At 48.4% G+C, this 57535-nt stretch carries 56 protein-coding genes (2 of these 56 only partly in view); 41 read left to right on the forward strand and 15 right to left on the reverse strand.

The annotated features are described in order from the left end of the window. The 4 genes from FAY32_RS00505 to FAY32_RS00520 all read right to left on the reverse strand — a co-directional run. On the reverse strand, positions 1-77 hold the 5' portion of the coding sequence (locus FAY32_RS00505; protein ID WP_143461891.1) for a sugar O-acetyltransferase. 541 nt of this gene lie to the left of the window's left edge; only the first 77 of its 618 coding nucleotides appear in the window; the start codon lies at positions 75-77; the stop codon falls past the left edge of the window. A 5-nt stretch (positions 78-82) separates the two neighbouring features. Further along, positions 83-700, reverse strand: coding sequence for a sugar O-acetyltransferase (locus FAY32_RS00510; protein WP_143461377.1), 618 nt, complete (start codon positions 698-700; stop codon positions 83-85). A gap of 25 nt (positions 701-725) precedes the next feature. After that, positions 726-1136, reverse strand: a complete 411-nt coding sequence (locus tag FAY32_RS00515; protein ID WP_143461378.1) for a peptide deformylase — start codon at positions 1134-1136, stop codon at positions 726-728. Positions 1137-1506: 370 nt separating this feature from the next. Continuing rightward, on the reverse strand, positions 1507-2397 hold the full coding sequence (locus tag FAY32_RS00520) for a LysR family transcriptional regulator (protein WP_143461379.1): 891 nt from the start codon (positions 2395-2397) through the stop codon (positions 1507-1509). Between the two features lie 127 nt (positions 2398-2524). Between FAY32_RS00520 and FAY32_RS00525 the strand changes: the two genes are divergently transcribed. Genes FAY32_RS00525 through lpdD form a run of 3 tightly spaced genes read left to right on the forward strand, consistent with a single transcriptional unit; the run spans position 2525 to position 4985 of the window. Beyond that, a complete protein-coding gene (locus tag FAY32_RS00525; protein WP_143461380.1) occupies positions 2525-3991 on the forward strand; it encodes a UbiD family decarboxylase in 1467 nt (488 codons plus the stop codon). A gap of 17 nt (positions 3992-4008) precedes the next feature. After that, entirely contained in the window at positions 4009-4572 is a 564-nt protein-coding gene (locus FAY32_RS00530) for a UbiX family flavin prenyltransferase (RefSeq protein ID WP_143461381.1), read from the forward strand. Between the two features lie 2 nt (positions 4573-4574). After that, complete coding sequence (gene lpdD, locus FAY32_RS00535; protein WP_143461382.1) at positions 4575-4985, forward strand: prenylated flavin chaperone LpdD; 411 nt, start codon at positions 4575-4577, stop codon at positions 4983-4985. A 218-nt stretch (positions 4986-5203) separates the two neighbouring features. On the opposite strand, the gene FAY32_RS00540 is transcribed toward lpdD, so the two are convergent. After that, positions 5204-6001: a helix-turn-helix transcriptional regulator gene (locus FAY32_RS00540; protein WP_143461383.1), complete on the reverse strand. Its 798-nt coding sequence runs from the start codon at positions 5999-6001 to the stop codon at positions 5204-5206. Positions 6002-6157: 156 nt separating this feature from the next. Between FAY32_RS00540 and FAY32_RS00545 the strand changes: the two genes are divergently transcribed. From FAY32_RS00545 to FAY32_RS00600, 13 genes are all read left to right on the forward strand, one after another. Next, the gene (locus tag FAY32_RS00545) at positions 6158-8101 is read left to right on the forward strand and encodes a hypothetical protein (protein WP_225428253.1); all 1944 of its coding nucleotides are present in this window, start codon (positions 6158-6160) and stop codon (positions 8099-8101) included. Between the two features lie 61 nt (positions 8102-8162). Further along, the gene (locus FAY32_RS00550; protein ID WP_143461385.1) at positions 8163-9437 is read left to right on the forward strand and encodes an MFS transporter; all 1275 of its coding nucleotides are present in this window, start codon (positions 8163-8165) and stop codon (positions 9435-9437) included. A 31-nt stretch (positions 9438-9468) separates the two neighbouring features. Beyond that, positions 9469-10800, forward strand: coding sequence for a glycoside hydrolase family 30 protein (locus tag FAY32_RS00555; RefSeq protein ID WP_143461386.1), 1332 nt, complete (start codon positions 9469-9471; stop codon positions 10798-10800). Between the two features lie 64 nt (positions 10801-10864). Beyond that, positions 10865-11011 carry a hypothetical protein gene (locus FAY32_RS14580; RefSeq protein WP_158727522.1) on the forward strand — a complete coding sequence of 49 codons (147 nt, stop codon included), beginning with the start codon at positions 10865-10867 and terminating at the stop codon, positions 11009-11011. Between the two features lie 53 nt (positions 11012-11064). Then, positions 11065-11733 carry a type 1 glutamine amidotransferase gene (locus tag FAY32_RS00560; RefSeq protein WP_143461387.1) on the forward strand — a complete coding sequence of 223 codons (669 nt, stop codon included), beginning with the start codon at positions 11065-11067 and terminating at the stop codon, positions 11731-11733. Between the two features lie 347 nt (positions 11734-12080). After that, the gene (locus tag FAY32_RS00565) at positions 12081-13055 is read left to right on the forward strand and encodes an ADP-ribosyltransferase (RefSeq protein ID WP_143461388.1); all 975 of its coding nucleotides are present in this window, start codon (positions 12081-12083) and stop codon (positions 13053-13055) included. 201 nt (positions 13056-13256) lie between these two features. Further along, positions 13257-14000: a lysophospholipid acyltransferase family protein gene (locus tag FAY32_RS00570; RefSeq protein ID WP_143461389.1), complete on the forward strand. Its 744-nt coding sequence runs from the start codon at positions 13257-13259 to the stop codon at positions 13998-14000. 3 nt (positions 14001-14003) lie between these two features. Further along, positions 14004-14825, forward strand: a complete 822-nt coding sequence (locus FAY32_RS00575) for a glycosyltransferase family 8 protein (RefSeq protein WP_143461390.1) — start codon at positions 14004-14006, stop codon at positions 14823-14825. 13 nt (positions 14826-14838) lie between these two features. Further along, a complete protein-coding gene (locus FAY32_RS00580) occupies positions 14839-15777 on the forward strand; it encodes a glycosyltransferase family 8 protein (protein WP_143461391.1) in 939 nt (312 codons plus the stop codon). A 5-nt stretch (positions 15778-15782) separates the two neighbouring features. Further along, a complete protein-coding gene (locus FAY32_RS00585; RefSeq protein WP_143461892.1) occupies positions 15783-16664 on the forward strand; it encodes a lysophospholipid acyltransferase family protein in 882 nt (293 codons plus the stop codon). A 197-nt stretch (positions 16665-16861) separates the two neighbouring features. Beyond that, positions 16862-17464: a TetR/AcrR family transcriptional regulator gene (locus FAY32_RS00590; RefSeq protein WP_143461392.1), complete on the forward strand. Its 603-nt coding sequence runs from the start codon at positions 16862-16864 to the stop codon at positions 17462-17464. Positions 17465-17821: 357 nt separating this feature from the next. Next, positions 17822-18142 (forward strand): arsenic metallochaperone ArsD family protein, encoded by a 321-nt coding sequence (locus FAY32_RS00595; RefSeq protein WP_143461393.1) that lies wholly within the window; start codon positions 17822-17824, stop codon positions 18140-18142. Positions 18143-18321: 179 nt separating this feature from the next. Beyond that, entirely contained in the window at positions 18322-19197 is an 876-nt protein-coding gene (locus FAY32_RS00600) for a CAP domain-containing protein (RefSeq protein ID WP_143461394.1), read from the forward strand. Positions 19198-19893: 696 nt separating this feature from the next. On the opposite strand, the gene FAY32_RS00605 is transcribed toward FAY32_RS00600, so the two are convergent. Continuing rightward, a complete protein-coding gene (locus FAY32_RS00605) occupies positions 19894-20739 on the reverse strand; it encodes an alpha/beta fold hydrolase (RefSeq protein ID WP_143461395.1) in 846 nt (281 codons plus the stop codon). Then, positions 20736-21113 (reverse strand): MarR family winged helix-turn-helix transcriptional regulator, encoded by a 378-nt coding sequence (locus FAY32_RS00610; RefSeq protein WP_225428254.1) that lies wholly within the window; start codon positions 21111-21113, stop codon positions 20736-20738. The genes FAY32_RS00605 and FAY32_RS00610 overlap by 4 nt, the downstream gene beginning before the upstream one ends. Positions 21114-21317: 204 nt before the next feature. Here FAY32_RS00610 and FAY32_RS00615 point away from each other — a divergent pair, with 204 nt between their 5' ends. The 7 genes from FAY32_RS00615 to FAY32_RS00645 all read left to right on the forward strand — a co-directional run bounded on the left by FAY32_RS00615 (position 21318) and on the right by FAY32_RS00645 (position 28941). Continuing rightward, a complete protein-coding gene (locus tag FAY32_RS00615; protein WP_143461397.1) occupies positions 21318-22043 on the forward strand; it encodes an ABC transporter ATP-binding protein in 726 nt (241 codons plus the stop codon). Further along, positions 22040-23260 (forward strand): ABC transporter permease, encoded by a 1221-nt coding sequence (locus FAY32_RS00620; protein WP_143461398.1) that lies wholly within the window; start codon positions 22040-22042, stop codon positions 23258-23260. Before FAY32_RS00615 ends, FAY32_RS00620 begins: the two co-directional genes overlap by 4 nt. A gap of 84 nt (positions 23261-23344) precedes the next feature. Beyond that, positions 23345-23983 carry a TetR/AcrR family transcriptional regulator gene (locus FAY32_RS00625; protein ID WP_225428255.1) on the forward strand — a complete coding sequence of 213 codons (639 nt, stop codon included), beginning with the start codon at positions 23345-23347 and terminating at the stop codon, positions 23981-23983. Between the two features lie 375 nt (positions 23984-24358). Then, positions 24359-25549, forward strand: a complete 1191-nt coding sequence (locus FAY32_RS00630) for an MFS transporter (RefSeq protein ID WP_143461399.1) — start codon at positions 24359-24361, stop codon at positions 25547-25549. 16 nt (positions 25550-25565) lie between these two features. After that, positions 25566-26753: an MFS transporter gene (locus tag FAY32_RS00635; protein WP_143461400.1), complete on the forward strand. Its 1188-nt coding sequence runs from the start codon at positions 25566-25568 to the stop codon at positions 26751-26753. A 105-nt stretch (positions 26754-26858) separates the two neighbouring features. Continuing rightward, a complete protein-coding gene (locus FAY32_RS00640; RefSeq protein ID WP_143461401.1) occupies positions 26859-28046 on the forward strand; it encodes an MFS transporter in 1188 nt (395 codons plus the stop codon). A 58-nt stretch (positions 28047-28104) separates the two neighbouring features. Next, positions 28105-28941, forward strand: a complete 837-nt coding sequence (locus FAY32_RS00645; protein ID WP_143461402.1) for an aldo/keto reductase — start codon at positions 28105-28107, stop codon at positions 28939-28941. Positions 28942-29048: 107 nt separating this feature from the next. Here the strand turns inward: FAY32_RS00645 and FAY32_RS00650 are convergent, their stop codons facing one another. Both FAY32_RS00650 and FAY32_RS00655 read right to left on the reverse strand, forming a co-directional pair. Next, a complete protein-coding gene (locus FAY32_RS00650) occupies positions 29049-29798 on the reverse strand; it encodes a DUF4811 domain-containing protein (protein WP_143461403.1) in 750 nt (249 codons plus the stop codon). Further along, positions 29795-31237 carry an MDR family MFS transporter gene (locus tag FAY32_RS00655; protein WP_143461404.1) on the reverse strand — a complete coding sequence of 481 codons (1443 nt, stop codon included), beginning with the start codon at positions 31235-31237 and terminating at the stop codon, positions 29795-29797. Before FAY32_RS00655 ends, FAY32_RS00650 begins: the two co-directional genes overlap by 4 nt. 156 nt (positions 31238-31393) lie before the next feature. Between FAY32_RS00655 and FAY32_RS00660 the strand changes: the two genes are divergently transcribed. The 5 genes from FAY32_RS00660 to FAY32_RS00680 all read left to right on the forward strand — a co-directional run bounded on the left by FAY32_RS00660 (position 31394) and on the right by FAY32_RS00680 (position 34704). Beyond that, entirely contained in the window at positions 31394-31963 is a 570-nt protein-coding gene (locus FAY32_RS00660; protein ID WP_143461405.1) for a TetR/AcrR family transcriptional regulator, read from the forward strand. Between the two features lie 218 nt (positions 31964-32181). Further along, positions 32182-32619: a MerR family transcriptional regulator gene (locus FAY32_RS00665; RefSeq protein ID WP_404820111.1), complete on the forward strand. Its 438-nt coding sequence runs from the start codon at positions 32182-32184 to the stop codon at positions 32617-32619. Next, positions 32612-33019 (forward strand): cupin domain-containing protein, encoded by a 408-nt coding sequence (locus FAY32_RS00670; RefSeq protein WP_143461407.1) that lies wholly within the window; start codon positions 32612-32614, stop codon positions 33017-33019. The genes FAY32_RS00665 and FAY32_RS00670 overlap by 8 nt, the downstream gene beginning before the upstream one ends. Positions 33020-33031: 12 nt before the next feature. Then, a complete protein-coding gene (locus FAY32_RS00675) occupies positions 33032-33352 on the forward strand; it encodes a carboxymuconolactone decarboxylase family protein (protein WP_125685294.1) in 321 nt (106 codons plus the stop codon). 218 nt (positions 33353-33570) lie between these two features. Further along, the gene (locus tag FAY32_RS00680) at positions 33571-34704 is read left to right on the forward strand and encodes a glycosyl hydrolase family 8 (protein WP_143461408.1); all 1134 of its coding nucleotides are present in this window, start codon (positions 33571-33573) and stop codon (positions 34702-34704) included. Between the two features lie 247 nt (positions 34705-34951). Here FAY32_RS00680 and FAY32_RS00685 read toward each other — a convergent pair whose 3' ends face one another. Then, a complete protein-coding gene (locus tag FAY32_RS00685) occupies positions 34952-35905 on the reverse strand; it encodes a GH25 family lysozyme (protein WP_143461409.1) in 954 nt (317 codons plus the stop codon). 288 nt (positions 35906-36193) lie between these two features. Further along, complete coding sequence (locus tag FAY32_RS00690; protein ID WP_143461410.1) at positions 36194-37123, reverse strand: matrixin family metalloprotease; 930 nt, start codon at positions 37121-37123, stop codon at positions 36194-36196. A 207-nt stretch (positions 37124-37330) separates the two neighbouring features. On the opposite strand from FAY32_RS00690, the gene FAY32_RS00695 reads away from it, so the two are divergent. From FAY32_RS00695 to FAY32_RS00715, 5 genes are all read left to right on the forward strand, one after another. Then, positions 37331-37915, forward strand: coding sequence for a DNA-3-methyladenine glycosylase I (locus tag FAY32_RS00695; protein WP_191988131.1), 585 nt, complete (start codon positions 37331-37333; stop codon positions 37913-37915). A 3-nt stretch (positions 37916-37918) separates the two neighbouring features. After that, positions 37919-39055, forward strand: coding sequence for an exonuclease SbcCD subunit D (locus FAY32_RS00700; RefSeq protein ID WP_143461412.1), 1137 nt, complete (start codon positions 37919-37921; stop codon positions 39053-39055). Beyond that, positions 39052-42198 carry an AAA family ATPase gene (locus tag FAY32_RS00705; protein WP_143461413.1) on the forward strand — a complete coding sequence of 1049 codons (3147 nt, stop codon included), beginning with the start codon at positions 39052-39054 and terminating at the stop codon, positions 42196-42198. Before FAY32_RS00700 ends, FAY32_RS00705 begins: the two co-directional genes overlap by 4 nt. 606 nt (positions 42199-42804) lie before the next feature. Continuing rightward, positions 42805-43788 (forward strand): choloylglycine hydrolase family protein, encoded by a 984-nt coding sequence (locus tag FAY32_RS00710; protein ID WP_143461414.1) that lies wholly within the window; start codon positions 42805-42807, stop codon positions 43786-43788. A gap of 9 nt (positions 43789-43797) precedes the next feature. Further along, positions 43798-44253 carry a GNAT family N-acetyltransferase gene (locus FAY32_RS00715; RefSeq protein WP_404820112.1) on the forward strand — a complete coding sequence of 152 codons (456 nt, stop codon included), beginning with the start codon at positions 43798-43800 and terminating at the stop codon, positions 44251-44253. Positions 44254-44352: 99 nt separating this feature from the next. Here the strand turns inward: FAY32_RS00715 and FAY32_RS00720 are convergent, their stop codons facing one another. Continuing rightward, positions 44353-46611 (reverse strand): glycoside hydrolase family 3 C-terminal domain-containing protein, encoded by a 2259-nt coding sequence (locus FAY32_RS00720; protein ID WP_143461415.1) that lies wholly within the window; start codon positions 46609-46611, stop codon positions 44353-44355. Between the two features lie 688 nt (positions 46612-47299). Here FAY32_RS00720 and FAY32_RS00725 point away from each other — a divergent pair. The 7 genes from FAY32_RS00725 (at position 47300) to FAY32_RS00755 (ending at position 55025) form a co-directional block, all read left to right on the forward strand. Then, positions 47300-48940, forward strand: a complete 1641-nt coding sequence (locus FAY32_RS00725; protein WP_143461416.1) for a peptide ABC transporter substrate-binding protein — start codon at positions 47300-47302, stop codon at positions 48938-48940. A gap of 197 nt (positions 48941-49137) precedes the next feature. Then, positions 49138-49686, forward strand: coding sequence for a DNA-3-methyladenine glycosylase I (locus tag FAY32_RS00730; protein ID WP_143461417.1), 549 nt, complete (start codon positions 49138-49140; stop codon positions 49684-49686). Between the two features lie 584 nt (positions 49687-50270). Then, on the forward strand, positions 50271-51095 hold the full coding sequence (locus FAY32_RS00735; protein ID WP_143461418.1) for a MetQ/NlpA family ABC transporter substrate-binding protein: 825 nt from the start codon (positions 50271-50273) through the stop codon (positions 51093-51095). Between the two features lie 31 nt (positions 51096-51126). After that, positions 51127-52200 carry a methionine ABC transporter ATP-binding protein gene (locus tag FAY32_RS00740; protein WP_404820113.1) on the forward strand — a complete coding sequence of 358 codons (1074 nt, stop codon included), beginning with the start codon at positions 51127-51129 and terminating at the stop codon, positions 52198-52200. A gap of 40 nt (positions 52201-52240) precedes the next feature. Continuing rightward, entirely contained in the window at positions 52241-52885 is a 645-nt protein-coding gene (locus tag FAY32_RS00745; protein ID WP_191988132.1) for a methionine ABC transporter permease, read from the forward strand. Positions 52886-53481: 596 nt separating this feature from the next. Then, entirely contained in the window at positions 53482-54390 is a 909-nt protein-coding gene (locus FAY32_RS00750; protein ID WP_143461896.1) for a DMT family transporter, read from the forward strand. An 11-nt stretch (positions 54391-54401) separates the two neighbouring features. Then, a complete protein-coding gene (locus tag FAY32_RS00755; protein ID WP_143461420.1) occupies positions 54402-55025 on the forward strand; it encodes a histidine phosphatase family protein in 624 nt (207 codons plus the stop codon). A 59-nt stretch (positions 55026-55084) separates the two neighbouring features. Here FAY32_RS00755 and FAY32_RS00760 read toward each other — a convergent pair whose 3' ends face one another. Then, a complete protein-coding gene (locus FAY32_RS00760; RefSeq protein WP_143461421.1) occupies positions 55085-55300 on the reverse strand; it encodes a P8 family protein in 216 nt (71 codons plus the stop codon). Between the two features lie 207 nt (positions 55301-55507). Between FAY32_RS00760 and FAY32_RS00765 the strand changes: the two genes are divergently transcribed. After that, positions 55508-56491 carry an aldo/keto reductase gene (locus FAY32_RS00765; protein WP_143461422.1) on the forward strand — a complete coding sequence of 328 codons (984 nt, stop codon included), beginning with the start codon at positions 55508-55510 and terminating at the stop codon, positions 56489-56491. A 165-nt stretch (positions 56492-56656) separates the two neighbouring features. Here the strand turns inward: FAY32_RS00765 and FAY32_RS00770 are convergent, their stop codons facing one another. Next, positions 56657-57181: a helix-turn-helix domain-containing protein gene (locus FAY32_RS00770; protein ID WP_143461423.1), complete on the reverse strand. Its 525-nt coding sequence runs from the start codon at positions 57179-57181 to the stop codon at positions 56657-56659. Positions 57182-57438: 257 nt separating this feature from the next. Then, positions 57439-57535, reverse strand: the 3' end of a protein-coding gene (locus FAY32_RS00775; protein ID WP_143461424.1) for a glycine cleavage system protein H. 287 nt of this gene lie beyond the right edge of the window; only the last 97 of its 384 coding nucleotides appear in the window; the start codon falls outside the window, past its right edge; its stop codon occupies positions 57439-57441.

Consider the following 57535-nt stretch of genomic DNA (forward strand, 5'->3'; position numbering starts at 1 on the left):
AGATGTAAGCGAGCATTCAACTTAGGATCACTCGGATCGTACAGCTTACCCGCCAGCATCTTTTCTTCTTCAGTCATTGTCATTAGTAGAGCTCCTTTTTTAATTCGACGGAATCTTCCTCAGTGATGGTCCGAATCACGCGGCAAGGATTACCGACCGCCAGTGAATTGGCCGGAATGTCGCGCGTAACGACACTACCAGCACCGATGACGCTATCATGGCCAATCGTAACGCCACCGGTGACGGTCACATTGCTGGCCAACCAACAGTTAGCTTCAACGGTCAACGGTTTGCCATATTCCTGGTCATACTGAGAGCCGTCCGGTCGCGTCTTCAGGTTGCGTTCCCGTGAAAGCAGCGGGTGCATGGGAGTCACAAAGCTCGCATTAGGGCCGATCATACAATTGTCGCCGATGACAACATCACAAGTGTCCAAGATGGTCAGATTAGCGTTCAGGTAAACATCCTTGCCAAAATGGGTGTGAGTGCCGTAATCGACGAAGGCGGGCCCTTGAACAAAGAGTCCCTGTGGCTTGTCGGGAAACAATTCGGCTTGAATCTCTTGGCGGCGCGGACTCGTTTCGGGTGTTTGCCCCAATTCTTGTGAGAGGGCATGGGCCTTTACTCGGCGTGCGTCCAATTCGGGAATGGTGGCGTCATACAGCTTGCCAGCCAGCATCTTTTTTTCTTCTTCAATCATGTGCTCAAGACACTCCTTATCTAATTTAAATAATAATCCCGTTGCAGTGGTCAATCTCGTGTTGAATGATTTGCGCAACGAAGCCAGTGAAGGTTTGGTGTTGTTGCTGAAAACTCTGGTTTAAAAATGTCACGTCAATGCTTTGGTAGCGGGTCGTGGGCCGCTCACCGGGAAGTGACAGGCAGCCTTCCTGAGTGGCATAAGCACCGGTTTTTTTAGTAATGACAGGATTGATCATGGCGACAGGAATCACGCCCATGTCAACGACGATAATTCGCAGGTTAACGCCGATCATGTTGGCGGCCATACCAACACAGTTCTCACTGTTCGCTTTGAGCGTATCGAGAAGATCCGTGACGGTTGCGGCATCGGCCTTAGTTGCTGGTCGCGATTTTTGTGCTAAACGAGCTTGGTCGTGAACGACGGTTTTAATCATAAGTAGCCTCCAAAAATTGTTTAAATTTCATCGTGATGTTGTAGTTACAGGTGCTAGTAAAAAGGCGTCCCAGCGACGCTTGCGTAAAATGAATGGTTAAAGTTGGTCTTAAAGAATGCCGGGCGAGCGAACGTTAGTGAATTTTCGTCACGGTCAGTAAGTTGCTTGGCGCAACCATGGGGACGCGATGATGGCCACTGTTGTTGCTGCCACGCAGGGGTCAGCGATAGGTCGCAGAAGCCACCGCTAAGTTAGGTTCTAGTATAGCATGTTAAGCGCTCTCATTTTAGACGGAATTTTGCCGAACCAATTAGTCAGGTCAGACTTAACGGCAAAAGTAGTTCGGCAGAATTGAACGAAATCCCAGCAGTTAGTCGGCCGCGTCCGTCAAATACTGTAGAAACTTAGTCGTTGCCTGCGAGCGTGTTCCTCGGGGGTAGACCAGTTGGAGATGGCTGACCATCGGCGTTGCAAACGGCCGTAAGACAACATCGCTGGTCATGAAGGGCGCAGCGGATTTGGCAAACAGAAAGGTGACCTGTGTAGTGTGGGCAATCATCGCGAGTAGCGTTTCGATGTGAGGGGTCGTAAAGCGAATGTTGGGGGTGAAGCCAGCCTGCTGGTAGCGGGTGGCCATTTTTTCGTACACGCCAGACCCGGGATTCAGTGAAACCACGTCAATATTTTGCAAGTCACGCATCTCAATAGCGGGGAGTTGGGCCAGGGGATGGTCGGCTGGCAGTACGACCTGGAGCTCGTCACTAGTTAGCGTCACAGTATCAAATTGAGTCTGATTGAGTTGCTGGCTCTGGACGTCACGGAGAATGCCCAAGTCGAGTTCCTGCTTCTGTAATTTGGCCAGCAGGTTGGCGCCCTCCAGTTCCTCCAGCCGCAGATTGATTTGGGGGAAATCCTGCATGAAATGGCGCATTTTTTCAGCCAGTCCATACTGTGCCATGACCGGCACACTGCCAATGTGGAGCGTCCCCCGTCGCAAGTCCTGATAGTCGAGCAGGTCGTTTTGGAGTAATTGCACCTGTGCTGTAATTGTCTGAGCATAGCGGAAGAAAACCTCACCACTTTCCGTGATGGTCAGTTGGCGCTTGTTGCGGGTTGAAATTAAGGCGACACCAAGTTCGTCTTGCAAGCTACGCAGCCGCTTTGAAAGTGCCGACTGCGAAATATTTAAGGCCACGGCAGCGTCAGAAACGCTGCGCGTCTGATAAAGCGTGATGAAATTGTAGCAGTCATCGATGGTCATGCGGACGTCCTTTCTAGAAATGCTTTTTGTTATTCCTATCAAGCATAACGTTAGTCGAAACTTGAATTGTTTGCAACCGATTTGGCGACTATTCTAATCAATGTAAACCAATTCAGGAGGTCATTGCATGACAGATGAACCATATGACTTACGCAAAGTCTTAACAGAACTGAAGACCCATCCAGGCCAGTATCACGCTACTAACGTTGCGGTCGACCCCAACGCAGAGCTCTCTGGCGTCTATCGTTACATCGGCGCTGGCGGGACCGTTGCGCGGCCAACACAGGAAGGGCCAGCGATGATGTTTACCAACGTTAAAGGGTTCCCCGGTACCAAAGTGTTGACGGGGCTGATGGCCAGTCGCAAACGCGTCGGATTGATGTTTCACCACGATGCGCAAACCCTCGGCCAATTTTTGAACGATTCTGTGGAAAAACCGATTCCTCCAATCATGGTCGAGGATGCTCCTGCTCATGAGGTCGTGCATAAGGCCACTGATCCGGATTTCGATATTCGGCAATTGGTGGCAGCACCGACCAATACCCCGGAGGATGCCGGTCCCTATATCACAGTGGGGGTCGTCTTAGGATCCAACAAGGCCAAGACCATGAGTGACGTCACGATTCACCGAATGGTTTTGGAAGATAAGGACAAGCTGGGTATTTACATCATGCCCGGTGGTCGGCACATTGGCGCGTTTGCCAAGGAATATGAGGCCGTAAACGAACCCATGCCAGTTACGATCAGCATTGGGCTAGACCCGGCAATTACCATTGGCTGTACCTTCGAGCCGCCAACCACGCCACTGGGGTATAACGAACTGGGCGTAGCTGGCGCAATTCGGCAGGAAGCCGTTGGTCTAACGCCGGCACTGACTGTCGATGAAAACGCCATCGCCCGGTCAGAATTTACCTTGGAAGGCTATATTATGCCTAACGAGCGGATTCAAGAGGATATCAATACGCATACGGGCAAAGCGATGCCAGAATTTCCGGGCTACGACGGTGATGCCAATCCGGCACTTCAGGTCATCAAGGTGACGGCCGTGACGCACCGGAAGAATCCGATTATGCAAAGTGTTATTGGGCCTTCCGAGGAACACGTCAGCATGGCGGGCATTCCCACTGAGGCCAGCATTTTAGACCTCACGAACCGGGCCATTCCTGGCAAGGTGTTGAACGTTTATAATCCGCCAGCCGGTGGGGGAAAACTCATGACCATCATGCAGATTCACAAGGAAGACGAGGCTGATGAAGGAATCCAACGACAGGCCGCTTTGCTCGCATTTTCAGCGTTTAAAGAGCTAAAGACCGTGATTTTAGTTGATGAGGATGTTGATATTTTTGATATGAACGATGTCATCTGGACAGTGAATACACGTTTTCAGGCCGATCAGGATCTCATGGTCTTGCCGGGAATGCGCAATCACCCACTCGACCCCTCGGAGCGACCGGAATACGATCCCAAGTCGATTCGGACGCGGGGGATGTCATCAAAGTTGGTGATCGATGGCACCGTACCGTTTGACATGAAGGACCAGTTCGTCCGGGCGAAATTTATGGACGTACCAGATTGGCAAAAGTATTTGGCATAAGCAAGGAGGGGTGACTGATGAAGAAAATCGTGATTGGTGTGACCGGCGCATCGGGAACAATCTATGCGATTGACCTGTTGAAAAAATTGCGGGCCAATCCAGAGGTAGAAACGCACTTGGTGATGAGTGCTTGGGCCAAGAAAAATTTGGCGTTAGAGACGGACTATACGTTGAACCAGATCAAGGACCTGGCCGATGTGGTGTACAGTGATCGCGACCAGGGGGCTGCAATTGCCAGCGGGTCGTTCTTGAATGCCGGCATGGTGATCGTACCGGCCAGTATGAAGACGGTCGCCAGTATTGCTTACGGTTTTGGCGAGAATTTGGTGGCCAGAGCGGCGGATGTGACCATTAAGGAGCAGCGTAAATTGGTCATCGTCCCCCGGGAGACGCCATTGAGTGTGATCCATTTGGAAAACCTAACTAAGCTCGCAAAATTAGGCGCGCAGATTATTCCGCCAATTCCGGCCTTTTACAATCATCCCCAGACCATTCAAGATTTAGTCGACCATCAGAGCATGAAGGTGTTGGATGCCTTTGATATTCCGCTGGTGACGGCGAAACGCTGGGAGGGGGACTAACCGTGCCGATATTTAGCGTGACGCAAGAAGATTATACGATTACCGCGGCCGTCACGGTGATTGGCAAGGACTTACTGATTGTGGTGACCGGCGGCAGTGACCCCCATATTGGCGATGTGACTACCTTGACGCGAGAAACGCCACTGCAGACCATTAAATATCCCAGTCACGACGGTCGATTCCACAAGGACAACTTTGTTGGCGAACGCATTGCCCGAGTCGTCCAACCCGTATTGCCGGGCAGTTGTACAATCACAGCCGGCATCCACATCAATCAGATTACCAAGGCACAAATCGCAGCCTCGGCCCCGATGGGAGAGTCGTTGGGCCGGCAGATTGTAGCTTGGTTGCGGACCCATCCCGTGGTCGCACCGGTGCCAGAGTATTATGGAGATGATGAACAGCCGGAGTAAGTGAGAACTCATCCGTCATATTGTAGTTGCAAGGAATAATTTCCTACACACAATAGTTTAGCGAGCTGACAACAAATCTATTTCTCTAGTTGGTAAAGGGCCACCGTGTTGGCTATGAGATTATTAAGTTTAGACGATTTCAATGCATAACAGAGTGTTTAAAAAAGTTCGGTATTCCACAAATAGACGTGGTGTACCGAACTTTTTTGTAGTAGTGGCTAACCGCTAATGTAATTTTCTTTAAGACTCTTGTCATATTTTACAACGGAGTGCCGAAAGACCTGTGGGGTACAGTCATTGAACTGCTTAAAATTGCGATTAAAACTTTGTACACTAGCGTATCCGCAATTGTAGGCAATTTGGGTAATTGATAGATCCGTATTTTTTAAGAGTTGACGACTATAAGAGATTCGGTAACTATTAAGATACTCAGGAAAGGACAGATGCATAGTTTTTTTGAATGTTTTAGACAGGTAAGAGTAATCAAAGCCGATTTTGTTAGCTAAGTCCTTTAAGGTGCAGGCTTCCTGAAAATTATTTGTCACGTAATCTAAAATTTGATAAACAGTTTCGAATTGCGAGGAACGTTTACGTTCAGTAAACTCGGTTTGTTGAACGATAGTATCACATAAATTGTAAAGCAGGCCTTTGATGCCGTAACTGGTTGACGTCTTTTTAAAATTCAACGGCTGTTTCAGATAGATGACCGGATTGACAGGTACCATTTCTTGGTAATGTTCGCTAAAGGAGCCAATAAACTCGGGTGAAAAAATAACAACAGTAATTTTAGTTGCTGGAGCCATATCAAAACCATGAATTTGGTTAGGGAAGATAATGATAAATTGTTTGGGGTCAACGTGGTAATCAGCATTATCAATTTGGACGTGAAGACGTCCCCGTTGCACGACCAGTAGCTCGTAAGCACGGTGCAAATGGAGTGGAAAGTTGAGGTCCTCTAAGTCAAAATATTTGAAGACAGGGGTGCTCTCCATACCGAAATATTGAAAAAAAGCCATTTTGATCACTTCCTTACAAAACAATTATTGTTCATTGTTAGCCAAAAATCAATATATTATTGTGAGGCCATTTAACTTACACTGATTACAAGATTTAGTTAAGTCGGTTCCACAGGATGAACGGAAATCATCAGTTGAATGTGGCAGGAGGAGTGAATGATGTCAACATATTATGTTTCTAAACAGGGTGACGACCGAAACGTTGGAAATCAAGTTAGTCCGTTTTTAACAATCAACCATGCAGCGCAGATAGCAAAAGCAGGAGATGCAATTATTGTTCATCAAGGCGTTTATCGTGAGCGAGTTGATCCGCGACGGTCCGGCACGGCAACACAGCGAATTATCTACCGAGCGGCTGCCGGTGAACACGTCACCATCAGTGGCGCTGAAGTGGTGACAAACTGGCAGCAGGTAGAACAAGGTGTTTGGCAAACGATCATTGATAATCAGTTATTTGGAAAATTTAATCCGTTTTCCCAGCAACTGCGGGGGGATTGGTTAGAGCAGAGCAATGGTTGCCATGCAGGTGATCTTTACGTTAACGGACGATCGTTTTATGAGGCTAGCACGTTGGATGAGGTATTGGCCGGAGCTAAGCGGAAATTGGTCACGGAGTACATCACTAATGTAACGGTACCTGATCCGCATACTGACCAAACTGGATATTTGTGGTTTGCAGAAGTCGGCAAAAATCAGACGACACTGATTGCTAACTTTCACGAGCTGAACCCGAATCAGGTACTAACAGAGGTTAATGTTCGACAGACCTGCTTTTATCCGTCGCGATTAGGGGTTAACAATATTACAGTTACGGGTTTTGAAATTTGTCAGACTGCAACGCCATGGGCACCACCAACAACTGAGCAGATTGGGATGGTCGGTCCTCACTGGGCTAAAGGGTGGGTGATTGAAAATAATGATCTCCATGATGCTAAGTGTAGTGCTATCAGTCTTGGAACACCGCGGCTCGGTGAAGAAAATTCCTTTTCTAAGCATCATGATAAACCAGGTTATCAATATCAGTTAGAAAAGGTATTTGAAGCACAGCGATTAGGCTGGAGTCGAGAAATGGTGGGATCGCACTTGATCCGTAATAATGAGATTCATCACTGTGGTCAGGGTGGCATTATTGGTAATCTCGGTGGTATCTTCAGTGATATTCGTCATAACCATATTTATGAAATTGGCACGAAGTTTGAATTTGGTGGTTGGGAAATTGCTGCACTGAAATTACATGCCGGTATTGATACGGTTATTGAGGATAATCAAATTGATCACAATACGTTAGGAACGTGGCTAGATTGGCAAGCCCAGGGAACCCAGATTTTACGCAACTTGTATCATCACAATTTACGCGACTTGCTGATTGAGATGTGTCATGGCCCATTCTTAGTTGCAGATAATGTCTTTGCGTCAATTCACGCAATTGATGAGTTTTCTCAAGGCGGTGCGTTTATCAATAATCTGATTGCTGGTGAAATAGCAATTGAAAATGTTTTAAATCGTGCGACACCTTATCATCTTCCTCATAGCACGGCTATTAAGGGATATGCGATGGTCTATGGAAGTGATGACCGGTATATGAACAACATTTTTATTGGATCGACGGATCAGTCATATATAAATGGGACTAAAGCGTACGATGGCAGTTCATTGTCCATGGAGGATTTTGTACAGGCCGTTGAAGTTCGTTTGCCGGGAGACGTTGAGCTGTTTGAAACAGTACGACAACCTGCTTATATCAACAATAATGTCTATTTACAAGGTGCTCAGGGATTTACTAAGGAACATTATGCGTTTAAGGATGCTGATTTCGATACGCATTTTACTGTGATTCAATCAAGGAAGACCGTTAAAGTCAGCTTGAAATTGCCAGCAACTTTCCAGACATTTCGCGGACAGGTTCAGAGTACAGCCACGCTTAGTCCAACTCGGTTATCAGAAATGAGGTTTGAAAATTCTGATGGAAGTACGTTGCGACTAGATCATGACTATTTTGGTTGGCCAAATGATGATGCTGGAGAGAATATCCCAGGACCGTTTAGTCAATTACATTCCGGGGATAATGAAATTGTTGTCTGGGAAAGCCCATTGAGGTAGTAAAAAGTAAAAATGTAAGCGAATTCAGTAGGACTAAATAAATGAAACTAAGGTGACTGAAATGAGTAAAGAAGAACAAAGAGATCCGGCTTGGATTGATTCCATTCCAGATGAGCGCCAACCGAAAGCGCCCATCAAGATTGGGATTGCAACGGGGCTAGGAGCACTCCTCTGGCTAGGACCGTACCTAGGTGTGAATGCTGTCTTACTACCGGCAAAGGTTGAACAGATCACGCCAAGTAATAAAGCTGCGGTTGTTGCCTTAATGGCTTCTGCTGCGATGATTGTTGCGACACTAGCCAATATTATTATTGGTGGCTTATCCGATCTGACTCGTTCTAAATGGGGGCGGCGGACACCATGGATTATTACCGGTTCCATTGGTGGTTGCGTCATGCTAGTTGTTTTCAACATGGTGACATCAGTGACGGGATTGGTCGTCTCGTGGTGTATTTATCAAATCTTTTTAAATGCGATTGTGGCACCGTTACTAGCGATAATTTCTGACCAGGTCGCGCCTAAGCATCGAGGAACGATTTCCTCTATCTATGCTTTTGGATATGTTATTGGTCAGTATGGTGGGCAAATTGTTGGGGCACAGTTTTTGAAGTCGATTGGAACTGGGATTATCGTCATGGGATTCTTGACACTGTTGGCGGGACCAATTGCCGCTTTGATTGTTCGAGAACCCTCTAGTCATGCAATGCCTAAGAAGAGTTTCACCTGGAATATGTTTGTACAAAACTTTATTTTTCCATTACATAATGCCAGAGACTTCTATCTCGCGCTCTTTGGGAAAATGTTTATCAATACGGCAACTTCCGCCATTATGGCTTATCAACTGTATATCTTAAGTGATTATATTCGATTGAATACAAACGGTCAGCAACGGTATGTCTCGCTGATTTCAACGTTGTTAATGATTACGGCAATTGTAATGTCGATTACAGCAGGACCGATTTCCGATAAGATCAAGAGTCGAAAGATTCCGGTGTTTACTGCGGCATTGCTGGTTGCAATCGGGGTCGCTATGCCAGCTACCTCCAGTGCACCATGGACCATGCTAGTGTATGGGGCCGTTGCTGGTCTTGGGATGGGGATTTTCTTCGCGGTTGATCAGGCTTTGAACTTGGAAGTTTTACCCAATCCAGAGAATGCAGCGAAAGACTTAGGCATTTTGAATCTAGCTAACACCGGATCACAAATTTTAGGCCCAATTGTGGCCGCTGGAATTGTTACCGCTGCTGGTGGCAGTTACTATTGGATCTTTCCAATTTGTGCAGCGCTCGCCTTAATTGGTGGTGTTATGGTTCTAATGATTAAAGGTGTTAAATAGGCAGCTTAAAAATTGAAAGGTGTGACGAAAAGTGAAAGCAACGCAGTATGAAACCACGCAACAGGAAAAATTGGTCGCAAAGCAGTTGGCAACAACGACAACCATCAACCACAACCATTTAAGTGTTGGAACGACTAAACAACAAGAAATCTGGGGGTTTGGTCAGACATTTAACGAGTTAGGAGCTGTGGCACTGCAGAATGCATCAGCTAAGACTCGTGAAGAAATTATGGATGACCTCTTTAAACCGGGTGTGGGGATGAACTACAGTATTTGCCGAATCCCAGTTGGAGCTAGTGATTACGCGATTAGTTGGTACAGTTCAGATGAAACACCGGATGATTATGATCTAGTAGATTTCTCTATCGAACGAGATAAGAAATATCTGCTTCCCTACATCAAGGCAGCACTAAAGAGAAATACAGATTTGAAGTTCTCGGCATCGCCATGGAGTCCACCAACCTGGATGAAGACTAAGCCAGTCTATAATTACGGCATCCTGAAGCATGATGCAAAGACACAACAGGCTTACGCAAATTACTTTGCAAAGTTTATCCGGGCCTATGACGCGGAGGGAGTTCACATTAGCGAACTGTATGTGCAAAATGAACCACAGCGGAATCAAAAGTTTCCTTCCTGTTACTGGACGGGAGAGGAGCTCCGTGATTTCATCAAGAACTACTTGGGACCGACCTTTGCAAAGCTGGGCTTGAAGACCGATATTTGGTTGGGAACAATTAATTCGCCATTAGAGGATACAGAAATGACTGAGGACAAGACAACAGACTATCCAGTCATTACGGAAACGGTGCTGAGCGATCCAGAAGCTTACAAGTATATCAAAGGCGTGACGTATCAGTGGGCTGGTAAGTCAGTGCTTCAGCGAACAGTCCAGTCATTCCCAGAGCTTAATTATCTGCAATCAGAAAGTGAATGTGGAAATGGGAAAAATACGTGGACGTATGCAGAATACATTTTCAATCTATACCGGCACTACTTTAACAATGGAGTCAATGGTTACTTGTATTGGAACTCTGTTCTAAATGCTGGTGGTGAGAGTAGTTGGGGTTGGCAACAAAATAGCCTAATTTCAATTGATGCGGAATCTGGCACGGTAACTTATAATCCAGAATATTATGTCATGAAGCATTACGCCCACTTTGTTAAGCCGGGGGCCCATATGTTGAATTACAAGGGTCACCTGTCGGGGGAATCAATTGCCTTTGAAAATCCAAATGGTCAGGTGGTCGTGGTCATGTCAAACAGCATGAATAATGGACGTGATATTTCGCTAGAAGTGAAGGGTGAAATCTTTACGGCAGCGATACAGGCGCATTCTTTCAATACATTTGTAATCGAATAGTGTATTAGCAAAGCGTGTCGGCAGTTGGCGGCACGTTTTTGCACTTTGGATAATAGTTAGCTTTATGGAAGAAGAAAAATTCGGTGGTTTTTTCTTCTTGTCGTTAGTTGAAGGTGACCAGAGTCGATATCTGGTCCAACACTTGCCAGCACAGCTACTATTGTTGATTTCGCCGTATGAACGGTCATTAAACGTTTTCTTCCTGGATTAACTTGCCGATGACGGGCGTATAATGGACCCAACAATGAAGGAGGGTCGATGCTGATGCGCGTCAATGTCTTACAACACACGCCCGACGAAGGTCCCGGCGCGATTCGGGATTGGGTGCATGCCAAGCACCACACTATGTTTGTTTACCATCCTGCTCAGTTTGGAAAGTTACCCACTGCGGCCGAAACGGATCTCTTGGTCATCTTAGGGGGGCCAATCAGTCCTAATGATGACCGCCCATGGATTGTTGCGGAACGCAAGTTGATTCAGCAACTATTGGCCACGCATACCCCAATTTTCGGGGCGTGTTTCGGGGCGCAACAGGTAGCCAAACAGCTGGGCGTTGCGGTGCGCAAGGCACCTGCCAAGGAAGTCGGTTGGGCCCCTGTCAGTCGGCAGAGCGATGTGATTCCGGGGTTACCAGACCAACTGGACGTCTTACACTGGCACGAGGACATGTTTGAGATACCGATCGGTGCGCAATTGCTATTTTCCAACGCACATGTTCGCAATCAGGGTTACTTGTATAACGGCAACGTCTTAGGTCTTCAGTTTCACTTGGAACCGCTGAGCGACAACGTCCGCGAAATGGTCGTGAATGACGGTGATTACATTGCGGGGTCTGTCCTGGGTCAAACTGCAGCGGAGATTCTTGCTAAGCCAGTGGCAACGGCCAATCAGCTGGCACTTTATCAACTATTGAATTTTATAACTGCCGACTGAGCGGGGGACACTAGGCGGTTAGTCAACGAGGATTAACGTAAGAAGAGAGATTGTGCTGGATTTTGGCATAATCTCTTTTTTGTGGTTAAGCACAACCAACGGTGTCCCCGTCTTTAAATTTGAACGGCATAATTAGGGGCGCTAAGACTAGTCAGATGTAGTCACTACAGACAGGCATGCTGGTCATAATCGGGCTTAAGTCTGGCGCTAACTGGACATCACTAAGCAGTTTTTAGGATTAATGGTTCAAGCAGCATACCATTATGGTATAATCATTTGCGAGGTTAAATGGGTGGCCGCTGACGGGGAAATTCAGCGGCCCCGTTACTTCAGAGGAGGAGTTTTTAATGATGAGAAACAGACGCTTTTTGGTGGTGGCAAGCTTGGGACTAGCATTGCTGGGTGGGGTGGCCGCAACGACCACCACGGCGAGTGCTAAGCAACATGAAAAGCCAACTTTTGTGATGATTACCAGTCAGACCAATTCGACCACGTCACGGGGGACCCAACAGTTAGTGACCAACCAGGCGGTTAAGGCCTTCGTGATGACTGACGCGAATACGCAGAGTGCTACAACGGTCATCGTCCCTAAGAACACGGCGCTGACCATCGTCCAGAAGCAGGCGACTGGCGATGTCGTCAAGGTGGCCGGGAGTGATCAACAGTTGTTCGTCAATATCCCAGCACAGGTCACCTACAGCAATCGGGCCATCAAGCTGACTCAGGCTGATTATCAACGGTTAGTGAAACAGTCCAAGGCGTGGGCTGGCAAATTAAGCGCCAAGCAGGTTAAGGTCGTCGGCGATTATACCGGTGACGCGTATGAACAGATGAACGCCGCCCTGCGGAATCCGGCGAAGCAAGCTAGCAAGAAGACACAACGGCGGGTTCAGTCTTTACAGACCAGTTTGAAGACCTTCAAGCTGACGAAGCCGCTGACCGTGTATCGTGGAACCTCGAAGTTGGGCTTGAAACTGTCCGTGGGTAAGCAGGCCGTCAAACCAGGTGTCGTCTATCAGGATGCCGCGTTTTCTTCAACGAGTTTGAACACAACGATTGCCAAGAGATTTGCAAGTAAGGTCATTTTAAAGATCAATTTACCAGTTGGCTATCATGGCGCCTACATTGATCCACTCTCCGTAAACAAAGGAGAGAAGGAATACCTATTGAATCCCGGTGCCAAATTAGTGGTGACCAAAATTCAGACGGTTAAGTCGCATACGACAGAACATCTCTATGTGAAGACCAAGAAACACGCAACAACCCATACGGAACATGCCAACTACACGTATCAATTAGTGACCTTAAATTTAATGCAGTAAGCAAAGCAGGACGTTCTGACACCAGCAATGGTGCTGATAGAACGTCCTTTTTTATGTGTGTGGACACTCACTTTTTTTGCGAAAGACGCTTGCATTCTAAAAGAAAGGTGCTATATTGTAATTGGTAAGTGAGTAATCACTCTGCCTATAAAAGTAATTGAGCACTCACTTAAAATGTGACGAGTAAGGGGGGAACTTACCATGCGAATGATTAGTTATCGGACCTTTCAAGACGATGTCGTCACCAGCCGTCATCAGGATTATCGGTTACCACCGGAGTTTGATTGGCAAGCTCCCGGGAAGCGTTGGCAGCGGCAACTCGTTCGGCTACTGGCAAAGGTCACCAGCATCGTTTACTGCCACTGGACCGTGACCTTTAAGAATGCTTGGCGATTGAAGATAGCCGGCCAACGAGGCTACGTGTTGTATGGGAACCATACACAGCCAACCGGTGATGTACTGATGCCGTACTATTTGGGTGACCGGCAACGGTTCAATGTCTTGGCGAGTCCCGCCAATCTGGGAATCCCCATACTGGGGTCGGTGATCTGCCTTGGCGGTGCGCTCCCAACGCCGCAGGGGCTGCAACAGATGCGGACATTCAACGCGATCGTGACTGACAAATTGCGCGCGGGAGAATGGGTGGTCATTTACCCGGAAGAGCACGTTTGGCCATACTACACCGGAATTCGGCCGTTCAATCTGAGTGCCTTTCATTTTCCGGTTGCGGCTCAGGTGCCGGCCTACTGTTTGACGGTGACCTATCACAAACGGTGGTGGCGTCGACGGCCAAAGCGCGTGGCGTACGTCGATGGTCCATTTGAACCAGACCGAAACTTGTCACCCAAGCAACAGCAGCATCAACTGGCCGATCAGATTCAAACGTGCATGACGAAGCGCGCGGCTAGCAGTAACGCGATTTACATTGATTACGAGGAGGGATAAGCGGTGAATGTTCTTTATTGTGGGGATGCGGCGATGAAACGGGGTCTGTTGATTTCAATCCTGTCGCTGATGAAGCAGGTCAAGGCCCCCTTGAAGATTTATATTCTGACGGCTCGGATGGAAAATGCGTCACAGCAATATCTACCATTAAGTCAGTCGACGGCGCAGCGACTTAACGGCCTCGTTCAGACCGCTAATCCTGAGAATCAGGTGACCCTGATCGACATCACAGACTTAGTTGATGCAACGCCGCCAACGGCCAATCTGAATACTATCTTCACACCGTGTTGTCTGTTGCGGCTGTATGCCGACCAGGTTTCCGAGTTGCCCGCCAGACTTTTATATTTAGATACCGACGTTATTTGCCGATTAGATTGTCAGTCATTTTATCAGCAAGACCTGACGGGGCTCGAATTGGCGGGCGTGTTGGACCACTATGGTCGTTGGTTTTTTCACCAGCACTGGCAACACTTCGACTACTTGAATTCCGGAATCTTACTCCTCAATTTAGCCGAAATCAGGCGAACCGGCCTGTTTGCTCGTTGCCGCCAGATGTGCCAAACGCAACAGTTGTTCATGCCCGATCAATCGGCACTCAACAAGCTCGTTGCCCACAAACGGGTGTTGCCACGGCGGTACAACGAACAACGGCGATTACACCGCAACACGGTCTTTCAACATTTTACGACCAGCTTTCGCTTTTTCCCTTGGCTACACGTCTTAACGGTCAAACCGTGGCAGGTCGATGCGATGCACAGTAAATTAAAATTGCACGAATACGATGACATTTTAGCCGACTATCAAAAATTAATTGTGACCCTGTAAGGAGGAACTTATCATGACCAAAACAATCCCATTTTTCTTCTCTATCAATGATGCCTACGCCCCGTTTTTATCTGTTGCAATCACGGCAATCACGACTCACGCAACGCCAACTCAGCACTACACCTTAACGATTCTGTACGATGACTTGAGTCGGGAAAATCAAATGCGCCTAGCAAGCCTAGCCACGACCAATGTGGCGATTCATTTTGTCCCGATGAGTGATCGGTTGAGTGCCTTACAGGGGGAACACATGAAGCTCCGTGGCGATACCTTTACGCTCACCATTTATTTCCGACTGTTCATTGCCGCGATGTTTCCGCAATACGATCAGGCCATCTATTTGGACGCGGATGTGGTGCCCACAACGGACATTGCGGAGTTGTTCGATTATGACTTGGGGACGAATTTAGTCGGTGCCGTCGCTGATACCTTTGCGGCGGACAATCCCCAGAGTATTCAGTACGTTGAGCACCACTTACAATTGCCGATCGACGATTACTTTAATTCGGGTGTGATGGTGATGAACCTGAAGCAGATGCGTGCAGAGCGATTCAATGAGACCTTTAGCCATCTGTTGACCAGTTACCACGCCGAGTTTATTGCTCCGGATCAAGATTACCTGAACCTGTTGTGCCGGAACCGCGTTTTGAAGTTGGACCGGGCCTGGAACGTGATGCCAACGACCCAGGCGCGGGTGGCCGACCCTAAGCTCCTGCACTACAGCTTGTTTGGGAAGCCGTGGCACTATAGCGATGCCCAGAACGGTGAATACTTCTGGGAGCTGGCACCGAAATCGCCATACTACGCTGAAATCAAAGCCATTCAGCAGGGCTATACGGATGACCAACGGAAGCAGGATCGTACAACGGAGCAGGGCCTCTTGGGGCAACTCGACAAGTTTTCAAAATTGACAAACAATGACGTTCAACGGATGCGAACAGAATTGGAGTGAGCGATATGATTATTGGTGGGATGAAGGAAAAAGTTGTGGCCAACATTGAACAGGATGTCTTGGCTGGTAATCTCAATGCAAAAGTCGAAGTGAGCGATCCCGTCTTTACGAAGGCCGAACAAAAAACGGTTATCCGGCAGTACCTCCAGCAGGACGGCACGTGGCGTTACCGCTTGAACAACCACGTCTCGCGGCAGGTGGCCAGCTTGGCGACTCGATACTTTAATCGGCGGACATCATTTGAAGGGGTCGCGAATCTCAGGGGCATTACCGGTGGCGCCATCATTACCAGCAATCACTTTAACCCCCTGGACAATACGGTCGTTCGGCGGCTAGTCCAGCGCACTAGTAAAAAGCGGCTGTACATTGTCAGTCGCGATACTAATTTGGAAATGGGCGGGGTCATCGGCTACCTCATGCGTTACTACGATACGATCCCAATTAGTGATGATAAGGAATATGCAGGACGAATTTTCCCACAGTTGGTCGAAAAAGTCCTGACCGCCAAGCAATATCTCTTAATTTACCCGGAACAGGAGATGTGGTTCAATTACCGCAAGCCACGACCGGTTAAGCGGGGCGCCTACTATTATGCCGCTAAGTTCGGGGTGCCCATCATCTCGTGTTTTGTAGAAATTGTGGATTTACCACGCGTGGACAATGCCGAGTTTGACCAGACGCGCTACGTGATGCACGTGCTCAAGCCAATCTATCCGGACCCCAACCAGTCGGTGCGGGAGAATAGCCGAGCCATGATGGCGATTGACTATCAGCAGAAGAAGGCGGCTTATGAGCAGGCTTATGGAAAGCCGCTCACGTATCGGTTCGAACCCGATGATGTTGCTGGCTGGCGCGGCGAACGGCTGCCAGTTCATCCTGACGAGTAAGATTGACAGTTTCCAAGGATGGCCCATGCCTGTTCTAGCAATAATAGTGGGGTAAAACTGAGTAACTTGGTGGCTCGGTCGCCTTACCGGTCGGCAGATAGGGGCTGTTCTAGCCGATATCTGGCAGTATAATTAAGCTAGTCAGCTATTGTGGTAGTGACGAGTTAGACTAGAAGAAATGAGTGGAGCGACGACTGATGAAAAAGAGTGACCAGCAACGGCAGAACATTATCGATGTGGGACGCGCGCTGTTTGCGAAGAATGGCTATGCGGGGACCTCGACTCGCATGATCAATGAGCAGGCAGGTATCGCAGAAGGCCTGCTATACTACTATTTTCCGCAGGGTAAACGGCAGTTGCTAGATACCATCGTGCATGACGGCATCGTCGCGCGAAGAAATACTGCGGCAATTCAACTGCAGGATTGGCACGCCGATAACTTGGCAGACCAAGTGATGACCCTCTTTCACACATTTTGGCAATCCTTCGACAATGATGCTGGCTATCAATCGTTTCTGATTACGATTCGGGAACGCCCCCTGCTATCTGCCGAACAGTCGCAATGGCTGATCAGCACGATCGAAGGCGTTCAGGAGCAGATTACGACGGCCCTCCGCGGTGTTGATCCGCGGCCCGAACAGCGGGAGCGCTTAGCCACCATTGCCCAACTGATCATGTCTATTTTTCAACGCACGGTCTATGACGAACTGTTGATTCGAGATAGCCGTAACCCGGCGGCAATGGATCGGGCGGATGTCCGTCGTGAGATTTGCTTGGTCTTGGAATTGATGAAAAAATGATATAACTTAGAATCGACTTTTTAGACACTCAGTTCTGAAAAAGTCGATTTTGTTTTGCTATTAGGGAGCCAAAACGTGGGACGCCAGGCAGTTGGCGGTAACGTAGTGTCTGGCGGAGAACGCCCCGATGACAGCTGCGATGACGAGTTATAGTCGGGGTTCGCCCTGACAGTCACTGGTTAGCGTACGCTACGGTTATGAAAAGGATGTGTGAAAAAGGTTACAAAAATCTTTGGTTGCGAACTGTGTCTGAAAGCGCTATCATTCAAATAGACATGACCCGTGATTACTGAGTCGGTGGACTGTTTGAAAGTACGCGATCGGTTGCGAATCGGTCCGGAGTTGAGGAGGAGCAAGATGACGCAGATTAAGATATACGAAGGCACATCTGGCTGTGCAACAGGTCAAACTGAAAGTAGGTTGGTGGCCAATCTGGCCCGTATTTCCATGGCAACGCGGACACTGAATCAACGAGACGATGTTCAGCTGATACGTTACGATTTAACGCAGGATAGCAATCAATTTATTTGTGATCAACGTGTAGCGGATTTGATTGCGGCCAAGGGTGGCGCGGCCCTGCCCATTACGATGGTCGACAATGAAATCGTCAAGCAGGGGCAATATCCGACGACGCCAGAGTTAGCCCGTTATTGTGACGGAGCTTCAGTGTCGTTGTGAATGTAAAGAAATCGGGGCGATGACAATGGTCATGGCCCTTTTGATTGGTTTAAATCACACTACGGACTAATAGTGCGCGGCATGTGCTATAAAATTAGTAATAGGAAATAGTAATTAATAGGTTGTGCCATTTGACATGTACTCCTATACTTAAGCTATCATGAGGAGGTAAACAACTAATGAAATTATCACGGCAACTGAAAGGACTATTGGTCCTGGTTCTGGCAATCGGGGGCATTGCGAGTGTGACCCCAGCAGCGGCAAAACAGTCATCCAAGGGAATCGTGCTTAAGATGACCAAAGTGACCACCAAGCCGTATCATGCGACTAAGGGGAAGATTTATCGCAACACGAGCCTGACCAAGGTGGCGCATAACGCCAAGAACTATCCGCGGACAACGCTGTACGTTACCAAACACGCGACGATTCGTAAGGCAAACCACCAGCGGGCCGTTTATTACTACATAGGTAAAGGAAAAGCGAAGGGTTGGATCTGGCACGGTTATTTAAAGGCGGGAAAGGTAGCTAAAAAATCAACCACAAAGTCAACCCAAAAGTCGGTTCAAGCAGTAGCAACAACTACTACTGCTACTACTACTACGCAACCCACAACCAAGACCGCCTTTGATGCAGCTAAGATGTCCCAAAACTTCCTAGCAATCGTCAATCAGGAACGGGCAAAGGTTGGGGTAGCTCCATTGACGTTGAATAGCAAGCTGACCAATCTTGCCAATCAGCGGGCAAAGGACAATGCGGATATCAATACGCTCTCTCACACGGATGCGCAAGGCAATGCCATGTTTGAAAAGGAAGCAGATCAGTTTGGTGTCGGCAATTGGTTAACCTGGTCGGAATGTCTCTACATGTCCGGTTATGATTCCTTAAGCTTTAACTTTGGGAAGGATGCCGCCGATGGCTACTTGTACGATGATGCGGATTCCAATTGGGGTCACCGGTTGAACTTGATTAGTTCAGAGACGACCCAGATTGGAATTGGGTGGTACGTGAAGTCAGGGACGCACACGGTTTATAACGCGATTGATCAGACAAACTAAATCATTACCAAAAAAGCAGGTGCCGTCGATTGTGGACGTCACCTGCTTTATTAGTAATTGAACTAAACGTTGAAAGTTCCAAATCATGGCTCATGCCTATTCTAACAACAGTGGCCTTAAAAGTAGGCAACTTGGTGGTCTGGTCGCCTTACCGGCCGGCAGATATGAGCTGGAACGGTGCGAACGCAACTTGAAGCCTCGAAGGTCACGAGTCTACAAGCTTGGTTTTCTACTAAGTCAGTAAGAAAAGCACTTACTGACTTAGTAGAACGACGCGCCTGAGCTCATATCTGCCGACCTCTCGGCTTACATTGTGCGCTCAGACGACTTTGAGAATAACCGTAAGGGTCGTTATCAATTGAATCCCAAAAATGCCAAGTAGCTATGGTCTACAATCGTATCTTGATAAAACACTGTCAGCGCCGGAGGAGGCCAGGGATGGAGCCAGCCGTGAAAGTGGTGTTAGCTGGCGATTTTTTTCAGCCAGCTTACACCACGGGCGACTTTGGAGACACGTGGTCTTCGTGGCTTCAAATCGAGCGAGAAGACTGGTGTTCTGCCAGTCTGAAGCGTCCCCACAGCAGGTGGAATCTCTGGCAGCCGGAGTGCGCCCAATTTAGCCTAATTTAACGGCGCGACTGCTTAACCATACTGAGATGAGGCCTGAATTTTATCTTTCAATCTTTAGTAATTGAACTAAACGTTAAAATACTGAATGATCAGTTGCGCGATGGTCCTAGCGTGAGTTTCCAACGCAAAATGACCAGCATCGAGCAGGTCGACCTCAGTATTGGGATCGTCTCGTTTGAAGGCTTCGGCACCGGGGTAAATGAATGAGGGATCATTTTTCCCCCAAACGGCCAGGAGCTGAGGTTGGTGTGCACGTAGGTAGGCTTGAAACTTTGGATAAAGCTTGATGTTGTTCTGATAGTCAAAGATCAGATCTAGCTGTCTCTCAGCGTAACCTGGCGTCTGCGTGTAGGCAATGTCCAGCGTGTAGCCGTCAGGGCTGACCGTATCAGGTCGTGTCCCCGTTAGATACTGACCCTTGATAGTTGCTGGTGCAAAGGCAGTTCGGTAGCTGGCTCGTTTTTCAGCTGTTGGCTGTGTCCAGAAGTCTTGACGGTCAGCCCATTTAGGTCCCAATCCTTCTTGGTAGACGTTCCCATTTTGGCTTATAATTCCCTGAATCCAGTCTGGATGCTGAGTGGCGATCCGAAAGCCAATTGGTGCCCCGTAGTCGAATACGTAGAGGTAAGCGGGAGTTAAGTCCAATTTTTCCATGAAGGCCGTCATGATTTCCGCAAGGTGGTCAAAGGTATAGGCAAATTGACTGCGATCCGGTGAGGCAGATTGGCCGAAACCGGGGTAGTCTGGTGCAATCAGATGGAAATGGTCTTCCAATTGGGGCATGAGGTCCCGGAACATGTGGCTAGCCGAAGGAAAGCCGTGAAATAAGAGTAGCGTCGGTCGATCAGGCTGGCCGGCCTCGCGATAGAAAATTGATAAACCTTGAATTTGTGTGGTGTGATAACTAATCATAGCAAGTCCTCCCGAATTTTTTGATTGTTATTGGTTAAGAGCTGCGTCATTGGGGCCTTTTGGTCGCCTAATAAGTTGTCGGTCGTCTGACTAAAGGTGGCCAGGCAGGCATTGGCGATTTGAAGAAAGCCAACGCTCGCAGGAGCAAGCGCAATCTGAGTCGCACGTCCTTGGGCGGTCAAGGTGACCAGTTGTTTGTTGGCTAAAGTCTTGACCATTCGCGAAATACTGGAGCGCTCATAACCGAGACGGTGACTGAGTTGCTGAATCGTCAGGGGATGGGTATCCTCGAGGGTCATCATAATGTAGGCGTAGGCGGGTTTCATCCCGGTGGGGGCGTAGATTTTATCGGCGAGTTGCTCTATAGATCGCATGTAGCGGGCTGCCGTGAAGTAAGCGCAGGTGGTTGTAAAATGATGGGGCATCTGAACACGTCCTTTTTGTATCGTGTACATACATGATAGGCTTTTTTTGAAAAAATAGCCAGCTTTTATTGACAAAAAAGTCAGGTGAGCTTATACTCACTTTATCAGGTAAGTAATTACTCACTCACTAAAATTGTTTTGGGAGGTAGTCTAATGACAAATGCAATTATTGAACTCGATCATCTTGCGAAAAAGTTTGGCAACGAGACCGTCTTAAAAGATATCAACATGACCCTGAAAAAGGGTGAAATCATTGGCTTAATTGGACCATCGGGGGCTGGTAAGTCGACCGTCATCAAGGTGACACTGGGCATGGAAGTTGCGAGCGGTGGTTCCGCTAAAGTTTTCGATACCGTCATGCCCAACCGTGAGCTGTTAGGGCGGATTGGGTATATGGCACAGACCGATGCCTTGTATGATGCTTTGACTGGTCGCGAAAACCTAAAGTTTTACGGCCAGATGAAAGGAATTTCCAAGCAAGCGATGACAGAGGAAGTTGATCACGCCGCTAAAGTGGTGGATTTAACGGATGATTTAGACAAACGGGTCTCGGGTTATTCTGGGGGAATGATGCGGCGGTTGTCATTAGCCATCGCCTTACTGGGAAGCCCAGAACTGCTGATTTTGGATGAACCGACCGTGGGAATCGATCCCGCATTGCGGCGGCAGATCTGGAAAGAACTGGGAAGTATCCGCGACGAAGGCCGGAGTATTTTAATCACGACCCACGTGATGGATGAAGCCGAGCTGTGTGACCGGGTGGCATTGCTGCTGGGTGGCAAGGTCATGGCGTTCGACAAGCCGGCCTCCCTAGAAGCCCAGTACCAGGTTGCAACGATCGAAGACGTATTCTTAAAGGCGGAGGGTGTTGAACAATGAGAACGATTGCGATTATGAATCGGGTTCTAAAGGAACTCTTCAGGGATAAGCGGACATTGGCACTGATGTTTTTGGCGCCAATTCTAGTCATGTTATTGATGAGTGTGATCTTTAACACCAACTCCACGACCGATGTAAACGTGGGGACGGTTGCAGTTACTCAGAAACTAAATCAAGAGATGGGGAGCATTAAGCACGTTAATGTGAAGACTTACGCCACGAAGCGTGCTGCGAAGAAGGCGTTGGCTAATGAAAAGATCGATGCCATCATTAAGAAAAATGGCAATAACTACAGCTTGACTTACGCCAACACTGACTCTACCAAGACGGCCGCTGTGAAATTAGCCTTCAAAAATGGCTTGACCGCGACGAGTATCAGTCAATTGAAGTCGGCATTGAAGAAGAGCACGACCGGAATGGTCAAGTTACAGGCGCAATTACAAGCCATGCAGAAGCAGCAAGTTGCCGCAAAGGCACCGACTAACGCGACGGCCGCTGCGGTGGCTGCCAAACAGGCAACTGCCACCAAGGCGACGGCAACGAACAACAGTACCAAGAGTACCAGCCAGACCACGCCGAAAATCACCAACCATTACGTTTATGGTGATAAGGATACCGGCTACTTTGCAAAGATGTTGCCAATTCTGATGGGCTTCTTCGTTTTCTTCTTCGTCTTCCTGATTTCTGGAATGGCGCTGTTGAAGGAACGGACAACGGGAACTTTGGATCGCTTATTGGCAACGCCAGTGAAACGGTCTGCCATCGTCTTTGGGTACATGTTGAGTTACGGCATTCTTGCCGTGGTTCAAACGATTGTCATTGTCCTGGTCACCGTTTGGTTGTTAGGTATGGAAGTTGTTGGCAACATGGTGAGTGTCGTGGTCGTTAACCTACTGTTGGCCTTAGTAGCCCTGGCCTTCGGAATTTTGCTCTCAACTTTTGCCAACTCTGAATTCCAAATGATGCAGTTCATTCCACTGGTTGTGATTCCGCAAGTCTTCTTCTCCGGCATTATTCCGTTGGATTCGATGGCTGATTGGGTCAAAGACATTTCCTACATCATTCCACTGAAATACTCTGGGGATGCCGTCAGTGATATCATCATGCGCGGGACATCGATCTTTAACGAAGGCGGTAACCTGCTGGTACTCCTAGCATTCCTGGTGGTTTTGACGGTCCTCAACGTCGTGGGATTGAAACGTTACCGAAAAGTTTAGGCTAGCGTTCAACGAACCAGCTTACGTACGCGACCGTGTATAATGGGAATACGGCTGTAGAAACTAACAGAAAGGGTGAATGATGTGGAGCCAAATATTTTCAGCAGTTATCGCGAGTGGCTAGAGCATGAAAAGATGCCAAAGGGGAAAAAGGCGGCGTTGGTGGCCGCCATGGAACTTTTTTCCGAAACGGGGTTTGATGGGACCTCGACCGTCCAGGTGGCGGAGCGAGCCGGAATTAGTCAGGCTACGATTTTTAAGTATTTTCACACGAAGCAAGACCTGATGTTGGCGATTGTGAAGCCGGTCATGGAACACCTTTTTCCAGCTTACCGGGATGAATTCTTCCACGGTATCAGTGAACGCAAGACGTTACCGGAAATGGTGGCATTTATCGTGACCGATCGCTATCAATTTATCAAGAATAACGAGCAAGCCGTTAAGATCCTGGCCATGGAGATGATGACCAATGAAGAGATGCGGCAACTGTTTGGCAAATTAGCGATAACCAATAACTTTAACTTCCCTGGTGAACTTTTAAATGATTTTCGCCGGACGGGACAATTGCGAGATGACATTGACGTTGCTGGCCTGATGCGTATTTTAGCGGGGCAGCTGGTCATGTACGTGATTCAATCGACCTTTGTCCCCGACCTCGTTCAGGGTGAGCAGGCAGATTTAAAACTGATTACAGCCCAAATCGTACGGACAATCAGTAAGTAAAATCGGATTAAAAATAGTCATGCTAGGAAAGATCAGAAGTCGTGTAGACTGGTCTGCTGGGCATGACTATTTTTGTAGGTTTAGAAGTGAACGGTTGCAGGGTTAAATCGGTGTCGTCAAGGGGGGCACTGGAGCTAGTTAGTTTGGGCTAAGATCCTAAAAACTACGATTTTGAACTGTATTTCGGGAAAAGTAAGGGATGTCGGGAAATTTTAAACAGTTGTCACCCAATGGTTGACGTTAATTTACTGGAATAAATTTACTGATTAGTAAGTTATGCGGATGACTTTTCTGATTTACCTTTGCCACGGTCAACTGGGATGCGGTACACTGTTAATTAGAATCTTAAAACCGCTTTCAAGGAGGTCATCGGTCGTGAAAAAATATCGCTGGCAAGCCATCGCACTGGTACTTGTCGCTTTTATGTTGGGGTGTAATGAATTTATGGTGGTCGGGGTGATTTCAGATATCGCCCACTCGCTGAACGTCACGGTCGCTGCGGCCGGTTATTTAGTGACGATGTTTGCCATTGTTTATGCAATCAGTACGCCAGTGATTACGGTGCTGACGAACCGCTTTGGCCGCTACCCGCTATTGATGACGCTGATGGTGATCTTTCTGATTGGAAATACGTGGAGTGGGTTTGCCGGCACTTACTGGACATTTTTAGGATCACGGTTGATTACGGCGGCCGTGGCGGGATCGATTGAAGCCATGATCATTGTTTTTGCTAATGACATTGCCCCACGCAATAAGCGCGCAATGCTGATTTCGTGGATTGCGGCGGGCTTCAGTGTGGCCTCCGTGGTTGGGGTCCCTGTGGGCGCTGCCATCAGTGCCGCCAGCAGTTGGCACGTGACCTTCCATTTGATTTCCGGACTGAGCTTGATCACGTGCTTGATTTTAGGGTGGCTGCTGCCGAAAAAGGGGACTCACGTTTCTGGGGGCATTAAGGATCAACTCGTCTTACTGACGGATCGTCGCATTTATTTAGGGGCAGTATTGGTTCTCTTCTCAGCAGCAACGTTATACGCTTATTACACGTACATTCGGCCGCTACTGACCACACAACTGGGCTTTGATTTAAAGACGATGACCCTGATGCTGTCCTTACTAGGGGTCATGGACATTATCGGCAACCGCCTATCCGGAACGATTGCGGGGAGAAGTGGCGTCCGCACGCTTCCCTGGTTCTACTTGGCACAGATTGGGTTGTTCTTACTGATGCCGGTCGCGCTATCGGCAACGTGGCCCGGGTACACGGTCTTACTGATTTTGATGTTACTGATCCCGATTATCAACTCACCCATTCAGGTTCACTTCCTGGATGTTGCCGAGGCGGATTATCCGCAGGCAACGGCCTTTGCATCCTCGCTCAATGCTATCTTCTATAATGTTGGAATTTCATTGGGGTCGGCAACGGCGGCGGGGTCGTTGACTCATTTTGGCCTCAAACATCTCAGCTGGGGGAGTCTCGTATTTGCCGTGATCGCCCTGATCCTGACGATTTTATTGAACCGGGCGATTGCTGAACGAAGACAGACACCGGGGCTTGAACACGAATAAAGGGGGGGCGATGACGATGACAAAATATCGGTGGCAGGCCAGTGCCTTAGTGCTGGTGGCGTTTATGCTGGGGTGCAATGAGTTCATGGTGGTCGGGGTGATTTCAGACATTGCCAGTTCACTGCACGTAACGGTTGCAACGGCGGGCTATTTGGTAACGTTATATGCCATTGCCTACGCGGCGGGGACGCCCGTGGTCACTATTTTGACCAACCGGTTTGGCCGCTATCCGCTGTTGATGGTGTTGATGATTATTTTTCTGGTTGGGAACACGTGGAGTGGCTTTGCCAGCAGCTATGGGGCCTTTGTCGTTTCACGACTATTATCGGCCTCGGTAGCTGGTTCGATTGAGGCGATGATCATTGTCTTTGCCAATACAATTGCGCCGCGTAAGAAGCGGGCAATGCTGATTTCGTGGCTGGCAGCCGGCTTTAGCATTGCGGCGGTCGTGGGTGTGCCCGTGGGAACGGCCATCAGCACGGCTTACAGTTGGCACGCGGCCTTTCATATGATTTCTATCCTGAGCCTCCTGACTTGCATCGTGCTGGCAATTAGTTTGCCGCGTGGTGTGGCCCATGTTTCCGGAGGGATTAAGGATCAATTGGTCTTGTTGACGGACCGCCGCGTCTATCTGGGGGCTGTTCTGGTGCTGTTCTCGGCTGCGGCCATGTACGCTTTTTACACCTATATTCGGCCACTCCTGACGACTGGACTGGGTTTTAGCCTACAGGCCTTGAATTGGCTGCTCGTGGTCATCGGAATCATGAGCATTCTGGGAAATCGGTTGTCGGGGACGGTTGCCGAAAAGCATGGGCTAAAGACGATGCCGCGATTTTACGTTGCGGACATGGTTTTATTTTTGCTGATGCCCCTCGCGTTGACTAACGCCTGGACGGGCTATGCGTTACTTCTGGTACTCATGCTGATTATTTCGGTAGTTAATTCGCCGATTCAGGTGCACTTCTTGGACGTAGCGGAGGAAGATTATCCCAAGGCGACAGCGTTTGCATCGTCATTAAATGCGATCTTCTTTAATATTGGTATTTCGTTAGGATCCGCCACAGCTGCCGTGAGTTTAAAACGGTTAGGCTTACAGCAGTTGGGGTGGGGCGGCCTATTATTTGCTGGTCTTTCGCTGATCACGGCCATCATTTTAAATCGAGCGATTGCTGCTCAGCGGGAAGAAAACGCTCCCGAAAATTAATTTCAATTTGGAGACGATTACATGAGTCTTCCCCCTGATAATTTCGGCTGAGATAGTGTACTCTGATAGGTAGAAGACTAAAGGAAAATCGGAGGAACAGAAACTGTGAACAAGTATCGTTGGCAAGCCATTGTGTTTGTATTAGTGGCCTTTATGTTGGGCTGCAATGAATTTATTGTCGTTGGGGTCCTCTCTGACATTGCAAAGGAATATCAAATTGCCCAGGCAACCGTTGGCTATTTAGTCACGATATTTGCCACGGTGTATGCGGTCAGCACGCCGTTTATCACCATTTTAACGAACCGTTTTAGTCGTTACAAAACGTTGATGACGTTGATGGTGGTTTTCCTGATTGGGAATACGTTGAGTGGCTTTGCCATGAACTATGGCGTGCTGCTCTTATCGCGGATCATCACGGCGGTCGTTGCCGGTGCGATTATCTCATTGATCATGACGTTTGCCAGCACCATTGCGCCACGGGAAAAGCGAGCAGGATTGGTCTCGTGGATCTTCGCTGGATTCAGTATTGCATCGGTCTTCGGGGTGCCCATTGGGACGGCGATCAGTACCGCCTACAGTTGGCACGATGCATTCTTCCTGATTTCAGGCGTCAGTGCGGTTACCTGTGTGTTGCTGGGCTGGTTGCTGCCCCGTCACGTGGAACAAGTTCAGGGGAGCATTAAGAATCAGTTGGTTCTGCTGAAGGACCGGCGCGTCTACGTGGGCATCGTCTTGGTCCTATTCACGGCGGCCACGATGTACGCGTACTACACCTACATTCGGCCACTGCTGACAACCGCATTAGGGTTCAGCACGACTAGTTTAAATTGGTTGTTGTTTGTCATCGGGATTATGAGTATCATCAGTAATCGGTTATCTGGGATGCTGGCGGAACGCGACGGATTGCGAATCATGCCACGCTTCTATCTGGCTGACGTGATTTTGTTAGCCTTAATGCCATTGGCGTTGGGCAGTAAAATTAGTGGCTTAGCCGTTATTTTGATTCTGACGTTAATCGTAACGATTTTAAACTCGCCCATTCAAATTCACTTCTTAAATATCGCCGAAGAAGATTACCCGCAATCGGCTGTATTAGCTTCATCGCTAAATTCAATCTTCTTTAACTTTGGCATCTCGTTGGGGTCGGCAACGGCTTCCGGGATGTTGGGCACGGTTGGTTTGAATCACATCAGCTGGGGAGCCGCGGTCTATGCCGCGATTTCACTGGTGCTGGCCGTGATCTTAAATCGTGTCATTAAAAATCACAAAGCTAAGCAATTAGCGACGGATTAATTCACAATGAAAACCTCCTGCGTTAAGCTGAAACTAGCAAAACGCAGGAGGTTTTTCGATGATTCCAGAAATAACGTTGAACGATGGGTTTCAGATGCCAGCGCTAGGTCTTGGGACGTTTCAAGTCCGTGGGGGCCAAGGTGTCAATCAGATTTTAGCCGCAATCAAGGACGGCTATCGTAGCTTAGATACAGCGACCAACTATGATAACGAGGGGGCCGTGGGTGAAGCGATTCGCCGTTCGGGTATTCCGCGTGCAGAGTTCTTTGTGACGTCGAAGCTTCCCGGTAAATATCATCGGTATGCAGATGCCACCATGGCGATTCAAGAATCCCTGTACCGCATGGGACTGGATTACTTTGATCTGTTCTTGATCCATTGGCCATTACCCAAACGTGACCTGTACGTACAGGCTTGGCAGGCGATGGTCGATGCCAGACAACGTGGCTTGATTCGGTCAATTGGGGTCTCCAATTTTGAACCGGAACATCTTGATCGGTTATTCAAAGAGACTGGTGTGATGCCGGCAGTCAACCAACTTGAAGTCCATCCGTATTGGATTCAAGCGCGGATGCTTCAGGAAGACACCAAGCGTGGTATCGTTACGGAGGCCTGGAGCCCACTAGGTCGTGGAAGTGCGGCATTGAAGGAACCAGTGATCGTTGATTTGGCGAAGAAATATGGGAAGAACGTCGGTCAAATTATTCTGCGCTGGCACGGACAACGCAACGTTGTGCCAATTCCTAAGGCCAGCAATCTGGTCCATCAACGAACGAACTTAGACCTCTTTGACTTTGAACTGACGCCGGCCGAAATTCAAGCCATCAATGCATTAGACAAACCGGATGGCCGCATCGAAGGCCAGGATCCAAATGAATATGAGGAGTTTGATTGAGCTAGTCAGTAAAAGAATGAATATGGGAAAAGTTTTTGGTCGCAGATGATAGCCGCCATTAGCGAGGTGGATCACCTGCACAGTCAGTTAAAGACGATCACCTTTTTTCAATGAACAGGTTGTGCTTTAGCCTGGGTGATCAGTTGGTTCAGAATAGGTGCAGCTTGTTGCTGTGCCTTTTTTTGCACGGTCGTTACGGCTCGTTGTTTGACCTGAGCCAATTCCTTAGCTGTTAAGTTGGGATTAGCGTCGACCGCTTTCTTAACGGAGGCCGTTACGGCGTGAGTCATGGCAATCTTTGCCGCCGCTTCTCGCTGCTTAACGGCGGTGCTCAGCCATTTCGCCTGGTGGGTACTTAGTGTGATCCAGGACTTGGGCAATACAAAGGTATTTTGCCGACCAACCAGGTCATGATGGGTGCCAGTCCAAGAGAACAGCCAACGCCAGAATGAATTGTTGTAACGCCAGGTCGTGGTTTTGGTGACCAATTTTGCTTGGGTCACATTGCGGTACTGGACACGATTCGTGGTCTTGAGACTAGCAGCGGTGTGCAGTTGGCGTTTGCTGGTGGTCTGACGGTAGACATAAACGCTTTCGGTATTGGATCTTCGAATGGGCTGATAAACTAAGACGCTCAGTTGCTTGCTGGGTGAAATGGATGCAATCTGCGTGGTTGTCGTTTCGCTGTGGTGATGCATGCCCCAGTGCCAGTTGTCATTACCAATCATAAGGACCGCACTGGCGAGCAGGACGATGAGACCCATACCACCAAATAGCAGGCGCTGATGCTGGGTGGGCATGAGCAGAAATCCGCCGACAAAGATGATGATGCCGAGAAACAACGCGATGAGAATCATGCTGCCACCTCCCGTCGGTGATCTTTAATGAAGCTTGCGAAGAGTAAATCAATCATCCCAATGGCCGTCGCAACTAAGAAGGCCGCGTGAAAACCGGCCATGGCGGCTGCGTAACTTTGGCTCTGGTAAGCTAGTGGGGCGCTAGTCAAGAGGCTGTGTGCTGGCGTATGGTTAGCCATCACATTTGCAAGAACGCTTCCCAAAATGGCAGTTCCCATGGAGGTCGTGACTTGGCGCATGGTACTGTTGACAGCCGTCCCGTGACTCAACTGAAGTCCCTTGAGGTCAATGGAGCTGGCCGCCGTAATTGGCATGGTGACCAGTGCGACCCCAATCATGAGCATGGTATATTCACAGATGATATAGCTGTACGGGGTGTGTCGCGTTAGCAGGGCAAATGGTAGCGTGCCGAGCGTGAGCAGAAAAGTGCCAATCAGTGCTAAGCGGCGGCCACCCATGCGGTCGTAAAGGGTCCCACTGATTAGGCTGACAATGCCGTAGACCAAGGCGCCGGGCAGAATCATCAGTCCGGAGTGAAAAGGACTGAGGCCACGAACCTGTTGGAGATACATCGGTAAAACAACTTGAATTCCAATCATAGCGGTATTTGAAAGCGCTGTGACTAAAGAGGCAATGGTGAATGAAGGAACTTTTAAGAGGCGAACGTTAAGAAAGGGGTCAGCTTGAGGCCATTCGTGCCGAGCAAAGAGACCGATAAAGACGAGCCCAACGACAATGCCGATGATGACGTTAGCAGACCCCCACCCATTTTCACCGACTTCGGAAAAGCCGTAGAGGAGGCTGCCGAACCCAATCGTGGATAGGATAATCGCGCGCGTATCAATCGGCGATTTCTTAACGGGAATGACTGGCCGGACAAAGAATAAGGATAAGAGTAGGACCAAAATGACGGGCGGAATCATGATGCCAAATAGGTCGCGCCAGGTGGCATTATCAAGAATCCAGCCGGAGAGGGTCGGTCCTAAAGCTGGTGCAAGCCCAATGACGATGCCACCGAGCCCCATCATCGCGCCCCGTTTGTCAGCCGGGAAGGTCACTAACAGGACGGTCTGAATCGTGGGAAATGTAATGCCGACGCCAATGGCTTGGATCAAGCGACCGAGAAAAATCAGGCCAAAATTGGTTGCCGTGTAGCTGATAATCAGGCCAACTAAGAAGAAACTGAGAGCGGTCAGGTAGATGGTCCGCAGGCTGAAGTTGTTGACTAACCAAGCACTGATGGGAATCATGATCCCCATGACTAGGAGAAATCCGGTGGTTAACCACTGAACGGTGGCACTGGAAATGCTGAAGCGGATCATTAACGTTGGGTAGGCTGTGACCAGCATGTTGGTGGTCAGCGCTGTACAGAACGTGCTACACATTAGGGTGACCATCAACCAGCTCCGGTTGAATGGCCGGCCGTTTGTATCTTTCATGATAAAATCTCCCTCTTTTTGTCTCGGCGATGAGCGACCGCTGAAGTTAAAAGTGATTATAGACTGTTTTTAGAAGAAAATAAACTGTTATTATCAGTTTATTTTAAATTTTAGACAGCGTATAATGACGAAAAGGGCTTTGGAAGGGGCAACAGTATGGTTAAACGGCGGACACTAACACAAGATAAAGTCATTGAACAAGCAAACCAACTTATTGCGGAGAATGGCATCGATAAGCTAACGATTCGATCACTAGCCGATGCGCTGGATGTGCGACCACAATCCATTTATAACTATGTCGATAGTCTGAATGATTTGTTGGATCAGGTCGGCGTTGCCTTCGTTCATGAGATTGAACAACGGTTGATGCGGCATTTGATGGGCGTCTCGGGCAAGGCGGCCCTGATGGTCTTTGCACGTGAATTTCGGCAGGGATGTCATGAACAACAACATTTGGCACCCCTTTTGCTAAATCCCAATGACTTACAGCAACTGCAGCAGACACATCTGGCCTTAGTTACGCTGTATCATCAGATGTTTGCTAGCCTCCATTTAGCAGAGAGTGATTCCGCAGGTTTAGTGGAGTCGACACTCTATCGTTCCGCATTATTTGGTTTTATTATGCAGGAAATGGGCGGCTTCCTGCAGTTGCCCCCTGAACAAGTGCAGGAACGTTTTGAAAAAACTATGCAATTGGCAATCGCACAATTCACGACAATTGATTAGTGAGGTAGAGGCGTGTAAATAGTGAGTCCGGGACATAACGCAAAAATCAGTTTTCAGAAGCCTTCTGAAAAAGCTGATTTTATTTTGCCATTATCGTGGCGACATGTGCGCCAAAAACTAACCGCCGGATGTTTTGGGTTTCTTGAAAATTTACTTGCCTTAGAGTGCACTTTAAGGTGTTTACTAAGACTTGTCAGCAATAGCGGGAGGTTATCGTGATGACAAAGCAGTATCGTATTGGGGCGTTTTCCAAACTCGTTGGGCTATCGGCCTATACACTTCGGTACTATGAAGACCAGGGGTTGATCGTCGCACACCGCGATGCCAACGATGTGCGTTTCTATACGGAGGCGGATATTCGCTGGGTCGGGTTTATTCTACATTTAAAGGGAACCGGGATGCGATTGAACGATTTAAAGCGCTATGTAAGGTTACGGGCGCAGGGTGATGCGACAATCGAAGAACGCCGGGACATGCTACAAAAAGTTAAGGACGATGCCGAAGCTGATATTGCTGAATTACAAATGCATTTGCAAGTGCTAGGTCACAAAATCGATTGGTACGATGGTAAAGTTGACCAGACGATTGCGGACACCGAAAGCTTTCATGATTACTTACAACAATTCAACGAACAAGGAGCGGATAAAGATGGCTAAGAATGAAGATGTCAAAAATGGTGTTATTTTTCCAGCGGGCGATAAGAACGAAGCGTACCAAAAGTTCTTTGTCGGTCAAAGTTATTTAAACAATTTAGTTAACGACCCGGATGTGAACGTGGGTGTTGGTAACGTGACCTTTGAGCCTGGTTGCCGGAACAACTGGCATATTCACCACGATGGTTTCCAGATTTTACTGGTCACGGGTGGGGAAGGCTGGTACCAAGAAGAAGGTCAACCAGCTCGCCATTTGGTTCCCGGCGATGTGGTCGTGACCAAAGATGGTGTCAAGCACTGGCACGGCGCAACTAAGGATAGTTGGTTTAGTCACATTGCGATTACGGCTGGGACGCCAGAATGGTTGGAACCAGTCGATGACGCAACGTACAATGCACTCTAGGAGGCTATGATTATGGCAAAGAAACAAACCGCTGGTCGGGATAACTTGGGTGATTTTGCCCCTAAATTTGCGGAACTGAACGATGATGTCTTATTTGGTCAAGTGTGGTCACGCGAAGATAAATTGTCTGCGCACCAACGCAGTCTCATTACAATCTCTGCGCTGATTTCTGCCGGCAACTTTGAGCAGCTACCAGCACATTTGAAAATTGGTAAGGGCAATGGGATTACCAAGGATGAGATTGCGGAAGTGATTACGCACCTGTCCTTCTATGTGGGCTGGCCTAAGGCTTGGTCGGCATTCAACATTGCTAAGGAAATATTTACGGATTAAGTAAAATGAATATGAAATGAGCGGGGATGCGGGAAAATACCGGGTCACCGCTTTTTTGTGCTACTGGAATCGGGTTGGTTGACGCTGTGTTGCCGATTAAACTAACTCTTTTTCCCAATTGTGTCCCTCGCTGTCGAGAAGAACCGGGCTTATAATGAAATTAATGTGGTGGCTGAAATTGATGCCAAAGTTTTAGAACGAAAGGAGTTTTTAGACGGATGAAATTACATCGGGTCATGATTGGGTTAGCTGGTGTGGTGCTCGTTAGTGGTTTAGTGTTGGGGATAAACAGCTTAACGACTAAGCCAACGACGGCAGAGGCCGCTTCGGCGACAACCCTTTACAAACAGTGGCGGAAGGTCTACGTTGGCGGCAAGACGCAGAAATATGTCAAGAGTAACAACGGTCAGGGGACAACGACTGCGCTGTCCGAGGGCCAAGGATATGGTATGCTTGCAACCGTATTGGCAGCTAAGAAGGGCGTGAAGAATACTCATACCACCTTTAATCAGATGTACAAGTATTATCGCGCACACCAGGTTTCTAGCAAGGTTCCGTTGATGGCTTGGCAACAAACCAAGCGTTCGGGTAAGATGACCAGCGTAGGGTCCCAGAAGAACAGTGCGACGGATGGCGACCTGGATATTGCTTATGCATTGATTTTGGCAGATAAGCAGTGGGGCAGTAAGGGCGTTAACTATCGGCAAGCTGCTAAGAGCCTGTTGACGGCCATCAAGAGTCGAGAAATCAATCAGACCACATACTTGCCAACAATGGGCAACTGGGCGACGTCGAGCTATGATGTTAGCAAGTTACGAACGGCGGATTTGATGACTGGTTACTTTAAGACGTTTGCCAAGTACACCCACGATGGGACTTGGACTAAAGTGGCCAATCGCAGTCGAACAGCCGTCAAAAAGCTGAGTGCCCGGCATAAGACTGGGTTGTTTCCCGACTTTATTTTTGTGACTGGAAGTGGGTTGAAGCTAAAAGCGGTGCCCGCTTACAGTATTGAATCAGGGACTGACAATCAAGTCGGTTACAATGCTTGTCGGGTACCTTGGCGACTAGGACAGACTTACAAAATTAGTAAGGATGCTACAACCAAAAAGGCGTTGCAGAAACAATTGACCTTCTATAATCGAAAAAAGAAAATCACAGCAGTCTACACGTTGGGCGGCAAGGCCGTTAACAACTACGTCAACACCGCGTTTACGGCACCGGTTAATTACGGCGCCAAGGTGCTGAAGCAAACGGCGCTCCAGAAAAAAACAGCTAAGCAATTGCCAAGCAGCATTGAGAAACAAAACTACTTTTCCGCAACACTACAGGTTGTTACTGCGTTGTCGTAAGGGATGAACAGAGCGTAAAAAGAAGAAAGGGGAGTAAAGGGCGATCAGCTGCCCTTTGGCGCACGTTTCGCCAATATAGGTTTGGAGACACAAACGGGGCTGGGACTTTTTGTCTCATGCCCTTTCTTGTACCCCAAACAGGCAGAGAATGGATGCTAATAGGCTATTGGTGCACTCTTTTTTTGCTGATAATGTGACAAAAAAAGAACCCGAGAAAGTCATCTCGGGTCCCCATTAAAAGTTAGGTTTAGTAGGTTGAAACGTAAGCTTGGTTAGCAGTGACGTAGTTCCCATTACTTAATTGGAACCGGTAAGCGCCCTTACTATTCTTAGCAACGCCCGTAACGGCTAACTTCGTCCCAGTCTTCACCTTGCTAGTCCGCTTATTCTTGGTGAAACTAGTCGAGGTGTATTGGTAGACGGTTTTCTTAGTTTGAATGCCGTTCACACCGGTTGCCGTTGTGTAGTAATTAGCGGCAGGCGTGGTAGAGTTCGAGTTTGAGCCAGAGAACCAGCTATCAACAACGGAACTGTTCAAGACCTTGTTCAAGTCAACGTTACCACTGATACCGGCAACGCGTCCCTTGCTGGTGTATTGCCATAGATCGACAGAAGTCCCGGAAACGCTAGGCTTCGTGGAGCTGTACTTGGCAATCCAAGTGCCATCAAACTTTGAAAAGTCAAGGTTATTGGAGTTGGCATACCACTCACCAGAGTACATAACCAATGGCTTATCAGTTAAGCTCCGCATCGTCTTCAACCAGGCGTTAACGTAAGTTTGTTCCTTATTCTTCGCACCTGGCATCCGCTTTTCTTCGTCCAAAGCAAAGAACTTCGTGTGGGAGTTACTCCGCTTATAGAAATCCTTAGCTTCTTGTTGCGCGTCCTTAACACTTGTAAATTCGGCGAACATGTATTGACCGAATGGCACACCGTGTTTGTAGGCGCCATTTGCGTTGACAGTACTCTTCGTATCAACCACGTATCCAGGGTCACCGATACTCCCGTGTTGCACCCGGATGATGGCGTACTTTAAGTCCTTAGATGCCTTACTCCAGTTAATATTCCCTTGATATTGCGAAATGTCCGCAACTTTATTTCCCGCAGCGCTAGCGGTCGTCGCGTTCAACCCCACGCCAACGGCTAAAGCCGCAGCGAAAACAGCTAATCCAGCACCCAGTTTGTGTAACGTCTTATGCATAGAATACATCCTCCTCAGTCTTTACCATCCATTGTACACGGTCTGGTCGGATGGGAGGTTACTACTGGTTTACATTAAGTTACAGTTCGATTGCAAAGCGATGATTGCAAGTCGGTTCGACGTTAAAAAGTCCGCTGCAACAGCAATTGGGGAAGGGGCATGGTAAACTTAAATTAGTATGCACACAATGACTGATGGGACAAGACGGTCAGGAAGTGAACAAACTAATGGGTGGAAATAAAAAAGCTGTCCCTTTAAAAAATAAAGGACAGCTTTTTACGGAGTTAGTTAATGTACGGCGGTGTAAATTTTTAAGGCTAATTTGGCCCGATTCTTGTCGGTCGTTTTGACCGGGTTATACTTAGAAAGACCGGCAGAAACTTGCTTATAGCTGTAAACGTTGCTACTGCCACTTTCAAAGTACATCAAATCTTTTTTATTGGGCGAATGATTCAGGCCCATCACATGACCGAATTCGTGAGCAATGGTGCTGGCGTATTCATACATCCGCCCTTCGCTGGCTAAAGACGTCTTGACTTTAGTGACGTCTTTCTTCAGTTGATTGTAGGCGGGAAGGGATGTTTCAACGTGGCTGGCTTCCTGATTAAAGAGACTCTGATAATTTTTATCACTGGTCGAGATTCCCTTGGCGGCTAGATTAGCCTTGGCCTTGGCTTCAATGGTGCTAGAGTAAGTCGTGTAGAAGGAATCGTTCAGTTGGTTGGTCATGGCAATCCCGATGTTTTGGGTTTCGGCTTGATAGTAAGACCAACGAACTTGGAGTTGCTTCTTGGCTGGCGTCCACCAGGCGTCACTTTGATCACTCTTAGTGGCTTTAGCTTTGGAAACGGAGAAGGTCAACGTATGATTCTTCTTAGTTCCTTGGGTGAACTGTTTCTTCCCAAGTTTATTGTTCCAGTAGGCCATGGCAACTTTAACACTCTGCTTGAGTTGTTTATCGCTGGTTTTCACGTAGACCACGGCTTTACCATTCTTCTTCAGTCCCGTTTGGGCATCGAACGCCAGCTTATATTTCTTGCCTAAAGCCTTGGCGTGCTTCTGGTAATACCCCTTGCTCTTCTTCAACGTCGCAGCTGAAGGATTAACACTGGCCGCCTGAGCGGTGACGGTACTCGTCGTGACGGCGGGCACTAGTAATACAGTAGCGGCGGCTAGCGTGAAAAGTGACCGAGCCTTTAAATGGTTTAATCTGCGCATGATATGAACCTCCCTCAATTCCCCAAAACATTAACATTTACAATAGCATAGGCTTTTCACTGATTGGGGTCAAGTGATAAAATTCAAGAAAAAAATGAGGTGCATGGTTACAAGCTACAGCGGTGGTAACGCTTTCTATAAAATAATAAATAGAACATTTGTTTGGGTAACGCGATTGAATCTGGTATAGTGAATCTAAAGACAAAAATGGGGGTAACAAAATTGGTTAAACGGTGTGATTGGGCAACATCTTCTCCGGCGATGCAACGGTATCATGACGAGGAATGGGGCCGTCCGGAACATGACCGGCGCAAGTTATTCGAATTACTATGTTTAGAGACCTATCAAGCGGGCTTGAGTTGGCAAACGGTGCTGAATAAGCGCACTGCCTTCACCCAGGACTTCTATGATTTTGACCTCCAGCGAGTGGCAGCGATGACCACAACGGACGTCGAACGCTTGCTCCAAGATGCCAGAATTATTCGTAATCGGCGCAAGTTGGAAGCAACGATCAATAACGCTCAGGTTATCTTAAACTGGCCAGAGGGAAACTTTGAAACCTGGCTCTGGCACTTTGTTGGTGATCAACCCATTCGGCATCACTTTACTCAGACCAGTGAGATGCCTGGAACCACTGATTTAGCTCAGCATATTTCGCGGGAAATGAAGAAGCGGGGACTGAAGTTTGTGGGCCCAACGACGGTTTACTCGTTCTTACAAGCGGCTGGGTTAATCAATGATCACCTGATGGATTGCGATTGGGCACCGGAAAATCAGACAAAGAAGGGATAGAAAATGCGCTTTTTACATACGGCTGATTGGCATATTGGCAAGAAACTTCATGGGTATGACCTCTTAGCGGAGCAGCGAGATGCGTATGAGCAGATCAAGGCGATTGCGCAGGCAGAACACGTGGATGCAGTCGTGATTGCTGGCGACTTGTATGACCGGGCATTGCCCAGCGAGTCTGCCGTCACGGCGTTGGATGACATGTTGGTTGATTTGAACCGAAAACAAAGATTCCCATTGTTAGCGATTAGCGGGAACCATGATTCTGCCGTGCGGTTGGGTTATGGGCAGGAATGGTTTGCCAGCACGGACTTTTATTTGCGGACAAGTCTGGCGGATAGTTTGAAGCCAATCGTGATGGGGGACACGCAATTTTTCTTATTGCCTTACTTTGAGCCAATTGCGGCGCGCCAGTATTTTCAAGATGACCATATTCGAACCGTCAATGAGGCAATGGTCCGTTTAGTTGCGGCGATGCAGAAGCTATTTGATCCGGACAAGAAGCACGTGTTGATTGCCCATTTCTTTGCGGCGGGCAGTCAGCATTCGGATTCAGAGACCCAAGTGCAAGTGGGGGGATTAAATGCCGTACCGGTGGACTTACTGGCACCATTTGACTACGTTGCTTTGGGCCATTTACACCGTAAGGAAGCCTTGCAGAACGAACCGAAGATCAAGTACAGTGGGTCACCACTGAAATTTTCGACCAGTGAGGCGGAAGATACCAAGGGCGTCTGGATTGTGGACACGGCTACAGATCCGGTTACGGTAACGTTCAAGCCGCTCAAACCCTTGCATGACCTAGTGGTATTGACTGATAGTTTTGACCATCTTATGGATTTTGACCACGCTTATCCGGTAACTCCAGATGATTTTGTGGCAGTGGACCTGACGGATACCACACCGATCAGCAACGTTATGCAGCGGCTTAAGTCACGTTTCCCTAAGGTTGTCGAACTGCAACGAGTCAACCAACTTGAGGTGGCACAGGCGACGTTAGATGTGAAACAAGTCCAACAAGATCCCTTAACATTGATGACTGGGTTCTTTGAACAAGCAACGCAGCATGAATTAACAGCGCAGCAACAAGCGTGGGCACAGAGCACGCTCCAAGCGGCGTTAAAGGAGGATGACGCGCAATGAGTCCAGTCATGTTACACATGGAATATTTTGGGCCCTACCGTGACGAAACGGTTGATTTCAACCGGTTCTCAGCGACCCCACTGTTCTTGATCAGTGGCAAAACGGGGAGTGGCAAAACGACTATCTTTGATGGGATGTGCTACGCCTTATTTGATCAGACCTCCGGCGGTGACCGGACGGCACAGGCCATGCGGTCAGATTTCGCGACATCGGCGGATCAGACGCGGGTCAGTTTTACCTTTACCCATCGAGAACGGCGCTACGAAATTGTTCGTGAGCCTGAACAACTGTTAGATAAGAAGCGTGGAACTGGGCAACGCAATGTTCCAGCTAGTGTAACACTGACGGTTTTTGAGGGTGAGCAAGAAATCACGCAATTGACGAAAGTAAAGCAGGTGAAGGATTACCTGCAAGACTTGTTACAAATGGATGGTCGCCAATTCGCTCAAATCGTGCTCCTACCGCAAGGTCAGTTTCGCCGGTTCTTGGTGGCACCGAGTGAAGACAAGGCCGCAGTCTTAGAGCAACTCTTTAATACGGAAGTCTTTGCGCGCTGGGCCGCATTACTGAAGTCCAAACTGAGAGAAAATGAGAATGCTAATCGGGAGACCGCTGCGACTTTAGACCGCTTGCAAGGCGAATTGAAGTGGACGGAAACGAATTCGAGTCAAGCCACGGCCTTACTTGAAAACCACCAAACAACAGAGTTATTAGCTCTCATGGCGACGCAACAGACGACCGTTCAAATCGCCAGTGAGCAGATCAAACAACAGCTCACAACGGCCCAAGCAGAAGTGGCACAATTGATACGTCAGGGTATGAGTGAAGATCAATTGGTGCATGACCAACAACAGCTAGGGCAACAACAAAATCAGCGTGAGCAACTGGCTAATCAAGAGGCGGACATGGACCAGCTGGGACAAGCAATTACTGAGCTGGAGTGGATTCAAGAATTACAGCCGAAATGGCAGGCACGCCAGACTGCGACAATGGCGGTTCAACAGCGTCAAGAAGAGCAGAACCAAGCAGCAAAGACAGTCAAAAGCGCTGAACAGGCCTATCAAATGGCAGTTGCTGAGCAACAGCGGTTGGCACCTGTGCAACACAAAATTGACCAGGAAAAGGATCAGTTAGCCCGCCAAGCGGCGATTCGACCAGTCTATGAGCGACTAGAAAAATTAGGCCAAGCCCTGACAGATGCTGAGCAATCTGGGCAACAACGGGCCACGGATTTCAAACAAGCACAACGCAAAGTGGTGGCCAATCAAGCGGCTCAAGATGAGCAGCAGAAAATTGTGGTGCAGCAGCCAACAGTGTATGCAACCCAGCAAGAATTGACCCAGCGCGCGGGAGATTTACGGGATTGGCGTCATCAGTTAGCAGAGCTACAAGTGACAGCACAACAAGTTACCCAGTTAACCCAGCAGGTGACCACGCAAGCCGCTGAAGTGACTGCGGCACAAGGGACAGCGGAGCAACAACGGTCGCTTGCTGAGGAGATAAACCAGCAGTTCTTAAGGAGTCAAATTGCCAGACTTAGCTCGCAACTAAAAGCGGGGACGCCGTGTCCAGTCTGTGGGGCAACGGAACATCCGCATCCGGCAGTGACAGCCGTTGCCGAGGTCGCTGAGGAGACCATTAAACAAGCACAGGCCAAAGCGAGTGCGGCTGAGAAAACAGCCAGTGAATTAGCAGCGACGTTAACACAACGGCAAAATACTTTAGCAGAAAAACGCCATGAGCTAGCCACACAGCTAACGCCTTTACAAAAAAAGCTTAATCAACCGGAGTCGGCGACGTTACAAGATCTGGATCAGCAAGTGACCAGCTTGGCAGCGACCTATGCGCATGAGCTGAGGACAAACCAGCAACAACTTGCGGCCATCAAGACCGCGCAGCAAGATTTGGACCAATTGACGACTGTGGCAACGACGTTAACGGCGAAGCAAAAAGCGGCAGATGAGGCCAGGCAGGCTGCCCAAAGAGACGTCGATCGGCTGACCACACAATTGGCAACCGAGCGTCAACAACTGCCTGAAAATGCGGCCACACTAGCTGAGTTTACGGAACAAGAACAAGCTTTGCAGACGCAGTTACAGGCAGATCAGAAGCAGTGGCAGGGTGTGACCGACCACGTTCAGCGGACACAAGAGCAAGCGGCGGTAATGAGGACTAAGGCGCAGACGGCCACGATTGAGTATCAGAAGAGTCAGGAACGATTGCGGACGGACCAAGCTGCCGTTACAGATGCGCTGGCAGGCCATTTTGAAACGGTGACTCCCGCAACGGAGGACCTAATTGAGGCGCAATTAACGGAATTACCAGGCCTGTCTGGCAAGCGGCAAAGGCTCCAGACTTATCGGACACAAGTGGTGCAGGTAGCGGCAACCATCGATGATTTGACCAAACGAATCGCTGGCCGGCCAGCACCCGACCGCGAGGCGACTCAGACAGCCTTAAAAACAACCAATCAGCAAGTTGAAGATTTTCAAGCGCAGTTGCATACGTATCAAGACCTTTGGCAACAAAATGAGGTGCGCGTTAAAAAGCTGACGCAGCAAATTGACCAACAAGCGGTGGCTTTGAAGAAGACTGAAGAACTGACTGAACTGAGTGGCATCGTAAATGGTGATGGGCCGAATAGCAAAGTGGGTTTGGAACGTTATGTGCTTCAGACTTATTTGCGGCAAATTTTACAGGTCGGAAATTCCCGGCTACAGCAATTGACGAATGGCCGCTACCGTTTTGTCATCGATGAGTCGTCAGCTAGTTATAAGAAAAACTCTGGGTTGGAGATCAACGTTTATGATGACCATGTTGGCGGTCAACGAAGCGTGCACACGCTCTCTGGTGGTGAAAGCTTTATTGCGTCACTGGCATTGGCATTGGCGCTGGGTGAAGTGATTCAACAGACCACGGGGAGTGTTGATGTAGATGCCCTATTTATCGATGAGGGTTTTGGCTCATTGGATGAGGATGCTTTAGAAACAGCACTGGAATCGCTGGAGACGATTGAAGGGAAGCACCGAATGATTGGCATCATCAGTCATGTGAGCGAATTGCGCGATCAAGTGACGAACCAACTTCAAGTTGTAGCTGGCGGTAATGGTGAGAGTACCATCAAGTACGTCTCGGAAAACTAAACAGTTGTTGTCAGAATAGAACGGCGTTAAGTGGAGTTGACGGCCTTTGATTCCACGCTTCAGCCATAGACGTTCGGAGCGCAAAAAGAGTCCGGGATTTTTGTCCTGGACTCTTTTTTGAAAAGTATCAAGCTACTGGGGCTGCCATTGGGAAAAGGAGGGGTTGGCCTGAGTTTAGACTTGAACGCCGGCCAAAGGACTGACTGTTCTCGCAGATTAGTTATCCGAAATCGATAGGGGACGATAATTAGCAATGTCAGGCTTACTGGTGACAGAACAGCCAGGTGGACAAGGCCCACGAGGTAGCTGGGTCAAATTAAGATACTTTTCACATTAAGGATACCTGACTTGAACGGCTATAGATATCCGTAAAGCATGAGATGAGGCAAAATAGTGTAGTTTCGGCGGTGAACTTTGAATGGTGAATTAATTTTGGTGTAAAACGATTGCTAGTAGTAAAGGTTTTTCCGGTAAAACGTCACCCCGTATAGTACAGTGTGAACGGTTGATTAATAAATTTAATCATATAATTAACAATTATGCGTGCATAATCAATTTGAAAGGTTTACAATGTGCTTTAAATAAAAGAGAAACGGGATGATTTTGATGTGTACGAGTTTGACCTATGAAAACAGTCGTGGGGATCACTTTTTGGCTCGGACCATGGACTTTGCTTTCGAACTAGGTGGTCAGCCAATCTTTATGCCACGCAACCAAAAGATTCAGGGAGATGCTGGTGAATTTACCACCAAGTATGGGTTCATTGGTGCCGGGAGAGACCTCAGCCATTACATGTTTGTTGATGGGGTCAATGAGTATGGTCTTGGTGCCGCGGCTCTATATTTCTCAGCGTATGCCAAGTATGCCCAGGAGGCTCCGGCGGATAAACTGGGTTTGGCACCTCACGATGTGACAGCCTGGGTATTGGGAAATGCTAAGAGCGTTGCCGATTTGCGGGAACAGGTCAAGCACATTCAGATCCTAGATGTTCCAGTCGCCTTGTTAGGGTTGACGACACCGCTACATTTTATCTTTAGTGATCCGACCGGTGATACCGCTGTTCTGGAAGCTACCAGTGAGAATCTGCATTTGATTGATGATCCAGTGGGGGTTATGGCCAATTCACCACAACTCAGCTGGCACTTGCAAAATCTGAGTACCTATGGGACTTTAACTGCTGAAGACCGGCCACTGCATGATTATATGGGCTTCGAGCTTAAGACACAGGGACCGGGTACTGGCGCCCTCGGATTGCCTGGGGATTATACGTCGCCTTCTCGCTTTGTCCGCACCGTATTTAACCGCCACTATAGCCAGCCAAGAGCGGACGTGCCTAGCACATTGAACCTGTTGCAACACTTACTAGATGGGGTTACAATTCCGAAAGGGGTTAAACTAAAGGCCGATGGTCACAGCGATTACACGCAGTATCGCGGCTACATGAGTCTTGAGGAACGTGCCTACTACATGGAACCCTACGATAATCTTGAATTACAAGGCGTGAAACTTACCGATGAAATGTTGACGGATTGGGACACGCCCGTTGAATATCCGTTGGACCATAAACCGCACGTTCATCAATTAAATTAGGGAGTGCCAATGAAACCGATGATTCAGAAAAGGTTTATCGAGTTAAGTTCACAAGACCTGTTTCAAATTTATCAGCTGCGAGTGGCGGTCTTCGTGGTGGAACAAAATTGTGCGTATCAGGAGGTCGATGATCTGGACCTGACGGCGCAACACTTGCTGCGCACCGATGACGCCGGTCATTTAATTGCATATGCACGACTGATGGACGAGGGGCAACAGGTGCGAATCGGTCGCGTCGTTGTGGCTCCATCGGCTAGAAAACAAGGTGCGGGTCGTGACTTAGTCGCGCATGCCATTCAAGCGGCTAAAGCCACGTATCCGGCAGCAAAACAAATTGTGATTCAAGCGCAGGCTTACCTACAGAAATTTTACGCCTCGTTTGGGTTTCAGCCAGTCAGTGAGGTCTATTTGGATACAGGGATTCCCCATCTGGATATGGTTTTACCGGTGGATCATGAACAATAGGATTGACTAAATTTAGCACGTACAAAAAAGGCCTGAGGCGTTGTCTCAGACCTTTTTTGGGACCAAAGGTATGGTATGAATCAATTGTCATGCGTTAAATTATCGCCGTTGATTGGCAACGAAAATAAAGTTATTGATTAGTTTAGCAGGTGTCCCTAAGGCGATGACGGCCCGCAACGGCATGTTCAGGAACATGCGGTCCTGCAAGGCTAGCGACTCGCCATTTTCATCGGTATCGACGAATGGATTACCACTATTGTCGCCATTAGCTTGTGGCGCGATGATGGTTTCCTTAAAGATCTTCAGGAGTTCGGGATCTTGAATAATCGTTGACAGGTAAGTCTCACTCGTAACGGGAGCCGGCGAATTCTTGAAGTCCATGGTGAGCTTCGTTTGCAGGCGCATATCGCGAGAAGATTCTCCAATCATAATTTCGTAGTCGCCAGAGTCAGCCTGCCACCGGTGATTGCGTTCGCACCACCAGCTAAAGTCACGTCGTTCCAGCTTGAGGGTAACGGGTTCAGTCTTACCGGGTTCCACCATGATCTTGGTAAATGCGCGCAATTCCTTAGTCGGCATTGGTGCGTGAGAAGCGTGATTGGCCACGTAGAGTTGGGGAACCGCTTGGCCCGCATAGTCGCCCGTGTTAGTCACATCAAAGGTGACCGTTGCACCGCGTTCATTTTGGTCGATCGCCAGATTGGTATATTCAAAGCTGGTATAGCTCAGGCCATGACCAAACGGGAAGAGAACGTGCATTTCGTGGGTGTCGTAGTAACGGTAGCCCATGAAGATGCCTTCGGAGTAGTATTCGTGATGCGGATCTTGACCGAAAGTCGGCGACATCGGTGTGTCAGTTAGCTTCAACGGGAAGGTCTCGGCCAAATGCCCGGATGGGTTGACGGCACCGGTGATGACATCCCAAGTAGCTTCACCCACGGCTTCACCGGCCAAGTAGGTTTCAACGACGGCCGCAATATTCTGAATCCAAGGCATTTCGACCGCAGAACCGTTTTGCAAGACGACAGTGGTGTGGGCGTTCACCTTGGATAAGCTCCCAATGAGGTCCGTTTGGTTTTCGGGTAACATCAGGGAAGACTTGTCAAAGCCTTCTGATTCGGCACTCGCAGGATACCCCGCGAAAATGATGACGTGATCCGCCGTTTTGGCTGCCTTTAAGGCCGTTTGAACTAAGCTATCGTCAGTCTCGCTCTGATCAATCCGGTAGCCAGGGTAGTAGTCAGCGCTGAGACCACTCTTTTTCAGAGCGGCTAACGGCGTCACGAGATCGCTGGGATTGACGTGAGAACTGCCGGCACCCTGATAACGAGGATGGTCGGCCAGTTCACCAATCACGACTACTTTACCGGCATGGTCCGGCGTCAATGGCAACTCTTGTTGATGGTTCTTGAGCAAGACAATCCCATCATCGGCCAGTTTCCGAGCAAACTGGTGATGCGCAACATGGTCGTACTTGCCGGGCTTAGGCGCTGGTAACCAGTTGTCGACCACGTGAAGTAAGTGGCGCACGGACTTGTTCAGCGTGCCTTCGTCCAGCTCGCCGGTTTCAACGGCGTGAATGATTTCGTCCACGGAAGCCTGTCCCTTACCGGGCATTTCCAAATCAAGGCCAGCGCGCAATGCAGCTGGGTGGTCGGCAACCGCACCCCAGTCAGACATGACGGCGCCATGGAAGCCCCATTCGTCACGCAAAATTCGGCGTAATAGGCGTTGATTTTGCGAGTTCAGCGTGCCATTGATCTTGTTATAAGAGGTCATGACGGTTGCGGGTAAGGCCGCCTTAATAATAATTTCAAACGTGCGTAAGTAGAGTTCACGCAGCGTCCGTTGTGACATGTCACTAGAGGCTGTGAACCGTTGATTTTCCCGGTTGTTGGCAGCGAAATGCTTGACCGAAACGCCGACGTGCTTGGATTGTACCCCCTGAACGTAGGCACTACCCAGCTTTCCGGCAACTAGGGGATCTTCGGAGAAGTATTCGAAATTCCGACCGCCCAGTGGGGAGCGCTTTAGGTTGACGCCGGGTCCCAGCAATAAGCTGACTTGTTCGGCCCGAGCTTCTTCGCCAAGGTGTTCGCCTAATTGACGTAACAACGGTTGATTCCAAGTGCTGGCGTTTAACGCGGCAGCAGGATAGGTAATTGCCGTGACGGCGGCGTTAATGTCGTTGGCCCCGGCACTTGAATCCTGTTTTCGTAACCCCGAGGGGCCATCCGTCATCATCAAGGCGGGAATATCTAAGCGGTTAATTGCGGCAGTGTACCAATTGTTTTTACCCGAAAGTAAAGCCGCCTTTTCTGGTAGCGTGAGTGCAGCAAGCGTTCGTTCGATGTCCATACGTTCAAATCCTTTCTACTCGTTCATTATTTCTAGTATACCGTTTTCATTGCGGAGATGTTAGCGGTTCACGAATATCTTAAAAGATAGATTGCATAAAAATAGCCAGCTCACGGCTATTGGAATTTCGATTGTCGTCTAGCAGAGCAGCCGATGTCTTATGCGCTTAAAGTAGTCGCTAGGGGTGCGGGCAAGTTGGTAGAAACCTGGTCAACGCCATTGTCGTGGCTGGCGAATTCGGCGATTAATTTCAACCGACCTGCTAATGCACTAACACGATAAATTCATGAAAGACGCAACGATAAGACGCTGTTATATCAACAATTGAAACGGTTACATTCTTTTGACGAAAACAAAACTTTTGACAAATGTTTTGAAGTAGGGTAACTTTAAGTTTGTGCAATCCAACTAATTACAAAAAGTAAGGAGGAAAAATTACGATGATGATCAACGCAAATCAAGTTCAATTGATGACTGCCGCATGTTGCGAATGTAACGTGTGTTCTTTGCGTTGCTCAAATTCGTGATTTTTCGGCTAAACCGTAGCAATACATAACGACGACTCCGGTTGTCAGTGTAGCGGGTTACCTTTCACGATGCGAGTGAAGGGTAACCCGCTTTTTCTGTACCATGGCCAATTTAGGGATTGCACACCACTAAATTTGAGGAAAAAAGGAGCATTAAGTTTATGAAGAGATGGACTGGATTTGGATTAGTCGCTGCAGTGATTGCTATGGGCCTGGGGTTAGCAGCTTGTGGCCAATCATCGTCAGCAGCAAAACCCTCGCAGGTGCTCCGGCTGCCGGCGACGGCACAGTTAGACACCATCGATCTCGCCAAAGCAACGGGTTATGGTCAGACAGGAAACGTATTTGAAAGCTTTTATCGGTTGGGGAAGAACGGCAAGGTAGCCCCCGGACTAGCTGATACGGCGCACGTTTCTAAAGACAAAAAGACGTGGACGTTTCACATTCGGGACAACGCGAAGTGGAGCAACGGCGATAAGATTACTGCGCAGGACTTCGTTTACTCTTGGCGACGAACATTAACGCCAGCGACCAAGTCGTCTTACACGAACATGTTCTCCGGCATCAAGAACGGGGATAAGATTATTGCGGGAAAGGCTAATCCCGACACCATTGGGATTAGCGCTAAGAACAAGCAGACGGTCGTTATTCAATTAGAGAAGCCCATTGCCTACTTTAAGATTTTGATGGCGTACCCGTTATTTGCCCCACAAAACGAAAAGGTGATCAACAAATACGGTAAAAAGTACGCCACCAAGTCACAGTACATGGTGTACAGCGGCCCATTTAAAATCACAAACTGGACGGGGACTGGCAACACCTGGTCCTTCGTCAAGAACAATCAGTACTGGGATAAGCAGGTCGTGAAGCTCCACCAGATCAACTACCAAGTGGTCACGAATCCGCAGACGGGGCTGAGTCTGTATCAAAATAAGAAGTTGGACTTCGCCCAGCTGTCAAACGAGCAGGTGAAGAATTATAAGAATAACAGTGCGTTTCAGGAATATCCATATTCCATTGTGATTCACTTGAAGTACAATTTCCAAGATGCCAACAAGGAAAAACGGCGGATCATGAGTAATCAAAATATTCGGCAAGCGATTGCGCTGTCCATCAACCGCAGTCAGCTGACAGAGAAGGTGCTGGGGGATGGTTCCGTGACGCCAACGGGTTTCGTCGCCAGTGGTTTAGCGCGTGACCCCAAGACGGGTGAGGACTTTGCCAAGCAACAGGCTGTGAAGAACACGACGACTTACAACCCAACTTTAGCCAAGCAGAAATGGGCGGCCGGTTTGAAGCAGTTGGGCATTAAGCAGGTCGACCTGAGCATCATGGCGGGCAACGATGACGTGGCGGCTAGCACCGTGACGCAGTACCTGAAGAGTGCTTTGGAGAAGAATCTCAAAGGTTTCAATCTGGCGATTCAAAATGTCCCCGCTTCCGTTGCCCAGTCGCGGTCGACTAGTGGTGACTTTGATCTGTACCTATCTCACTGGGGCGCGGATTTCAACGATCCCATTTCCTTCCTTCAGATTCCAGTCAGCTCAAATTCGTTGAACTATGGCAAATGGTCGAACAAGGCCTATGACAAGTTGATTGCTAAGGCCCAGAATCAGGATGCCGGTAACGATGAGGCCCGTTGGCAGGATATGGTTCAAGCGGCTAAGCTGATCAACAAGACGCAGAGCTTCACGCCACTTTACCAAGCGAACTATGCTTACCTCCAACGGACTGACGTGAAGGGCATCATTCATAACACGGCCGGAACGCAGTGGAGTTACAAGTACGCTTACATCAAGTAAAAAATAAGGCGTGTTGCCGGCCCGTGGGCAGATTTACTGGGGCTAGTCGGACGTGTGGTGCAAGTGTTGCTGGACTCTAACTGTAAATAAGCCATTGGGATAGTCCTTGCCAGGAACAGTCGTGGCGGGGACTGTCCTTTTGTTTAGCCTCGGTCTTTGCTATAGTAGATGGAGATTAGTGAAGGGCGTGACGAAACATGGCAATTGGACCAGATGACGGTCGGCAGTGGGAGACGGACGGGGTGCAGGAGTATCAAGCTTACTTTGGGACGCCCACTCACGACGACCACGTCTTGTTCGAACTGTTAACGGTCGGTGTCTTCCAAGTTGGTTTGAGTTGGCAGGCAGCGGCTAGTAAACTTCCCGTTTATCGCCGGGTCTTTGCGGGGATGGATCCACAGCGGGTAGCTGGTTTCGAGTTAGAAATCGATGGTGACCGGATTGCACAGGACCCAACGATGATTCGCAACGGCCGGAAGATTCGGGCCACGATTCAAAATGCACGGGCGTTGTTACAGGTTCAACGGGAGTTTGGTAGTTTTGCGGACTATCTGTGGGAATTCGTCAATGGGACGCCGCTGCTCCTACCGGCGGTGACACGCGATGAGTTGACCAACCAGTCAACGCTGGGCTCGGCAGTTGCTAAGGATCTTAAACGTCGGGGATTCAAGTTCGTGGGCCCGGTGGTCACGCACATGTTCTTACTGGCGGCTGGTATCTTGAAGGAACAGGTTCTGGACGACTAGGTCGGTCTGGTCAAAAAATGATGGCTAGCCGTTAATTTCTGCAATCTGCTTCGGTGTTTGTGTGAAATTTGAGTGAGAAGTTAAGCTTGACTGAAACCGATTTAGTTGTTACGCTGGTGGTCAAATCCCAGCTTGACGGGGCTTGCTATAAAATAATTTATAGCAATTCTTGCTTGACACCGGATTAAAGTTGCATTAGACTTACTGATAAATTAAGCGATTGAAAACAATGTGATCAGGAGAGTAACCATCGTTACCGGTTTCAAGAGAGCCCACGATTTGCTGCAAGTGGGTAACCAACGACGGGGTGAAGATGGCCTGAAATGAATTGGCACTGCTAAGTCCTAGTGATGAGGTGGTGATGACTGGCACTCATTATCGTGCACGCACTTTAAGGCGAAAGCTGGCGAGTGTTAATGAGGAGCTGGGCATCTTTTTAGCCTAACTTAAATTAGAATGGTACCACGACAAAGTTCGTTTCTATTAATTTAGGAGCGGACTTTTTGTTTTGGTCGCTGTTTTCAATTGTGGCGTTTCGTATTGCGGATGGATTTAAAAATAGGGATATCAAAGGGGTTTTAAGAATGAAGAAATCATTTAAACATATTAGCTGGCTCTTATTATTGTTGATTCCATTATTGATTGTTGCTGGTTGTGGCAAGTCCGCTTCCAAGAACACCACGGTTAAGGTTGGTATCATGGGTTCCGATGAAAAGATTTGGAAACCAATCCAAAAGAAGTTGGCCAAGGAAAACATTACGATCAAATTGACCACGTTTACGGATTATAACCAGCCTAATTCGGCACTTTCTAATCACGAAATCGACATGAATTCGTTCCAACACACCTACTTCTTGGATGCTTGGAACAAGGCGCACAAGTCTAATTTAGTTGGTATTGCGAACACTTACTTAGCCCCACTGCGGTTGTACTCCAAGAAAATCACCAAGGTTTCTCAAATCAAGAAGGGTGACCAAATCACCATTCCCAATGACGCGACTAACGAAGGCCGGGCCTTACATTTGCTGGAATCTGCTGGTTTGATCAAGGTTGACCCTAAAGTGACATTGCCAACACCTAAGAATATTACACAAAACAAGTTGAACTTGAAGATTACGCCACTGGATGCAGCTCAGACGCCACGGTCATTGTCTGATGCTACCGCTGCAGTTATCAACAATGAATTTGCTGCTGGTGCTAAGCTGGATGCGAAAAAGGCATTGTTCCAAGAAAAGGTCAACAAGGCGTCCAAGCCATACATCAACATTTTGGCTGTCAACAAGTCTGACAAGAATAAGGCAGTCTTCAAGAAAATCATCAAGGCGTACCAGACGGAATCAACTAAGAAAGAAATTCAAAAGGCCTACGATGGCTTATCCATTCCTGCTTGGAATTTGAAGCTGAAGTAGACGCATTTGCCGGCATTGGCGAGTAAGGAGAATGAAGTTAGTGACTAACGAAGCGATTATTCAATTAAAAGATATCGACGTAACCTTCCATAATAAAGGACAAACCGTTGAAGCCGTCAAGCAGGTTTCGTTGACGGTCAACCGGGGTGACATTTACGGCGTCGTCGGCTATTCCGGAGCGGGGAAGAGTACGCTCGTCCGCGTAATTAATCGGCTCCAGAAGCCAACTGCCGGTAGCGTTGAGGTAAACGGTCAAGACATTTTGGCGTTGAGTTCCCATGAATTACGGACGGCGCGGACCAAGATCGGCATGATCTTTCAACACTTTAACCTGATGAATTCCCGGACGATTGCGGACAACGTTGACTATCCCTTGAAGGGCGGCAAGTTGTCGCGTAGTGAACGGCAGGAGAAGGTTGCGCATCTGCTTGATTTGGTGGGCTTAACGGAAAAGGCGACGGATTATCCCGCGCAACTATCCGGTGGGCAAAAACAACGGGTTGCCATTGCCCGGGCACTGGCTAACGATCCTGAGATTTTGATTAGCGATGAAGCGACGAGTGCTTTGGATCCCAAGACGACGTCAGCCATTTTGGAACTGTTGAAACGGTTGAATAAGGAATTGGGCCTAACGGTGGTCTTGATTACCCATGAAATGGAAGCCGTCAAGGAAATCTGTAACAAGGTGGCCGTCATGGAATCCGGCGAAATCATCGAGCGTGGCGATCTGGTGACCATTTTCAGTCAACCTAAACAGCCATTGACGAAGGACTTTATCAACACCGCGACGCAGATTAATCAGGCGTTGGAAAAGATTTACCGACAGGCTAGCACGCTAGGCTTAGACGATCATCATCAACTGGTTCAACTACAATATGTGGGAGCAACGACTGATGCACCGCTGATTACCGAGCTGTACAAACGGTACGAAGTCGTCTCAAACATTCTGTATGGGAACGTTGAAATTTTACAGGACACACCGCTGGGGAACCTGATTGTTGTGATGACCGGGGAACCCGACAAGTTGAAAGCGGCTTGGCAATATTGTCAGGACGCTGGGATTACCATTACGCATTTAAAGCCAAAGAAACCGGGGGTGGCCTAAATTGGGTTGGTTCGCAAAGTATTTTCCAAACGCAGTGACGATGAAGAGCGAGTTCATCCAAGCAACGGGTGAGACGCTGTACATGACGGCCATCACCGCAATTATTGCTGGGGTTATCGGGATGGCAATTGGGATTGGGTTGATTGTGACCCAACCTGGTGGCATTTTAGAGAACCGCATTGTCTATAACATTTTAGATAAGTTCGTTAACCTGTTCCGGTCAATTCCGTTTGTTATTTTACTGGCAATCATTGCGCCAGTTACACGGCTAATTGTCGGAACGGCGATTGGAACGACTGCAGCTATCGTGCCGCTAGTCATTGGGTCTGCCCCGTTTTATGCGCGGCAGATACAAAATGCGCTAGCTGAGGTGGATCGTGGTGTGATTGAAGCCGCTGAATCGGTTGGTTCCGGTCCCATTGCCATTATCTTTCGGGTGTATCTCAAGGAAGGTTTGGCGGATATTATCCGTTCTTCCGTCCTAACGTTGATCAGTCTGATTGACCTGACCGCCATGGCTGGTGCCATTGGTGGTGGTGGCTTAGGGAACTTGGCCGTCAACATCGGGTATAACCAATTTCAAATCGACGTGATCTTCCTCGCCATGTTGATCATTTTAGTCATCGTCTTCATCATTCAATTGGTGGGTGACTGGTTAGCCCGCCGGGTCGACCATACGGCCTAGGCCGCGGGTACAACGCACTGGACAGGTTATCGTCTTCCGCGAGAGATTGAATTGATTCTGAATAGTCATCGTATAGTGACTGTAGCCGAAGGGTTGCGGTCACTATTTTATTTATAAGAGTATTGGGTTTACGGGTTTACATTGGACGGCTATACTCAATAGAGAATAAGCGAAAATGGGAGCAGCCCAAACGGTTGCTCCCATTTGTGATGAAGAGATGTCTAAATGACTAAATAGAAAAATAGGCTAACCAGATGAGGGGGTATCGGTCGTTTAAATGGTGACACGAAAAAATTGAGATTTTAGACATTTTGCCGTCAAATTCTAATGGTCGTCCGGTAAAATAGAAAAATTATGGACAGTCTAAGTGGGGTGCACGCTGGTCGTCAGGGCCCGTCTGTAGCTTGAGGAGTACTTCTCCAGTCCAGTTCAAATTGCGTGAATGGTTGGGTGAGCGTTAGTCAATAGCGACAAGCTCAGTTTAGCCAAGAGCACACTTTAACAATTACATTTAAGATGCATACCGCCACTACGGGTATGGGAGAGAAAGGATTTATCACGTTTTGAAGAATATTGGAGCACCGACGGAAAACGTCATGAAGGGTATCTTTTGGGCCACCGTTGCGTCGGCCATGTTTGGGGTTTCGGGAACGGTTTTACAGTTTATTTCGCAGGGACAAGCCATTCCCGCCAGCTGGTTTTTATCCGCTAGAACGATGGGCGCCGGCGTTATTTTACTGATTATCAGTTTTATTTTATACGGTAAGAAAACGTTCGCCGTTTTTCATAGTTGGCGGGAGATCTTTTGGATGGTCGCCTACGCGCTCATCGGGTTGGGTGCCAATTTACTGACCTTTTACATTGCGGTTCAAAGCGGGAATGCGGCGGCTGCGACCATTCTTCAGTACTTGAGTCCTTTATTTATTGTGCTAGGAAGTCTATTATTTAAACATGAGCGGCCATTGCGAAGTGATTTAATCGCTTTTGGTGTGGCACTGGTGGGGGTCTTCCTGGCCATTACGCGGGGGAATATCTCGCAACTCGCGATTCCGTTAGATTCTCTACTTTGGGGAATCGGTTCCGGAATCACGGCGGCCTGTTATGTGGTTTTACCCCGGCCATTAGTTCGGGATTATGGTCATGCACCGATTACAGTGTTGGGTTGGGGAACGTTTATTGCGGGGGTCGTTTTTAACTTATACCACCCCGTATTCATGAACATGCCGCCAATTACAAGCACACTGATCGGGTCAATGGCAACGGTGATCATCGTCGGGACGATTCTGCCGTTCTCATTATTACTTTACAGTAGCCATTTTGCGCCATCCGATGTCATTAGTATCGTGGATGCCACGCAACCGGTGATTACCTTTGTGTTATCGATTCTATTTTTAAGCTTGAAAATTACAATTGCGGAAGTGATTGGGTCGGTGTTGGTCATTGTGGCCATTTACCTGTTACAACAAGGACGCCGGAAAATCGAAACGCAGTTTGAGAAACAATAGGAAGTGACAATATGACGACTTTTGATTGGATCCGTCACGGGCAAACGCAGGCAAACGTGGACCAGGTCATGCAAGGACAACTAGACAGTGCCGTCACACATTTAACGGTAACTGGGCTCCAACAAGCAGAACGGGTCGCACAGTGGCTGCGTGGCCGGTCGTACGATCAAATCGTCAGCAGTCCACTCCACCGCGCACGCCAAACGACGGCCGCACTGACTGAAGTGTTACCATTAACCCCGCAGTTCGACGACCGTCTCATGGAAGTAGCCTATGGGGAGTGGACAGGCGAAAACTTTGTTGGCTTACGTGAGCAACGACCACAGGATTTCGATGCGGTTACTGGGGAAGCCTTGCCAGATGTCTTACGGACGGTTGGTGGCGAGTCTTACCTGGCCATCCAACGGCGGGTTGGTCAGTGGTTGGCGGAAGAAGTAGTCGACCACCCAAATGACCATATCTTGGTGGTCAGTCATGGCCTCACCATCAAGGCCACGGCCTTGTTGATGATTGGTGCACCGGCGACCACGGCCTTGCCTGAACCGGCGAATACCAGTGTGACTCAGATGATGATTGATCCGGCTACGGGCCGGCGTTATTTGACGGCTTATGGGGTCACGCCTAAATTAAATTAGAAGTTGAAAAAAGAGTCTGGGAATTAATCCCAGACTCTTTTTTAGGTTGAAACAGCCGGTTACTTCTTGAGGTTTTCTTCGACGTAAGCCCGAACTTCATCGTCAGACTTAGCATCGATCTTCTTCATAGAAGCTTCAGATTCATCGGTGTTGTGACCATTGGATTCCATGAAATAATCCCACAATGCGTCACGAACAGGCATATCCTGATCGGACCAGTCGAATACATCCTTCATAATTTCATCCAATAAAGCAGTCTTAAATACAACAGCCATAACCAATTACCTCCAAAATGAAAATTGGGGTCAGCGGTTTCTGTTTTTGGCATATGCCACCGGCTTCAAGTTCATGGTAGTCCTTTTAAACGCGAATGGTAAATATTTCGTTGCCAAGATTACTGGAAATCGTTGACGGTCTTAGTAAAAACCGGCAGAATAGGGTGGAGAACGTCAATCAAGACGGCTGAAAGGTGAGGACTTAACATGGATTACCGGGTATTAGGTAAAACGGGTTTTAAAATTAGTGAAGTTTCCTTAGGAACGTGGCAGCTTGGTTCAAAGTGGGGTGATCCCTTCGATGAAAAGGATGCCCAAAACACGTTAGCTGCGGCCTACGATGCGGGAGTTAACTTCTTTGATACGGCCGATATTTATCAAGATGGTCAGAGTGAACGGGCTTTGGCTAAGTTTATCAAGGGCAAGCAAGATAAAGTTTTCGTGTCGACTAAGATTGGCCGGAAGCTAGATCCCCACGTTGCCAGCGGCTACACGGCGGAAAATTTAACGAAGTTTGTTGAAGAGTGCCTGACCAATTTGGATGTCGACGCTTTGGACAATGTGTTATTGCACTGTCCACCAACACCGGTTTACTACACGCCAGAAGTATTCTTCACGCTTGATCAGTTGAAAAAAGCGGGGAAGATCAAGAACTATGGCGTCAGTGTTGAACGGGTCGAGGAAGCCATGAAAGCCTTAGACTACGACATCTCTGCTGTTGAAATTATTTACAACATGTTCCGGTTACGGCCAGCCGATAACTTCTTCAAGATGGCCAAGGAACATAACGTTGGGATTATTGCCCGAGTGCCATTGGCCAGTGGTTTATTGAGTGGTAAATACACCATGGCGACCACGTTTGGCAAGGAAGACCACCGGACATTTAACCGCCACGGCGAATCCTTTGACCAGGGGGAAACCTTCTCTGGCGTGGATTATGCGACTGGGGTTAAAGCAGCTGATGAGTTGAAGGACCGCTTGGGTGCCGGCAATCAGTTGGCACAAATGGCGTTGCGTTACATCTTGATGGCCGATGCGGTCAGCACGGTGATTCCGGGGGCTTCTAAGCCAGAACAAATCACACGTAACGTTGCCGCGGCCGAATTGCCAGCCTTTACGGCAGACCAGATGGCCATTGTTCGTGACGTTTACGATAAATACATTAAGAATCCGGTTCAATATCGCTGGTAAAGCGTCAATGAGCTAGAGACATGGCAAACGTTCAGTTGTCAATGAAGCTAAGCGACGGGTTCAAGGCGTCATAAAGGGCACCGCTATGGTCTGAGAAATCAGATGGTAGCGGTGCCCTTCGTTTAACAGGTACTTCATTGTAGGTCGGGGTTGAGGCAGAACAACTTAATTTGTCTGTTCCCGCAGGCCCTCTAGAAAACCCATGATTATGCTGTCAACTTGTGGGACAAGTAGCAGGGTCAACGTGAGAATGGCCAGAGCAATTACCCAGCGTGTCAACGGCACTTGGTGGTGGCGCTGGTTCCAGTAGACCAGACCAAGTAAGACAAGAACACCAATCAGGATGAGCGATTGTGTCGCGTCGACAAAGGCTGTCATGCCGACACCGAAACTGAGAGAAGTAATGGCGCCAATTAGTGCTAGGCCGCAGCTACTCAGCAGAATCAAGGTGAGTGGGCCGGTGACTGGTCGTTCTAGCCGTTTCATCATGTGTGGGTCTTCTCTAATCAAGTCATCGATGGTCACCTGGAAGAGCTGGCTCAGGGTGACAACGTTGGCAAAACTGGGGAGGGCGGTTCCTCGCTCCCACTTTGAAATGGACTGGCGCGAGATGCTTAGCTGATCAGCTAATTCCTGTTGGGACCACTGTTGACGTTCCCGTTGGTTTTTAATTTGTTCGCCGATATTCATAAATGATGCCTCCAATTAACAATTGCTTCAAGCCTAGCAAACCCGAGCATTAACTGCACGGACCGTTTAGTTGCGGGACCTAAAAGTTGGTTATAACCCGGGTTAAGTGGCTGAAATTTTGTGTAATCAAAAGAACTGTCCTTTGCCGCACGTCTCGTCAATATAGATTTGGAGACGCAAACGGGTCTGGGGCAAAAGCCCCAGACCCTAGAATAGCTTGCTAAAATGATAGGCGGTTAAGCGGTGGTTAGTTTTAATTAAGCAACTTGCAGTTCCAAAATCCAATTGTCCGGTTGCTTATTCTGGTTGATGACCGTGGGATCAGCAACTAGATCCTCGTTTACCTTGACTACG

Source organism: Levilactobacillus enshiensis (assembly GCF_007115095.1).
Lineage (GTDB): Bacteria > Bacillota > Bacilli > Lactobacillales > Lactobacillaceae > Levilactobacillus > Levilactobacillus enshiensis.

What these genes read in the sequence shown, in the direction of transcription:
- FAY32_RS00510 (WP_143461377.1), bottom strand. Translation starts at nt 700, where the DNA reads ATGATTGAAGAAGAAAAAAAGATGCTGGCTGGCAAGCTGTATGACGCC.
- FAY32_RS00515 (WP_143461378.1), bottom strand. Translation starts at nt 1,136, where the DNA reads ATGATTAAAACCGTCGTTCACGACCAAGCTCGTTTAGCACAAAAATCG.
- FAY32_RS00520 (WP_143461379.1), bottom strand. Translation starts at nt 2,397, where the DNA reads ATGACCATCGATGACTGCTACAATTTCATCACGCTTTATCAGACGCGC.
- FAY32_RS00525 (WP_143461380.1), top strand. Translation starts at nt 2,525, where the DNA reads ATGACAGATGAACCATATGACTTACGCAAAGTCTTAACAGAACTGAAG.
- FAY32_RS00530 (WP_143461381.1), top strand. Translation starts at nt 4,009, where the DNA reads ATGAAGAAAATCGTGATTGGTGTGACCGGCGCATCGGGAACAATCTAT.
- FAY32_RS00540 (WP_143461383.1), bottom strand. Translation starts at nt 6,001, where the DNA reads ATGGCTTTTTTTCAATATTTCGGTATGGAGAGCACCCCTGTCTTCAAA.
- FAY32_RS00545 (WP_225428253.1), top strand. Translation starts at nt 6,158, where the DNA reads ATGATGTCAACATATTATGTTTCTAAACAGGGTGACGACCGAAACGTT.
- FAY32_RS00550 (WP_143461385.1), top strand. Translation starts at nt 8,163, where the DNA reads ATGAGTAAAGAAGAACAAAGAGATCCGGCTTGGATTGATTCCATTCCA.
- FAY32_RS14580 (WP_158727522.1), top strand. Translation starts at nt 10,865, where the DNA reads ATGGAAGAAGAAAAATTCGGTGGTTTTTTCTTCTTGTCGTTAGTTGAA.
- FAY32_RS00560 (WP_143461387.1), top strand. Translation starts at nt 11,065, where the DNA reads ATGCGCGTCAATGTCTTACAACACACGCCCGACGAAGGTCCCGGCGCG.
- FAY32_RS00565 (WP_143461388.1), top strand. Translation starts at nt 12,081, where the DNA reads ATGATGAGAAACAGACGCTTTTTGGTGGTGGCAAGCTTGGGACTAGCA.
- FAY32_RS00570 (WP_143461389.1), top strand. Translation starts at nt 13,257, where the DNA reads ATGCGAATGATTAGTTATCGGACCTTTCAAGACGATGTCGTCACCAGC.
- FAY32_RS00580 (WP_143461391.1), top strand. Translation starts at nt 14,839, where the DNA reads ATGACCAAAACAATCCCATTTTTCTTCTCTATCAATGATGCCTACGCC.
- FAY32_RS00585 (WP_143461892.1), top strand. Translation starts at nt 15,783, where the DNA reads ATGATTATTGGTGGGATGAAGGAAAAAGTTGTGGCCAACATTGAACAG.
- FAY32_RS00590 (WP_143461392.1), top strand. Translation starts at nt 16,862, where the DNA reads ATGAAAAAGAGTGACCAGCAACGGCAGAACATTATCGATGTGGGACGC.
- FAY32_RS00595 (WP_143461393.1), top strand. Translation starts at nt 17,822, where the DNA reads ATGACGCAGATTAAGATATACGAAGGCACATCTGGCTGTGCAACAGGT.
- FAY32_RS00600 (WP_143461394.1), top strand. Translation starts at nt 18,322, where the DNA reads ATGAAATTATCACGGCAACTGAAAGGACTATTGGTCCTGGTTCTGGCA.
- FAY32_RS00605 (WP_143461395.1), bottom strand. Translation starts at nt 20,739, where the DNA reads ATGATTAGTTATCACACCACACAAATTCAAGGTTTATCAATTTTCTAT.
- FAY32_RS00610 (WP_225428254.1), bottom strand. Translation starts at nt 21,113, where the DNA reads ATGCGATCTATAGAGCAACTCGCCGATAAAATCTACGCCCCCACCGGG.
- FAY32_RS00615 (WP_143461397.1), top strand. Translation starts at nt 21,318, where the DNA reads ATGACAAATGCAATTATTGAACTCGATCATCTTGCGAAAAAGTTTGGC.
- FAY32_RS00620 (WP_143461398.1), top strand. Translation starts at nt 22,040, where the DNA reads ATGAGAACGATTGCGATTATGAATCGGGTTCTAAAGGAACTCTTCAGG.
- FAY32_RS00635 (WP_143461400.1), top strand. Translation starts at nt 25,566, where the DNA reads ATGACAAAATATCGGTGGCAGGCCAGTGCCTTAGTGCTGGTGGCGTTT.
- FAY32_RS00645 (WP_143461402.1), top strand. Translation starts at nt 28,105, where the DNA reads ATGATTCCAGAAATAACGTTGAACGATGGGTTTCAGATGCCAGCGCTA.
- FAY32_RS00650 (WP_143461403.1), bottom strand. Translation starts at nt 29,798, where the DNA reads ATGATTCTCATCGCGTTGTTTCTCGGCATCATCATCTTTGTCGGCGGA.
- FAY32_RS00655 (WP_143461404.1), bottom strand. Translation starts at nt 31,237, where the DNA reads ATGAAAGATACAAACGGCCGGCCATTCAACCGGAGCTGGTTGATGGTC.
- FAY32_RS00660 (WP_143461405.1), top strand. Translation starts at nt 31,394, where the DNA reads ATGGTTAAACGGCGGACACTAACACAAGATAAAGTCATTGAACAAGCA.
- FAY32_RS00665 (WP_404820111.1), top strand. Translation starts at nt 32,182, where the DNA reads ATGACAAAGCAGTATCGTATTGGGGCGTTTTCCAAACTCGTTGGGCTA.
- FAY32_RS00670 (WP_143461407.1), top strand. Translation starts at nt 32,612, where the DNA reads ATGGCTAAGAATGAAGATGTCAAAAATGGTGTTATTTTTCCAGCGGGC.
- FAY32_RS00675 (WP_125685294.1), top strand. Translation starts at nt 33,032, where the DNA reads ATGGCAAAGAAACAAACCGCTGGTCGGGATAACTTGGGTGATTTTGCC.
- FAY32_RS00680 (WP_143461408.1), top strand. Translation starts at nt 33,571, where the DNA reads ATGAAATTACATCGGGTCATGATTGGGTTAGCTGGTGTGGTGCTCGTT.
- FAY32_RS00685 (WP_143461409.1), bottom strand. Translation starts at nt 35,905, where the DNA reads ATGCATAAGACGTTACACAAACTGGGTGCTGGATTAGCTGTTTTCGCT.
- FAY32_RS00690 (WP_143461410.1), bottom strand. Translation starts at nt 37,123, where the DNA reads ATGCGCAGATTAAACCATTTAAAGGCTCGGTCACTTTTCACGCTAGCC.
- FAY32_RS00695 (WP_191988131.1), top strand. Translation starts at nt 37,331, where the DNA reads ATGGGGGTAACAAAATTGGTTAAACGGTGTGATTGGGCAACATCTTCT.
- FAY32_RS00700 (WP_143461412.1), top strand. Translation starts at nt 37,919, where the DNA reads ATGCGCTTTTTACATACGGCTGATTGGCATATTGGCAAGAAACTTCAT.
- FAY32_RS00705 (WP_143461413.1), top strand. Translation starts at nt 39,052, where the DNA reads ATGAGTCCAGTCATGTTACACATGGAATATTTTGGGCCCTACCGTGAC.
- FAY32_RS00710 (WP_143461414.1), top strand. Translation starts at nt 42,805, where the DNA reads ATGTGTACGAGTTTGACCTATGAAAACAGTCGTGGGGATCACTTTTTG.
- FAY32_RS00715 (WP_404820112.1), top strand. Translation starts at nt 43,798, where the DNA reads ATGAAACCGATGATTCAGAAAAGGTTTATCGAGTTAAGTTCACAAGAC.
- FAY32_RS00720 (WP_143461415.1), bottom strand. Translation starts at nt 46,611, where the DNA reads ATGGACATCGAACGAACGCTTGCTGCACTCACGCTACCAGAAAAGGCG.
- FAY32_RS00725 (WP_143461416.1), top strand. Translation starts at nt 47,300, where the DNA reads ATGAAGAGATGGACTGGATTTGGATTAGTCGCTGCAGTGATTGCTATG.
- FAY32_RS00730 (WP_143461417.1), top strand. Translation starts at nt 49,138, where the DNA reads ATGGCAATTGGACCAGATGACGGTCGGCAGTGGGAGACGGACGGGGTG.
- FAY32_RS00735 (WP_143461418.1), top strand. Translation starts at nt 50,271, where the DNA reads ATGAAGAAATCATTTAAACATATTAGCTGGCTCTTATTATTGTTGATT.
- FAY32_RS00740 (WP_404820113.1), top strand. Translation starts at nt 51,127, where the DNA reads ATGAAGTTAGTGACTAACGAAGCGATTATTCAATTAAAAGATATCGAC.
- FAY32_RS00745 (WP_191988132.1), top strand. Translation starts at nt 52,241, where the DNA reads ATGAAGAGCGAGTTCATCCAAGCAACGGGTGAGACGCTGTACATGACG.
- FAY32_RS00750 (WP_143461896.1), top strand. Translation starts at nt 53,482, where the DNA reads ATGAAGGGTATCTTTTGGGCCACCGTTGCGTCGGCCATGTTTGGGGTT.
- FAY32_RS00755 (WP_143461420.1), top strand. Translation starts at nt 54,402, where the DNA reads ATGACGACTTTTGATTGGATCCGTCACGGGCAAACGCAGGCAAACGTG.
- FAY32_RS00760 (WP_143461421.1), bottom strand. Translation starts at nt 55,300, where the DNA reads ATGGCTGTTGTATTTAAGACTGCTTTATTGGATGAAATTATGAAGGAT.
- FAY32_RS00765 (WP_143461422.1), top strand. Translation starts at nt 55,508, where the DNA reads ATGGATTACCGGGTATTAGGTAAAACGGGTTTTAAAATTAGTGAAGTT.
- FAY32_RS00770 (WP_143461423.1), bottom strand. Translation starts at nt 57,181, where the DNA reads ATGAATATCGGCGAACAAATTAAAAACCAACGGGAACGTCAACAGTGG.